Annotated in this window: 54 protein-coding genes and 1 tRNA gene (2 of these 55 running past the window's edge); 20 read left to right on the top strand and 35 right to left on the bottom strand. The window is 65.6% G+C overall.

The annotated features are described in order from the left end of the window. Positions 1-845 carry the 5' portion of an FAD-dependent oxidoreductase gene (locus E8M84_RS16050; protein ID WP_137112220.1) on the bottom strand. The gene continues 1582 nt to the left of window position 1, outside the view, so the window shows 845 of its 2427 coding nt (coding positions 1-845); its start codon is at positions 843-845; the stop codon falls past the left edge of the window. Between the two features lie 169 nt (positions 846-1014). Here E8M84_RS16050 and E8M84_RS16045 point away from each other — a divergent pair, with 169 nt between their 5' ends. After that, on the top strand, positions 1015-1869 hold the full coding sequence (locus tag E8M84_RS16045; protein ID WP_137112219.1) for a LysR family transcriptional regulator: 855 nt from the start codon (positions 1015-1017) through the stop codon (positions 1867-1869). 18 nt (positions 1870-1887) lie between these two features. Here E8M84_RS16045 and E8M84_RS16040 read toward each other — a convergent pair whose 3' ends face one another. Then, positions 1888-2310, bottom strand: coding sequence for a hypothetical protein (locus E8M84_RS16040; protein ID WP_137112218.1), 423 nt, complete (start codon positions 2308-2310; stop codon positions 1888-1890). Then, positions 2300-3958, bottom strand: a complete 1659-nt coding sequence (locus tag E8M84_RS16035; RefSeq protein WP_137112217.1) for an NAD+ synthase — start codon at positions 3956-3958, stop codon at positions 2300-2302. Before E8M84_RS16035 ends, E8M84_RS16040 begins: the two co-directional genes overlap by 11 nt. Before the next feature lie 182 nt (positions 3959-4140). Between E8M84_RS16035 and E8M84_RS16030 the strand changes: the two genes are divergently transcribed. After that, positions 4141-5616 (top strand): 2-isopropylmalate synthase, encoded by a 1476-nt coding sequence (locus E8M84_RS16030; RefSeq protein ID WP_137112216.1) that lies wholly within the window; start codon positions 4141-4143, stop codon positions 5614-5616. 290 nt (positions 5617-5906) lie between these two features. Here E8M84_RS16030 and E8M84_RS16025 read toward each other — a convergent pair whose 3' ends face one another. Continuing rightward, the gene (locus E8M84_RS16025) at positions 5907-6590 is read right to left on the bottom strand and encodes a GntR family transcriptional regulator (protein WP_240790422.1); all 684 of its coding nucleotides are present in this window, start codon (positions 6588-6590) and stop codon (positions 5907-5909) included. After that, positions 6590-7930 (bottom strand): formimidoylglutamate deiminase, encoded by a 1341-nt coding sequence (locus E8M84_RS16020; RefSeq protein WP_137112214.1) that lies wholly within the window; start codon positions 7928-7930, stop codon positions 6590-6592. Before E8M84_RS16020 ends, E8M84_RS16025 begins: the two co-directional genes overlap by 1 nt. Positions 7931-7996: 66 nt before the next feature. Between E8M84_RS16020 and hutI the strand changes: the two genes are divergently transcribed. From hutI to E8M84_RS16000, 4 genes are all read left to right on the top strand, one after another. Continuing rightward, on the top strand, positions 7997-9190 hold the full coding sequence (gene hutI, locus E8M84_RS16015) for an imidazolonepropionase (RefSeq protein ID WP_137112213.1): 1194 nt from the start codon (positions 7997-7999) through the stop codon (positions 9188-9190). Further along, positions 9180-10724 carry a histidine ammonia-lyase gene (gene hutH / locus E8M84_RS16010; RefSeq protein ID WP_137112212.1) on the top strand — a complete coding sequence of 515 codons (1545 nt, stop codon included), beginning with the start codon at positions 9180-9182 and terminating at the stop codon, positions 10722-10724. Before hutI ends, hutH begins: the two co-directional genes overlap by 11 nt. 66 nt (positions 10725-10790) lie before the next feature. After that, positions 10791-12476: a urocanate hydratase gene (gene hutU, locus E8M84_RS16005; protein ID WP_137112211.1), complete on the top strand. Its 1686-nt coding sequence runs from the start codon at positions 10791-10793 to the stop codon at positions 12474-12476. Between the two features lie 109 nt (positions 12477-12585). Continuing rightward, the gene (locus E8M84_RS16000; protein WP_137112210.1) at positions 12586-13047 is read left to right on the top strand and encodes a DUF4304 domain-containing protein; all 462 of its coding nucleotides are present in this window, start codon (positions 12586-12588) and stop codon (positions 13045-13047) included. Here the strand turns inward: E8M84_RS16000 and E8M84_RS15995 are convergent. Then, positions 13016-13651, bottom strand: a complete 636-nt coding sequence (locus E8M84_RS15995; RefSeq protein ID WP_240790421.1) for a YdeI family protein — start codon at positions 13649-13651, stop codon at positions 13016-13018. The genes E8M84_RS16000 and E8M84_RS15995 overlap by 32 nt on opposite strands. 249 nt (positions 13652-13900) lie before the next feature. Between E8M84_RS15995 and E8M84_RS21540 the strand changes: the two genes are divergently transcribed. Beyond that, positions 13901-14044, top strand: coding sequence for a hypothetical protein (locus E8M84_RS21540; protein ID WP_170971968.1), 144 nt, complete (start codon positions 13901-13903; stop codon positions 14042-14044). 67 nt (positions 14045-14111) lie between these two features. Here E8M84_RS21540 and E8M84_RS15990 read toward each other — a convergent pair whose 3' ends face one another. Further along, entirely contained in the window at positions 14112-15062 is a 951-nt protein-coding gene (locus tag E8M84_RS15990) for a PHP domain-containing protein (protein WP_137112209.1), read from the bottom strand. 163 nt (positions 15063-15225) lie between these two features. Between E8M84_RS15990 and E8M84_RS15985 the strand changes: the two genes are divergently transcribed. After that, entirely contained in the window at positions 15226-15603 is a 378-nt protein-coding gene (locus E8M84_RS15985; protein WP_137112208.1) for a helix-turn-helix transcriptional regulator, read from the top strand. Here E8M84_RS15985 and E8M84_RS15980 read toward each other — a convergent pair. The 19 genes from E8M84_RS15980 to E8M84_RS15890 form a co-directional block, all read right to left on the bottom strand. Next, complete coding sequence (locus E8M84_RS15980; RefSeq protein WP_137112207.1) at positions 15600-16325, bottom strand: SDR family oxidoreductase; 726 nt, start codon at positions 16323-16325, stop codon at positions 15600-15602. The two genes, E8M84_RS15985 and E8M84_RS15980, sit on opposite strands and share 4 nt — an antisense overlap. Further along, complete coding sequence (locus E8M84_RS15975) at positions 16322-18064, bottom strand: glycosyltransferase family 4 protein (protein WP_137112206.1); 1743 nt, start codon at positions 18062-18064, stop codon at positions 16322-16324. Before E8M84_RS15975 ends, E8M84_RS15980 begins: the two co-directional genes overlap by 4 nt. Further along, a complete protein-coding gene (locus E8M84_RS15970) occupies positions 18019-18822 on the bottom strand; it encodes a class I SAM-dependent methyltransferase (protein ID WP_137112205.1) in 804 nt (267 codons plus the stop codon). Before E8M84_RS15970 ends, E8M84_RS15975 begins: the two co-directional genes overlap by 46 nt. A 60-nt stretch (positions 18823-18882) precedes the next feature. Then, complete coding sequence (locus E8M84_RS15965; protein WP_137112204.1) at positions 18883-19704, bottom strand: metal ABC transporter permease; 822 nt, start codon at positions 19702-19704, stop codon at positions 18883-18885. Continuing rightward, positions 19701-20534, bottom strand: coding sequence for a metal ABC transporter permease (locus tag E8M84_RS15960; protein WP_137112203.1), 834 nt, complete (start codon positions 20532-20534; stop codon positions 19701-19703). Before E8M84_RS15960 ends, E8M84_RS15965 begins: the two co-directional genes overlap by 4 nt. A 135-nt stretch (positions 20535-20669) precedes the next feature. Beyond that, positions 20670-21530 (bottom strand): manganese/iron ABC transporter ATP-binding protein, encoded by an 861-nt coding sequence (locus E8M84_RS15955; RefSeq protein WP_170971967.1) that lies wholly within the window; start codon positions 21528-21530, stop codon positions 20670-20672. 7 nt (positions 21531-21537) lie between these two features. Further along, positions 21538-22428: a metal ABC transporter substrate-binding protein gene (locus E8M84_RS15950; protein WP_137112201.1), complete on the bottom strand. Its 891-nt coding sequence runs from the start codon at positions 22426-22428 to the stop codon at positions 21538-21540. A 93-nt stretch (positions 22429-22521) separates the two neighbouring features. Then, positions 22522-23742, bottom strand: coding sequence for an AbrB family transcriptional regulator (locus E8M84_RS15945; protein ID WP_137112200.1), 1221 nt, complete (start codon positions 23740-23742; stop codon positions 22522-22524). Continuing rightward, the gene (locus E8M84_RS15940) at positions 23690-24808 is read right to left on the bottom strand and encodes a tetratricopeptide repeat protein (RefSeq protein WP_137112199.1); all 1119 of its coding nucleotides are present in this window, start codon (positions 24806-24808) and stop codon (positions 23690-23692) included. The genes E8M84_RS15945 and E8M84_RS15940 overlap by 53 nt, the downstream gene beginning before the upstream one ends. 154 nt (positions 24809-24962) lie before the next feature. Beyond that, a tRNA-Arg gene (locus E8M84_RS15935) sits at positions 24963-25039 on the bottom strand. Between the two features lie 76 nt (positions 25040-25115). After that, positions 25116-26336, bottom strand: a complete 1221-nt coding sequence (locus tag E8M84_RS15930; protein WP_137112198.1) for a cysteine desulfurase — start codon at positions 26334-26336, stop codon at positions 25116-25118. Then, positions 26329-26925, bottom strand: a complete 597-nt coding sequence (locus E8M84_RS15925; RefSeq protein WP_137112197.1) for a YIP1 family protein — start codon at positions 26923-26925, stop codon at positions 26329-26331. The genes E8M84_RS15930 and E8M84_RS15925 overlap by 8 nt, the downstream gene beginning before the upstream one ends. Further along, positions 26922-27401, bottom strand: a complete 480-nt coding sequence (locus tag E8M84_RS15920; protein ID WP_137112196.1) for a YIP1 family protein — start codon at positions 27399-27401, stop codon at positions 26922-26924. Before E8M84_RS15920 ends, E8M84_RS15925 begins: the two co-directional genes overlap by 4 nt. 8 nt (positions 27402-27409) lie before the next feature. Continuing rightward, positions 27410-28705, bottom strand: a complete 1296-nt coding sequence (gene sufD / locus E8M84_RS15915) for a Fe-S cluster assembly protein SufD (RefSeq protein ID WP_137112195.1) — start codon at positions 28703-28705, stop codon at positions 27410-27412. Further along, positions 28705-29460, bottom strand: coding sequence for a Fe-S cluster assembly ATPase SufC (gene sufC / locus E8M84_RS15910; protein WP_137112194.1), 756 nt, complete (start codon positions 29458-29460; stop codon positions 28705-28707). Before sufC ends, sufD begins: the two co-directional genes overlap by 1 nt. Before the next feature lie 18 nt (positions 29461-29478). Further along, positions 29479-31158 carry a glycosyltransferase family 2 protein gene (locus E8M84_RS15905; protein WP_137112193.1) on the bottom strand — a complete coding sequence of 560 codons (1680 nt, stop codon included), beginning with the start codon at positions 31156-31158 and terminating at the stop codon, positions 29479-29481. Between the two features lie 7 nt (positions 31159-31165). Continuing rightward, positions 31166-32680, bottom strand: a complete 1515-nt coding sequence (gene sufB / locus E8M84_RS15900) for a Fe-S cluster assembly protein SufB (protein ID WP_394347439.1) — start codon at positions 32678-32680, stop codon at positions 31166-31168. Between the two features lie 18 nt (positions 32681-32698). Beyond that, positions 32699-33742: a cysteine desulfurase family protein gene (locus E8M84_RS15895; protein WP_137112192.1), complete on the bottom strand. Its 1044-nt coding sequence runs from the start codon at positions 33740-33742 to the stop codon at positions 32699-32701. Then, positions 33739-34200 carry an Rrf2 family transcriptional regulator gene (locus E8M84_RS15890; RefSeq protein ID WP_137112191.1) on the bottom strand — a complete coding sequence of 154 codons (462 nt, stop codon included), beginning with the start codon at positions 34198-34200 and terminating at the stop codon, positions 33739-33741. The genes E8M84_RS15895 and E8M84_RS15890 overlap by 4 nt, the downstream gene beginning before the upstream one ends. A gap of 179 nt (positions 34201-34379) precedes the next feature. Between E8M84_RS15890 and E8M84_RS15885 the strand changes: the two genes are divergently transcribed. The 5 genes from E8M84_RS15885 to E8M84_RS15865 all read left to right on the top strand — a co-directional run bounded on the left by E8M84_RS15885 (position 34380) and on the right by E8M84_RS15865 (position 37985). Continuing rightward, a complete protein-coding gene (locus tag E8M84_RS15885) occupies positions 34380-35039 on the top strand; it encodes an alpha/beta hydrolase (RefSeq protein WP_137112190.1) in 660 nt (219 codons plus the stop codon). After that, positions 35039-35320, top strand: coding sequence for a hypothetical protein (locus E8M84_RS15880; RefSeq protein ID WP_137112189.1), 282 nt, complete (start codon positions 35039-35041; stop codon positions 35318-35320). Before E8M84_RS15885 ends, E8M84_RS15880 begins: the two co-directional genes overlap by 1 nt. Positions 35321-35322: 2 nt before the next feature. After that, on the top strand, positions 35323-35907 hold the full coding sequence (locus tag E8M84_RS15875; protein WP_137112188.1) for an HD domain-containing protein: 585 nt from the start codon (positions 35323-35325) through the stop codon (positions 35905-35907). A gap of 33 nt (positions 35908-35940) precedes the next feature. After that, positions 35941-36672 (top strand): hypothetical protein, encoded by a 732-nt coding sequence (locus E8M84_RS15870; protein ID WP_137112187.1) that lies wholly within the window; start codon positions 35941-35943, stop codon positions 36670-36672. 98 nt (positions 36673-36770) lie between these two features. Beyond that, entirely contained in the window at positions 36771-37985 is a 1215-nt protein-coding gene (locus tag E8M84_RS15865) for an NADP-dependent isocitrate dehydrogenase (RefSeq protein WP_137112186.1), read from the top strand. Positions 37986-38040: 55 nt separating this feature from the next. Here E8M84_RS15865 and E8M84_RS15860 read toward each other — a convergent pair whose 3' ends face one another. Beyond that, positions 38041-38652, bottom strand: a complete 612-nt coding sequence (locus E8M84_RS15860) for a hypothetical protein (RefSeq protein WP_137112185.1) — start codon at positions 38650-38652, stop codon at positions 38041-38043. A 365-nt stretch (positions 38653-39017) separates the two neighbouring features. Here E8M84_RS15860 and E8M84_RS15855 point away from each other — a divergent pair, with 365 nt between their 5' ends. Together E8M84_RS15855 and typA are read left to right on the top strand one after the other, a co-directional pair. Next, positions 39018-39620 carry a YitT family protein gene (locus tag E8M84_RS15855; RefSeq protein ID WP_137112184.1) on the top strand — a complete coding sequence of 201 codons (603 nt, stop codon included), beginning with the start codon at positions 39018-39020 and terminating at the stop codon, positions 39618-39620. Positions 39621-39683: 63 nt separating this feature from the next. Next, entirely contained in the window at positions 39684-41501 is a 1818-nt protein-coding gene (typA, locus tag E8M84_RS15850; RefSeq protein WP_137112183.1) for a translational GTPase TypA, read from the top strand. A 36-nt stretch (positions 41502-41537) separates the two neighbouring features. On the opposite strand, the gene E8M84_RS15845 is transcribed toward typA, so the two are convergent. The 5 genes from E8M84_RS15845 to E8M84_RS15825 all read right to left on the bottom strand — a co-directional run bounded on the left by E8M84_RS15845 (position 41538) and on the right by E8M84_RS15825 (position 46583). Further along, entirely contained in the window at positions 41538-42971 is a 1434-nt protein-coding gene (locus E8M84_RS15845; RefSeq protein ID WP_137112182.1) for an NAD(P)(+) transhydrogenase (Re/Si-specific) subunit beta, read from the bottom strand. A 13-nt stretch (positions 42972-42984) separates the two neighbouring features. Next, on the bottom strand, positions 42985-44559 hold the full coding sequence (locus E8M84_RS15840) for a Re/Si-specific NAD(P)(+) transhydrogenase subunit alpha (protein ID WP_137112779.1): 1575 nt from the start codon (positions 44557-44559) through the stop codon (positions 42985-42987). Between the two features lie 98 nt (positions 44560-44657). Continuing rightward, positions 44658-45122: an isoprenylcysteine carboxylmethyltransferase family protein gene (locus tag E8M84_RS15835; RefSeq protein ID WP_240790419.1), complete on the bottom strand. Its 465-nt coding sequence runs from the start codon at positions 45120-45122 to the stop codon at positions 44658-44660. Positions 45123-45175: 53 nt separating this feature from the next. After that, positions 45176-45709 (bottom strand): YbhB/YbcL family Raf kinase inhibitor-like protein, encoded by a 534-nt coding sequence (locus E8M84_RS15830; protein WP_137112181.1) that lies wholly within the window; start codon positions 45707-45709, stop codon positions 45176-45178. A 91-nt stretch (positions 45710-45800) separates the two neighbouring features. Continuing rightward, entirely contained in the window at positions 45801-46583 is a 783-nt protein-coding gene (locus E8M84_RS15825) for a helix-turn-helix transcriptional regulator (RefSeq protein ID WP_170971965.1), read from the bottom strand. A gap of 109 nt (positions 46584-46692) precedes the next feature. On the opposite strand from E8M84_RS15825, the gene kynU reads away from it, so the two are divergent. The 4 genes from kynU to E8M84_RS15805 all read left to right on the top strand — a co-directional run bounded on the left by kynU (position 46693) and on the right by E8M84_RS15805 (position 51208). Then, positions 46693-47889, top strand: a complete 1197-nt coding sequence (kynU, locus tag E8M84_RS15820) for a kynureninase (protein WP_137112179.1) — start codon at positions 46693-46695, stop codon at positions 47887-47889. A gap of 15 nt (positions 47890-47904) precedes the next feature. Continuing rightward, complete coding sequence (locus tag E8M84_RS15815; protein WP_137112178.1) at positions 47905-49122, top strand: glycoside hydrolase family 5 protein; 1218 nt, start codon at positions 47905-47907, stop codon at positions 49120-49122. A 124-nt stretch (positions 49123-49246) separates the two neighbouring features. Beyond that, a complete protein-coding gene (gene kynA / locus E8M84_RS15810; protein WP_137112177.1) occupies positions 49247-50086 on the top strand; it encodes a tryptophan 2,3-dioxygenase in 840 nt (279 codons plus the stop codon). Between the two features lie 195 nt (positions 50087-50281). Then, positions 50282-51208 carry a L,D-transpeptidase gene (locus tag E8M84_RS15805; protein WP_205914631.1) on the top strand — a complete coding sequence of 309 codons (927 nt, stop codon included), beginning with the start codon at positions 50282-50284 and terminating at the stop codon, positions 51206-51208. Between the two features lie 62 nt (positions 51209-51270). Here E8M84_RS15805 and E8M84_RS15800 read toward each other — a convergent pair whose 3' ends face one another. Together E8M84_RS15800 and E8M84_RS15795 are read right to left on the bottom strand one after the other, a co-directional pair. Then, positions 51271-51954 carry a D-lyxose/D-mannose family sugar isomerase gene (locus tag E8M84_RS15800; RefSeq protein ID WP_137112176.1) on the bottom strand — a complete coding sequence of 228 codons (684 nt, stop codon included), beginning with the start codon at positions 51952-51954 and terminating at the stop codon, positions 51271-51273. A gap of 54 nt (positions 51955-52008) precedes the next feature. Continuing rightward, a complete protein-coding gene (locus E8M84_RS15795) occupies positions 52009-53565 on the bottom strand; it encodes a helicase HerA-like domain-containing protein (RefSeq protein WP_137112175.1) in 1557 nt (518 codons plus the stop codon). Between the two features lie 436 nt (positions 53566-54001). Between E8M84_RS15795 and E8M84_RS15790 the strand changes: the two genes are divergently transcribed. Continuing rightward, positions 54002-54682, top strand: a complete 681-nt coding sequence (locus tag E8M84_RS15790) for an invasion associated locus B family protein (protein ID WP_240790418.1) — start codon at positions 54002-54004, stop codon at positions 54680-54682. Between the two features lie 55 nt (positions 54683-54737). Here E8M84_RS15790 and E8M84_RS15785 read toward each other — a convergent pair whose 3' ends face one another. After that, on the bottom strand, positions 54738-55590 hold the 3' portion of the coding sequence (locus tag E8M84_RS15785) for a beta-ketoacyl synthase (protein WP_137112173.1). It continues 344 nt past the right edge of the window; the window shows 853 of its 1197 coding nt (coding positions 345-1197); its start codon lies off the right edge, out of view; it ends in the stop codon at positions 54738-54740.

Below are 55590 nucleotides of genomic sequence, written 5' to 3'. Positions count from 1 at the left end.
GTGGCCCAGTGCGCCCGGCATGGGTTTTCATAGGGGCCAAGGTTGAAGCCCATCTTCTCTTGCCGAAGGTAGTAGGAGCTGTCGACATCGCGCAGAAGCGGAAGCTTGTGGCCGACCTCTTTCGACCAGGCCTCCAGTTCGGGGATCGTGTCGAACAGCATGTACTGGTGGCTCATCACCATCATCGGCACGCGGCGGCCGAACATCGCGCCGACATGGGCCGCATAGTAACCGCCCGCATTGACCACATATTCGGCGCGGACTTCGCCCTTGGGTGTCGAAAGGATCCACTCACTGCCTGTCCAGCGTGCCGCCGTGACAGGACAGAACCGTTCGATCCGCGCACCCATCTGGCGGGCGCCCGCCGCAAGCGCCTGGGTCAACTGCGCCGGGTCGATGTCGCCGTCGTAGGGGTCATACAGCGCGCCGGTCAGGTCATGGGTTTCCAGGAAGGGATATTTCGTGCGGATCTCATCGGGCGACAGGATGGTCAGGTCCATTCCCTGATAGCGACCCATGCCGACGACGCGCTTGAACTCCTGCAGGCGCTCCTTGGAATGGCCCAGGCGGACGGACCCGGTGACATGGTAGTTCATCGGATAGTTCACCGCCTCGCCCAGGCCACGGTAGAGGCTGGCCGAATAGCGCTGCATGTTCATGATCGACCAGGAGGACGAGAACGTCGGCACGTTCCCCGCCGCATGCCAGGTGGACCCGGCCGTCAGCTCGTTCTTCTCCAGCAGGAGCGCGTCGGTCCAGCCCGCCTTGGCCAGATGATACAAGGCCGAGGCCCCGACCGCCCCGCCGCCGATGATGACCACCCGAGCCGATGCAAATTCCGCCATCGCCGCCTCCCCATTCCGCGCGCCACTATCCGCCGCATTGCACCCGCTTTCAATTCGGTCAGAACCAGGCTATTGATCGAAAGAACCGATCACCGGCATCTTCTGTCCCCAAGTATCCTCCGGGGGTCTGGGGGTGGAAAACCCCCGGGGCCGGCCAAAGGCGCGACACATGCAGATCGACCTTCTCGACACCTTCCTCGACCTTGCCGAGACGCGCAGCTTCCACCGCACGGCGGAACGGCTGCGGATCACGCAATCCACCGTCTCGGCCCGCGTCAGCGCGCTGGAACAGGCGGTCGGCCAACGGCTCTTCGACCGCTCACGCGCAGGCACCGACCTGACGCCAGAGGGCAAGCGCTTTGAACCCCATGCCCGCGCGCTGCGCCATGAATGGAACGAGGCCAAGCGGCGCATCCAGATCCCGCAGGGCGCGGCACAACTCCTCCGCCTCGGCATCCAGAATGACCTTGCCGCCGTCTATCTGGGCGACTGGGTGGCCGAGTTCAGGGCAGCACTGCCCGAGACCGCCTTCTATATCGAGCCGGATTATTCAAACCAGATGTGTGCCGACCTGCTGACCGGCATCCTCGACTTCGCGGTGATGTTCAGCCCGAAGCCGCACCCTGACCTGCATTTCGACTCTGTGGGCGAAGTGACCTACCGGATGATCTCCACCGACACGCCCCGCCTCTCCGACGTCACGCCCAGCCGCTTCATCTTTGCCCATTTCTCCCCCGCTTTCGAGGAGATGCACCGCCAGCTGACGCCCGAACTGGCCACCTCACCCGTGTCCGTCGGCCAGTCGGGGTCGGTCGTCTCGCTTCTGACCGCGATGGGAGGGTCGGGTTATGTGCTGGAAAAGACGGCAACCGAGCTGATCGCGGGCGGGCGATTCATGGCGGTCGGGGACGCGCCCGACCTGCGCCAGCCGGTCTTTGCCGCGATCCACATCCGCCACCGCACCCTGCCCCTGCACCGCAGGCTGACCCAGCTTGTCGCGCGGCATTTTCCCGCCGCCCGCTGAGCCTCGCAAACCCGACTTTCAGCCCCCGGCAAGCCGCCGGAAGATGCCACGACCCTCACCCGGTCGTCGGATTGGCTCTGGCGGCACCGTCGCGCGCCCATCCAGGATCCGCAGTCGCCGACCAAGGCCCAGGTCTTCGACCCAGTCACGCATCGAGGGCGAAAGCTGCCCGTAGACATCCACCCGCGCCAGTCGCGCGGCAGCGCGCAAGGCGGCGCTTTCCGCCCAGGGGGTGATCCGGTCATGCAGGTCGACCCAGGCCTGCGGACCCTCATAGACCGCGACCAGCCGCCGGTCGCGCGGGCCGCCAAGGAAGCGATAGCTTCGCACACCCTCCATCCCAGTCAGCCGCAACCGCGCGAGCAGAAGCCGCGCCGCCCGGTCGAAGGCTTCGGCGTCGCGGAGGTCGTAGAAGCTGGAGACGACCAGTTCAGACGTCATCGCGGAAGCGGTTGACGATCGGATAGCGGCGGTCGAGCCAGAAGGCCTTCTGTGTCAGCCGCACGCCCGGTGCGGACTGGAACCGTTTGTATTCCGCGAGATAGAGAAGGTGCTCGACCTTCTTCACCACCGCCCGGTCGAAGCCCATGGCGACGATATCGGCAACTGCCATCTCTTTTTCGACCAGGCATTCCAGGATCACGTCCAGCACCTCATAGGGCGGCAGGCTGTCGTCGTCGCGCTGGTTGGCGCGCAGTTCCGCCGACGGGGGCCGGGTGATGATCGCCTCGGGGATCACCTCGCCCGCCGGGCCCTTCATCCACGAACGATGGTTCTCGTTCCGCCAGCGCGCGGTCAGGAACATGCGGGTCTTGTACATGTCCTTGACCGGGTTGTAGCCGCCGTTCATGTCGCCATAGATCGTGCAGTAGCCCACCGCCATTTCCGACTTGTTGCCGGTGGTCAGCAGCATCTCGCCGAACTTGTTCGACAGCGCCATCAGCATCACGCCGCGCAATCGGCTTTGGATGTTTTCCTCGGTGATCCCCGGTTCCGTCCCCGCGAACAGGGGAGCCAGCGCCTCGCCCACCGCTGCCTGCGCCCCGGTGATCGGGACGCTGTCGTAACGGCACCCCAGCGCTTTCGCCGCCGCCGTCGCCAGGTCCAGCGACTGCTGGCTGGTGAATTCCGAAGGCAGCATCACGCAGCGCACGTTTTCCGGCCCCAAAGCATCGACCGCCATCGCCGCGACAATCGCCGAGTCGATCCCGCCCGAAAGGCCCAGCAACGCCTTCTTGAATCCCGTCTTCCGCATGTAGTCGCCCAAGGCCAGCACACAGGCGCGATAGTCCGCCTCGCCGATCGGTGGGATTTCCGCGATCTCGCCCGGATCGGCCTGCCACCCCTCCGCCCCCCGCCGGAATGTGACCATCACCTCACATTCGTCGAACTGCGGCAGCTGCGCCATCAGCCGCCCGCCGGGGTTCAAGACCATGCTTGAGCCATCAAACACCTGGTCATCCTGCCCGCCGACCATGTTGAGGTAGACCAGCGGCAGGCCAGTCTCCACGACGCGCGACACCATCAGGTTCAGTCGCAGGTTCGGCTTGCCCCGGTGATAGGGCGAGCCGTTGGGGATCAGCAGGATCTCCGCCCCCGTCTCGGCCAGCGTTTCTGCCACATCCGGATGCCAGGCATCCTCGCAGATCGGCGTGCCGATCCGCACTCCGCGCACCACATAGGGCCCATGCACATCAGCCGAGGCGAAGACCCGCTTTTCGTCAAACACCGCGTCATTCGGCAGGTGGTGCTTCAGGACGCGCGCATGGACCCGCCCGCCCTCCAGCACGTAATAGCCGTTGTAAAGCCTGCCCCCCTGCCGCACCGGCCCGCCGATCCCGATGGCCGGTCCATCGGCACAGTCCTCGGCCAGAGCGTCAACCGCCGCAATCGCCGCCGTGACGAAGGCGGGCTTCAGGATCAGGTCCTGGGTCTGGTAGCCGGTCACGAACATCTCGGTCAGCGCGACCATGTCGGCCCCCGCAGCCTTGGCATTGTCCCACGCCGCCTTGGCCCGCGCGATGTTCGCCGCAATCGCCCCCACGGTCGGGTTCAGCTGCGCCAGCATCAGTTTGAACGTGTCGCTCATCGAAGGCCCCCACAATATCCTCTCTTTCTACCAGACCAAGCCACAAGGGAAAGTGCCAAGGACGACACGCCGGTCGTTTCGCCGCCCCTGCCGCAGAAGATGCCAAAGAGATGATTTCCCGGAAGCTTGTCACACAGGATGCCCCCTCTTACCCTGCCCCGAGATGCCCCGGGGATTCGTCCATGCGATTGCTTGCCGTCACTCTGCTTGCCGCCCTCGCCCTGCCCGCGCAGGCGCAGGACGGCGAGGTCATCACCAAGCAGTATGATGACGGATCAGTCTACGAAGGCACCTTCAAGGACGGCCGCCAGCACGGCACCGGGACCTACCGGCTGCCCTCGGGCTTTGAATACACCGGCGACTGGGTGGATGGCGCGATCACCGGCCAGGGCACGGCGCGCTATCCCAACGGATCGGTCTACGAGGGCACGTTCGAAAACGGCCAGCCGGACGGCACTGGCAAGATCACCTCACCGGACGGACGCACCTATGAGGGCGACTGGTTCGAGGGCCAGATGACCGGCGAAGGCGTCGCGACCTATGCCAACGGGTCCGTCTACGAGGGCAGCTTCGTCAAGGGCACCCACAACGGCAAGGGCAAGCTCACCAACCCCTCGGGCTACACCTACGAGGGCGACTGGGTGATGGGGGTCAAGGAAGGCCGCGGCAAGATCACCTACCCCGACGGCACTGTCTATGAGGGCACGCTGGTCAAGGGCCAGCGGTCGGGCAATGGCCGCCTGACCATGCCCGACGGGCTGGTCTACCAGGGCAACTGGGCGGATGGCCAGATCAACGGCAAGGGCATCCTGACCCAGCCCAACGGCGACGTCTACGAAGGCGAGTTCAAGGATGGTTTGCGCGCAGGCCAGGGCAAGCTGACCCACAAGAACGGCGACATCTACTTTGGCGCCTGGGCCAAGGACCGCCGCCAGGGCCAGGGAAGTTTCACCACCACCGACGGCTTCAAGTATGAAGGCGCCTGGGTCGCAGGCAAGATGGAGGGGACAGGCTCGATCACCTATCCCGACGGCTCGGTCTACATCGGTGCGATGAAGGATGACCAGCCGAACGGCCAGGGCGCGATCACCTATCCCGACGGCTCCACCTACCAGGGCAACTGGGTGGCGGGCGTGATCGAGGGCCAGGGCCGCGCCACCTACAAGGATGGGCGTGTCTACGAAGGCGCCTTCAAGGCCGCGCGCCCGCAGGGGACCGGGGTCATGACCTATCCCGACGGCTATCGCTATGAGGGCGACTGGGTCGACGGCCAGCGCGAGGGCGTGGGGGCGGCGGTCTATCCCGACGGAAGCTTGTACAAGGGCACGTTCAAGGCGGGTCTGCGCAACGGCGAGGGCGAGTTTTCGACGACCGAGGGGTTCAAGTATGTGGGTCAGTGGGTCGCGGGCCAGATCGAGGGCCAGGGGGTGGCGACCTATTCCGGCGGGGATGTGTATCAGGGGATGTTCAAGGCGGGCAAACGCGAGGGCCAGGGCAAGCTCACCTACGCTAGCGGCGAGGTGGCCGAGGGGATCTGGCAGAACGGGGTGCTGACGGCGCCGCCGGAGGCTCCGGCAGAACCGGCTCCGGCGGAAGGCGAGGCCCCCGCCGCGCCGGTGGAGGGCGAAGTCCCGGCGGAGCCGGCGGCAAACCCGTAGGTCGGGGTTTACCCCGACTCTCCTCTCCGACGCATCTTAGGGTCCGGCTCAGAGCGCGCCGAAAAGGCGCACCAATCATCGAAAGCGGGTTCCAACCTGCCCCTCCTCCCGTGTCATCCCCGCGAAAGCGAGGACCCAGATACCACGCGAAAGCGGCAATATGGCTTCCCGCCTTCGCGGAAATGACAGTGCGGGCGAAGCTCAGCGGGTTAACACCACCCTAACGCCCACAGCCAACCCCTTGAAATCCCGTGCCCCAGCGCCCTGTCCTGCGTGGACACACCGGGGCCTCAGAACGTCATCGCCACCCGATGCCCCGGCGCATGGGCGAGCCTGACCCAGGTCACTGGCCCCCCCGTCCCCTGCGTGGTCCTCTCCGCCACCAGAAGCGGCGTCCCCGGGACAACCCCCATCACCTCCGCCTCGCGGGGACTGGCCGGTTCAGCGGTGAAGGCGATGTCGCCGGAGACGAGGCTCACATGGGTCACCAGCCACTCATTCACGCTGACCTGTGCGAAGTCCGGAAGCGGAACGGGTAGCACCGCAGGGTTCAGCCAGCGGGTCTCCAGCACGAAGGGCCGCCCCCCGGCCAGATGCAGGGTCTCCAGCTTTCGCATCGGCGTGCCTTCGGGCAGGCCCAGCCGGGCCGTCACCGGAACGGGAGCGGGGGCCAGGCGGTCGGCCAGCAGCTTGAAGTCGTAAGGCAGGCCCCGCCCCAGAACGTCCAGCCGGATCACCGGGATCTCCAGCCGTGCGCGGCGGACCGGCAGTTCGGCGACCCGCGTCCCGGCCCGCTTTTTCCGCTCGATCACCCCGGCCTCGGCCAGCGAGGTCAGGGCGCGGTTGACCGTGGCGCGGGCCACCCCGAATTCCTCGGCCAAGGCCTCCTCGCCCGGAATCAGCGCGCCCGGCGGCCAGTCCCGCGCCCGGATGCGGCGCAGGACCTCGGCGCGGATGTCTTCCCAGCCAAGCATCACAGCATGTCCCTGAGGCGACGCATGGTGGCGCGGAACCGGGTCTCCACCGCCTCACGCGCGATGTGGCGGCCACCCTGCACGATGTGGCGACCGGCAGACCAAAGGTCGGTGACAAGGCCGTCCCGACCCGCGAAGATCAGAGCGTCCAGCAGCTGGTCTCCCGCCAGCCCCTCCAGCCGCAGGTCGCCGGTATCCAACGCCAGAAGGTCGGCCCACTGGCCGACCTCGATCCGCCCCGTCCCGCGTCCTGCTGCCTGCGCCCCGCCCTTTGCGGCCTCCTCCCAGAGAAGACGCCCCGTCGAGCGCCCGTCGGCCATGACCGCCCGCGCCTTCAGGCCAAGCCGTTGGGAGTATTCCAGCAGCCGCAACTCCTCGACCAGCGAAATGCGGACGTTGGAATCCGTTCCCACCCCGAAGATCCCACCCGCAGCCAGCCAGCCCGGTCCGTCGAAGATGCCGTCACCGAGGTTCGCCTCGGTGATCGGGCAAAGACCTGCCACCGCTTTGGTCCGGGCCAGTGCCGCGGTCTCGGGCGGTGTCATCTGCGTCGCGTGGATCATGCACCAGCGGGCATCGAGGGGCAGGTTCGCGCAGGCCCAATCCACCGGCCGCGCGCCCCAGGCGGCCTGGACTTCGGTCACTTCGGCAACCTGCTCGGCGATGTGGATGTGGATCGGGCCGTGGGTCATTCCGGCCACGCGGTCCAGGGTCCCGCGGCTGACCGCCCGCAGACTGTGGGGAGCCACGCCCAGCACGGCATCCGGCAACCCGCCGAGGGCGCACCCTGCCCCGTCCAGCACCGCCGCATAGACGTTGGGCGTCGAACCGAACCGCAGCTGCCCCCCGGCGAGCGCGCGGCCATCCACCCCGCCCTGTTCGTAGATCACCGGCAAATGCGTCAGTCCCAGCCCCGTCTCTCGCGAGGCTTCGGCGATCCGCGCCGACATCTCGGCGGGATCGGCATAGGTGCCGCCGCCGACCGGATGGTGCAGGTAATGGAATTCGCAGACCGCCGAGAAACCGGCCTCGGCCATCTCGACCATCGCCTGCGCCGCGATGGCCTCCACATCCTCGGGCCTCAGGCGGTCCAGGAACCGGTACATCAGCGCGCGCCAGGTCCAAAAGCTGTCCTGCCCCGCCGTCCGCGCCTCGGTCAGGCCGGCCATCGCGCGCTGGAAGGTGTGGGAGTGCAGGTTCACTGGCGCGGGAAGGATCACGCTGTTGCCCTGCCCCGCCACGCCCGGTTCGACCACGGCGATCCGGCCCCCGTCGATGCGGATGCGGACGTCTTTGGCCCAGCCATCGGGAAGCAAGGCTGATGTGGCGTGAAGGATCATGGCGACTCACTTGACTTGCATTATGTCTAGACATATTAGCCAATACATCATGCATAAGGCAAGCCGATGCTCCTGACCCATGCCACCCTTGCGACGATGACCGACGGCTATGGTCTGATCCCCGACGCCGCCGTGGCGCTGGACGGCGACCGGATCGCCTGGGCCGGACCAATGGCGGACCTGCCTGCTGGCCATCGCAAGCTACCTGAACACGACTGCGCCGGACGCCTCGTCACGCCGGGCCTGATCGACTGCCACACCCATGCGGTCTTTGCCGGACATCGGGCGGTGGAGTTCGAACTGCGCCTCAATGGCGCAAGCTACGAAGAGGTCGCGCGCGCCGGGGGCGGCATCCTGTCGACCGTCACCGCCACCCGTGCGGCGTCTGAGGATGAGTTGCTGGCAAGGGCGCTGCCCCGCGTCGATCAGTTGATCGCCTCGGGCGCGACGACCATCGAGGTGAAATCCGGCTACGGGCTGACCGTCGCGGACGAGCTGAAAATGCTTCGCGCCGCCCGCCGGATCGGCCAGTCACGCCCGGCGACGGTCAGGACAACGCACCTTGCCGCCCATGCCATTCCGCCGGAATACAAAGGCCGTGCGACGGCTTACATTGCCGAGGTCGCCTTGCCTTCGCTGCATGCGGCCCATGCCGAGGGGTTGGTCGACGCGGTCGACGCCTTTTGCGAGGGGATCGCTTTTTCGGTCGAGGAGTTGCGCCCGCTTTTCGCGGAAGCCCGGTCGCTTGGCGTGCCGGTCAAGCTGCATGCGGAACAACTGTCGGACCTTGGTGGCGCAGCTTTCGCGGCAGGACACGGTGCGCTGTCGGCAGACCATCTGGAATACCTTTCGCCCGAGGGCATCGCCGCAATGGCGCGCGCGGGGACGGTTGCGGTGATCCTGCCAGGCGCTTTCTATACCTTGCGCGAAAGCCAGGTGCCGCCGATTGCGGCCATGCGCGCAGCAGGGGTGCCTATGGCGGTGGCGACCGATCTCAACCCCGGCTCCTCTCCGCTGGCCTCGCTGACGCTGGCGATGAACATGGCCTGCACCCTGTTCCGCCTGACGCCCGAGGAGGCGCTGCTTGGGACAACCGCCCATGCGGCCCGCGCCCTGAGAATGACCGACCGGGGCCGCATCGAGCCCGGCCTGCGGGCCGATCTGTGCATCTGGGACGCCGACCATCCTGCGGAACTGAGCTATCGCATCGGGGCCACCGCGCTGCATCAACGTATATACGGAGGCCGTCTTGTTGCCTGAAATCCTGATCCCCGGCCAAGTCGGCCTCGCGCAGCTAGAGCGTATATACAGGCACAGCCTGCCCGCCAAGCTGCACGACAGCGCCCGCCCCGGGATCGACCGTGCGGCCGGGCACATCGCCAAGGCGGCCAACGGCAGCGTGGCGGTCTACGGCGTCAACACTGGATTCGGCAAGCTGGCCAGCATCAAGATCGCGCCGGAAGATACTGCCACGCTTCAGAAAAACCTGATTCTATCTCATTGCTGCGGCGTAGGTCAGCCCATGCCCGACGACGTGGCACGGCTGATGATGGTGCTGAAGCTTCTCTCGCTTGGTCGGGGTGCGTCCGGCGTCCGGCCCGAGGTCGTGGCGCTGATCGAGGGGATGCTTGACCATGGTGTGACCCCGGTCATCCCCGACCAGGGCTCGGTCGGTGCCAGTGGGGACCTTGCACCCTTGGCCCATATGACCGCCGTGATGATCGGCCACGGCGAGGCCATGGTCGATGGTCAGGTAAGACCCGCTGCCGAAGCGCTTGCATTGAAAGGACTTTCCCCGATCACACTGGGTGCGAAGGAGGGGCTGGCGCTGATCAACGGCACGCAGTTTTCCACGGCTTATGCGCTCGCGGGCCTGTTCCAGGCCTGGCAGGCGGCGCGCGAAGCGCTGGTGATCTCGGCGCTTTCGACGGACGCGATCATGGGCTCGACCGCGCCCCTGGAGCCGGAAATCCATGCGCTGCGCGGCCAGCCCGGCCAGATTGCTGCGGCGGCGACGATGCGGGCACTTCTGGCAGGCAGCGAGATCCGCGACAGCCACCGGGACGGCGATACCCGGGTGCAGGACCCCTATTGCATCCGCTGCCAGCCGCAGGTGACGGGGGCGGCGATGGATGTCCTCCGCATGGCCGCGCGGACACTGGAGATCGAGGCGAACGCCGCGACCGACAATCCCCTCGTCCTGTCCGATGGCCAGATCGTCAGTGGTGGCAACTTCCACGCGGAACCCGTTGGTTTTGCAGCCGATATGATCGCGATGGCTTTGGCCGAGATCGGCGCGATTGCGCAGCGCCGGGTGGCGCTGATGGTCGATCCGACGTTGTCCTTCGACCTGCCCGCCTTCCTGACCCCGAAGCCCGGCCTCAACTCTGGCCTGATGATCGCCGAGGTGACGACGGCAGCGCTGATGAGCGAGAACAAGCACCTCGCGCATCCCACGGTGATCGACTCGACGCCGACCTCCGCAAACCAGGAGGACCATGTCAGCATGGCCGCCCACGGCGCACGGCGGCTGCGGCGGATGGTGAAGAACCTGAACGTGATCCTTGGCGTCGAGGCGCTTTGCGCCACCCAGGGCGTCGAGTTCCGCGCACCACTGAAGACCTCTGTCCCCTTGCAGGCCGCCGTCCGGGCGCTGCGGTCGCAGGTCCATGCGCTGGAGGAAGACCGCTACCTTGCGCCCGATCTCGCCCGCGCTGCCGCTCTGGTGGCTGAGGGTACGCTTTCGAAAGCAACGGGCGTCACCCTGCCCGACCTCACCCCATTTTCTGTCTGAAATATCCTCTGGGGGTCCGGGGGGCGACGCGCCCCCGGGGTCTCCCACCCCGCGATGGAGCCAAAGATGACGAACCCCCGCCACAACCTGCGCGACATTTACCCGCCGACCGGCCCGGAGAAGACCGCCAAGACCTGGGCCGGTGAGGCCGCGATGCGGATGCTGATGAACAACCTGCATCCCGACGTGGCGGAGAACCCGCATGAGCTGGTGGTCTACGGTGGCATCGGCCGTGCCGCGCGGACCTGGGAGGATTTCGACCGCATTGTCGCAGGGCTGAAGGACCTGGAGGCGGACGAGACGCTGGTCGTGCAGTCCGGCAAGCCCATTGCCATCGTGCGAACCCATGCGGACGCGCCGCGGGTTCTGATCGCCAATTCCAACCTCGTGCCGCACTGGGCGACCTGGGCGCATTTCAACGAGTTGGACAAGAAGGGCCTGATGATGTACGGCCAGATGACCGCCGGGTCCTGGATTTACATTGGAACTCAAGGCATTGTTCAGGGAACCTACGAGACCTTCGCCGAGGCCGGACGCCAGCACTATGGCGGCAACCTCAAGGGCAAGTGGATCCTGACCGGTGGCCTTGGCGGGATGGGCGGCGCGCAGCCTTTGGCCGCGGTCATGGCTGGGGCCTGTTGTCTGGCGGTCGAGGTCGACGAGACGCGGATCGATTTCCGCATCCGCACCCGCTACCTCGACGCCAAGGCGAAGACGCTGGACGAGGCGCTTGCGCTGATCGACCAGTGGACAAAGGCGGGCGAAGCAAAGTCGGTGGGCCTGCTGGGCAACGCGGCGGAGGTGTTCCCGGAGCTGCTGGCCCGGATGAAGGCGGGCGGAGTGCGGCCGGATATCGTGACCGACCAGACCTCGGCGCATGACCCGTTGCACGGGTATTGCCCTTCGGGCTGGGCGGTCGCGGAGTGGCGGGCGAAGCAGGAGACCGACCCGGCTTCAGTGGAGGCGGCTGCGCGCCACTCGATGCGGGCGCATGTCGAGGCGATGGTGGGGTTCTGGAACGCGGGCGTGCCGACGCTGGATTATGGCAACAACATCCGGCAGGTCGCGAAGGAGGAAGGGTTCGAGAACGCCTTCGCCTTCCCGGGCTTTGTCCCGGCCTATATCCGCCCGCTTTTCTGCAAGGGGATCGGGCCATTCCGCTGGGTGGCGCTGTCGGGCGATCCGGAGGATATCAGGAAGACCGACGCGGCGATGAAGCGGCTGTTTCCGGACAACGCTCACCTGCACCGCTGGCTGGACATGGCGGGGGAGCGGATCGCGTTCCAGGGACTTCCGGCCCGCATCTGCTGGATCGGTCTGGGGGACCGGCACCAAGCGGGGCTGATGTTCAACGAGATGGTCGCCTCGGGCGAATTGAAGGCGCCCATCGTGATCGGGCGGGATCATCTGGATTCGGGGTCGGTCGCCTCGCCGAACCGGGAGACCGAGGCGATGCGGGACGGGTCGGACGCGGTGTCTGATTGGCCGCTTCTGAATGCGCTGGTCAACACGGCCTCGGGGGCGACCTGGGTTTCCCTCCATCACGGCGGCGGGGTTGGCATGGGGTTCAGCCAGCACGCGGGCGTGGTGATCCTGGCGGACGGGACGCCGGAGGCGGCGAAACGGCTGGAAAGGGTGCTGTGGAACGACCCGGCCTCGGGCGTCTGGCGGCATGCCGATGCGGGGTACGAGACGGCCATCGCCTGCGCCAAGGAGCACGGGCTGCGTCTCCCGCGGATCCTGGGGAACTAGGACCTGTCCACGCGTGGTCAACTTGCCCTGACCAGCAATATCAATGACTTGCCCGCGGACCTTCAGGTGGTGTTAATTCTGCCGCAGGCAAGGCAGGGGCAGACATGCGATGACCGACCGGGCGGAAATGATTGCGGTCCTGAAGCGGTCCTGCGTGCCGGTCTTGCGGGACATGGGGTTTCAGGGAACCTTCCCGCATTTCTACCGTGAGGATGCGGGTTTCGTGGACCTCGTGACCTTTCAGTTCGGGCGCGAGGGGGGCTGCTTCTGCGTAAACCTGGGGCAGGCCGACCGCCGCTGGTGGACGTCGCTTCTTCTGCCGAAGGTCGCTCCTGACAAGCTGCGGTTCCATCAGACCAGGGGATGGGTCCGGCTTGGTGCCATCCAGGGCGACCGATGGTTTGTCTACGACCCCGAGATCGCCGTCCTGCGCCGTTCCGCGGCCCAGACACCCGATGAGATCGCTGCCCTCTGCGCCGAGCTGTTCCTGTCGCACGCCGAACCCTGGTGGGCACAGAGGCGCAGCGAGGCGCGGGTCTTCAGCGGTCGGTCGCGCCCTCCCCGGCCATGATCTTCGCGCGGCCCTTTTCGATGCGCGAAACGCGGGTCGCGGCGGTCTTCGCCGAGCCAATCTGGAAGGCCCAGCTTTTCTGTCGTCCGGGGGTAAGGGCGGCGAAGGCCTCGGCCAGGTCGGGGTCGCCGTCCAAGGCCTCGACAAGTTCATCGGGGAGCGGGACATCGTTCGGCTCTTTCGGCGGCAGAAGGCCTTGGTCGGCGTAAGCCATCGCCTCGGCCAGATAGGCCCGGATAGCGGGTTCAAGGCGCGTCGGGGCGTCGGTATCAGTAAAGCGGATGCAGTCGGGCTGCTTCGTGTTGGGGCCCTGCCTTTCCAACAGGCCTTCGGAGTCCTTCAAGAGCGCTGCATTCATGAAGGTCAGCCGGTAATCACCGCGGAAGGCGCCCATGATCGCGATGTTGCGGCCCGCGTGCATGTAGCAGGGATGGCCCCATTTCGCGACTTCGGTCAGACCGGCGTCGCGGCAGATGCGGCGAAGGGTGAGGAGACCCTTGAGCCAGGCCCGCGTCGAGCAGTCGGGCGTGGCAAAGCGGTCGCAGCGGCCGCAGCCCTGGTCGAAATATGCCTGCGGCTGAGTGATCATGGCGCGGTCGGGCATCGGATGATCCTTGGCTGGGGACCAGTCTGGGCCGCAGCGAAAGCGGGTGCAAGGACTGATCGGGGCGCGGGCCATTGGGTTTGACAACCAGAAGGCGACAACCGGATGGGATCTGGTTAACCGTCGCGGGGCCGGCCTCATTCCTCATTCTCGCCATCAGGTATCTTGGAAAGACCATGAAATGGTCCTTTGACGCACAACCTGTGGAGTATCAATACTCGCTACGGCAACACGGAAAGGGAGAGTCCGATGACCCGTTCAAGACTTTTGCTGGCCTGGTGCGTACGGGCGATGCAACGCACGGAAGACCCGACGCTGGAGCGGTTTGGCAACCTGCGGATCGACCAGTCGAAAAAGACCGTTCCGCTGTTCTACGCGCGCAAGGCCGCCTGAACCGGGCCTTGCGCCCTGCCCCGTCCGGGGCACATGAGGATGCCTTGGCGCCGGGATCGGTGCCGGGCTACAGGATGCGCGGGTTCTTCCCGGCCTCGCGCCAGATCGGGTTCGACCACGCCCGCTTTCCGGCGGCGTCGATCACGGAAATCCTGATCCAGGGACTGCCAAGCAGGCGGTCCAGCGGCACTTCGGCGCGGGTCATCGAATGGCCGTGCACCCCCTTGGCGCCGGTGCCCCAGCCCATCGCCACGACCGACGCCGCGGCGGAGCATTCGACGATGGCCGTTTCCCCCTCGATCCTGACATCGCGAATCTCTGGCCCCTGCGACGAATAGAAATCCCCCCGTTTCAGCGCGGCAAGCAGCGCCTCGGGCGTGTTCTCGGTGGCTTTCACCATGACCCAGCCGCCGAAATGGTCGGGCTCCGAGAAATGTGCGTCGTCGGTGGCGATCAGGCTTAGTTTGCGGCCTTCGGTCAGCAACAGGTCGGCAATACCCGCCCCGTCCGGCCGGTCACAGCCGGTGGCGCAGCCGTGATTGTAGATTTCCACGGCATGGGCCGCATCGATGGTCCGCGCGTCAGCCAGCGTCAGGCCGGACCATTGCGGATGGGCGATGGCGACGAAGGCCCCGGCGGCGACGGCGCGGGCGGCGATGTCCGGCCCGGTCTCCTGCCCCGGTTCGGCGATGAAGCTGGTGGTCGTGGGGGGGGCGAAGTCATGCGGCAGGCCGACGGCGAGGATGTGCCAAAGCTCGCCATTCGATTGCGCGCCCGAGTGCAGTTCGGCCCCGATGAGGGTGGTGAAGCCCGCGTCGCGGTAGGGGCGCGTGTCGGTCATCGGATAGCCGTAGATGCCGATGAAGTGGTCGGTCAGCGCCAGGAAATCATAACCCTCGGCCTTGTAGCGGCGGCAGACTTCTTCGGGCGGCAGGACCCCGTCGGAATTGGTGGAATGGGTGTGCAGGTTGCCGCGCCAGAAGCGGCCGGGGGCGGTGAAGGCAGACGGGCGGAGCATCCTTGGGTCCTTTGCGTGGGGCGGTGCGGGAACAGGCCGTCGGCGGACTTTCCCGGTCTTAGGCGGAACCTTGCCCGGAGCAAAAATCATCGGCAAGGGGCAGTCGTGACTACGCGATAATCATGCTATCGTTTTGCAATGTTTGGTTGTGTGAGGATGCGCGATGTCCCTGGATCGGAGTGACTCTGCTGCTTTGGATGGGGGGCGTGACTTCGCAACCGGGCTGCACGACGGCGGACGGTCGCTGGCGACGGCGCTGGCGGATCATGCCGAGCCGGCGGCGGCGCTGATGAAGGCACTGAGCCACGAAGGCCGGCTGCTGATTCTGTGCCATCTGGCCGAGGGCGAGAAGTCGGTGAGCGAGCTGGAAGCGCTGATCGGGCAGCGCCAGGCGGCGGTCAGCCAGCAACTGGCGCGGCTGCGGCTGGAAGGTCTGGTCACGACCCGCCGCGCAGGCAAGGCGATCTATTACGCGATCCGCGACCAGCGCACGGTAGGGCTGTTGTCCTGCCTGCCCAAGCTGTTTTCCGAAGCCGCTTAGCCGCGCCCGATATAGGGCATGTCCCGCGCCATGATCGTCACGAAGGGGGTGTTCACCTCCAACGGCAGGCTGGCCATGTGCAGGACCATCGCTGCCACATGATCCACATCCATCACCGGTTCCACCCGGATGCTGCCGTCGGCCTGGGGCACGCCGGTCTGGAATTTCGCTGCCATGTCGGTCAGCGCATTGCCGATGTCGATCTGCGCGCAGGCGATGTCGTAGGCGCGACCGTCAAGGCCGAGGGTGCGGGTCAGGCCGGTGACTGCGTGTTTCGACATCGTGTAGGGCACCGATCCAGGGCGCGGGACATGGGCCGAGATCGAGCCGTTGTTGATGATCCGCCCGCCTCGCGGGGCCTGCCGGCGCATCAGGCCGAAGGCGGCGCGAGCGCAAAGGAACATGCCGGTGATGTTGGTGCGGCTGACCTCCAGCCAGGTCTCGACCGGGATTTCGTCGATGGGGGCACCGGGGGCCGAGATGCCCGCGTTGTTGAACAGGACATCCAGCCGCGGCAGTTCGGCAAAGGCGGCCTCGACCTCGGCCGGGTCGCCGACATCGGCGGTGAGGATGCGGACCGGGGCGCCTGCGGCGGTCTCCTCCAGCGCCGCGCGGCGGCGGCCCAGAAGGCTGACCTCCCAGCCGGCCTCGATGAAGGCGCGCGCGGTGGCGCGGCCGATGCCAGCGCCTGCGCCGGTGATCAGGATCGAACGGGGGGTCATGGGATCTCCACCAGGAAGTTGTATTTCAGCAGCCAAAGCACAGCGCGGGCGACGGAGGCGACAGGATAGCGCAGGGTTGCGGCAATCTCGGCCTCGGTCGCGCCGTTCGGTCCGGCGGCAGCGATGGCCTTGAGGACCGCCTCGATCCGGGCCGGGTCGTCCAGCAGGCGGCGACGCGAGGCGTAGTTGCGCAAATCGAAGGTTTCGCGCGGGCCGGGGCGGCTGCCGGTGGCCACCGCACGCAGGCGACGGGTCGCAGGGGCGCGGGTGGTGGGATAGGCCGCGAACATCTCTTCCACCGCCGGGCCGACCGGGACCAGCGCGGGATCGCGCGGCGCGACCGCGGGACCGCCGGTTCTGCGCGCATGGCCAAGCATCGCGACCTGTTCGGCCCAGAGCGCCTGGAACTGCGGGATCACCTGTTTCCAGTCATAAAGCGCCCGCGCCCGTGCCTGCCCCATCGCGCCCATCTGCGCCCGCAGATCGGCATCGGTGGCCAGCGTCACCAGTGCCCGGGCAAAGGCGCCCACGTCAAAGCTGGTCATTGCCGACATCTGGCTGACGTATTGCACATAGGAATCGGTGCCGCCCATGTAGCGCTGGGTGACATAGGTCGAGAGCCCCGCGCGCGGCAGTTCGGTCGGAATGCGGAAGCCCACGTCGGGTGTGACCGTGTCCTTCATTCCGTCCCAGTCGGTGACGATCACCGGCAGGCCGGCCGCCATCGCCTCGATGGGGGCCAGGCCGAAGGTTTCCTGCAGGTTGTCGATCGGGAAGACGAAGATGTCGCCGCCCGACAGGGTGGCCTTGCGGTCCTCGGGGCTGGCCCCATCGAGGAGGTGATAGCCGCAGGACGGCATCAGGCGGGCGGCGGCCTTGGCATAGATCTCGACCCAGCCGGTCTCGCGGAACTGGCCGCAGAAGACGAGATGCAGCTTCCCGCCGCCAAAGGCGCGAACCTCGGCTGCGGCCTGTTCCATGGCCAGGAACAAGGGCATCGGGTCGAACTTTTCATCCGGGGTCATGCGGGCAATGGTGACGGCGACCACATCCCCGGCTGCGGCACCGATCCGGTCGCGCATCGCCTGACCCAAGGCGGCATCGGGCAGGAAGGCGTCGCAGGTGATGCCAAGGGGGATCACCGGCAACAGCGGACGGGCGGGCAGCGTCGCGCCGGGATAGCGTTCGGCAAGATGGCTTTCGGCCAGTTCCATCAGACGCCGCATCGAGGCCTGCACGGCGTTCGAGGTGCAGATCAGCGCATCCCACGGCATCTGCGGGGCCGAGCGCAGATCGAAGACCGCCTGCATCACGTTGCGGGTGGCCGTCGTATGGGTGATCCCGCTGATCGCCCAGGCTGCCGCGCCATGGACCGAGCGCCGCCAGCATTCCATCGGCGGGATCGGGGCGGGATAGTGCAGGACCTCGACCGGGGCCATGGCGGCGGCCGCGTCCAGCCGGACTGGCCGCAGGGGTTTGGTGACCCCGGCCGACCGCGCGAATTCGGCAAAGGCCGCGTGATCGGCCTGGGAATGGGCAAGCGAGACGAATTCCGTCACCTCGGCATGGGCGAAGAAGCCGCGCAGGAAGCTTTCGCCAGCAACGCGGCGCCCGTTGATCCCCTTCTTCACCGGGTCGTAGCCGTCGGTGGAAAACCAGATCGCGGCGTTCGCGGCAGGCGATTTCGCAGTCATCAGCGGCGTTCCATCCAGAGCCAGGGCGTGGGCGTGGCCCGCCATTCCCAGAGAAGGAGCAGGCGGTCAAGGTCGGACAAGGTTTCGGTCCAGTCCGGCAGCAGGTCGGGCCGCAGCGCCCGGTCGATCCGCGTCACGCGGTGGCTGGGGGCAAACCGCGCGGTCAGGGTGGCCAGCAGGCCCGGGCGCATGCCTTCGTGAACCTCGACAAGGAGGTCGGCCTCGACCAGCGCGGGCGCGCGCGCGGGGTCAAGCAGCGCGCCTTCCGCCCCTTCAATGTCGCAGAAGACGAAGGTCGGGGCATCCGCGCAAAGTGCCAGATCGGCATGGGAGACCTCGGGCCCAATGCGCACCCGGTCCGCCACGCCATTCGCCTTGGCGAGGTCGGCACAAAGCGTGCGGGCGCGCGGGTCGCTGTCGCGGGCGTGGACCGTGGTGCCCGGCATCCGTCGCGCAAGGCCCACGGCGTAATAGCCTTCGGCGCAGCCGATATCGACGACCTGGGGGTAAGCCCGCGCGATGACGGTTTCGATGACCTGATGCAGGCTCGCCTCGTAGGCGCCCAGAAGCCGGGGCGCACGGCCGCCCTCCGAGGCTTCGGTGGCGTAGCGCAGACCCTGGAACGGGCCTGCCGGGATGGTGCCGCCGCTTTGCGCCAGAAGCGTGTTGGCCAGCACGATCGACCGCCATTTCGCCAGCTGCCGCAACTGCGCCTCCAGCCGCTGCGGGGTCGGTGGCTGGGCCTGGAGCCGGGCAAGCGCCTGGTCGATGGCACGGGTCATGTTGGTGGGCTGTTGGGTCATGGCTCGCCGATCCTGCGCCCGGACATGGGTAAGGGGAGGAAGCGGCTTCGTAAAGCCGGATCAGGCCCGGCGGGCCAGAAGGCTGCGGCGCAGGAAGGCGATGAGGAACAGCGTGGTCAGGATCAGGATCACGGTCGGGGCCGGGGCGCTGTCGAGATGGAACGACAGGTAGACGCCGGCAACCATGGCGAAGAGGCAGACGAGGATGGCCACGACCAGCATCGCGCCAAAGCTGCGCACCAGAAGGAAGGCGATCGCCCCCGGGGCGATCAGCAGGCCGATGGCGAGGATCAGCCCGACCGAGGTGAGCGTGGCAACGATGGTCAGGGCAAGGATCGCCAAGAGCCCGTAGTGCAGAAGCCCGGTCCTGAGGCCCGAGACCTGCGCCTGCGCGGGGTCGAAGGCGTGCAGCATCAGGTCGCGCCACTTCAGGCCGAGGATCAGCGTGACCGGCCCGGCAATCAGTGCCGAGGTGAGCAGGTCCTGCCCCCCTACCCCCAGCATGTTGCCGAAGAGGATGTGGTCGAGGTGCCATTCAGTCGGGAAGGCGGTGTAGAGGACGACGCCCAGAGCGAACATGCCAGAGAAGACCACCCCCATCGCAGTGTCGCGCTTGATGCGGCTGTTGTCGGCCAGATAGCCGGTCAGAAGTGCCGAGCCGAGGCCGGCGGCGAAAGCTCCGAAAAGGAGCGGCAGGCCGGTCATGTAGGCCAGCACGATCCCGGGCAGGACGGCATGGCTGACGGCGTCACCCATCAGCGCCCAGCCCTTCAGCACCAGAAAGCAGGACAAAAGTGCGCAGGGTGGCGCGATAATCAGCGCGATCCAGAACGCGTTCTGCATGAAGGGGAACTGGAAGGGCTGGAGAAGCGCCTCGGTCATGCGGCCCTCGCCCGGCGCTTGGCGGCCAGAAGCCCGTGTTTCGGGGCAAAAAGGAAGGCCAGCGCGAAGAGGCTGGTCTGGAGAAGGACGATGACGCCCCCCGTCGCGCCGTCGAGGAAGTAGGAGAGATAGGCCCCGACAAACCCCGTCGCGGCCCCGATCGTGGCGGCAAGGGTCAAGAGGCGGGGAAAGCGGTCGGTCAGCAGGTAGGCCGTGGCGCCGGGGGTCACGACCATGGCGACGACGAGGAAGGCCCCGACCGTCTGCATGGCCGCGACCGTGCTGGCCGACAGGAGGGTGAAGAAGATCACCTTCAAGAGGTCAGGGCGCAGGCCGATGGTGCGGGCGTGGGCCTCGTCGAAGAAGGTGACCATCAGGTCTTTCCACAGGACCAGAAGGACGGCGGCCGAGATGGCTCCGATCAGGACCAGCTGCAGCGTGTCGCCGGGCGAGATCGCCAGCACGTTGCCCATGATGATGGTCTGGATCGAAACGCTGGTCGGGTAGACCGAGATGAGGAACAGGCCAAGCCCGAAGAACGAGGTGAAGATGAGGCCGATCACCGTGTCGGTCTTGAGCCCGGTGCGGCTGGAAAGAAACAGCATGGCCGCGGCGGCGAGGCCACCCGAGAGGAAGGCGCCCAAGGCAAAGGGGAGGCCGAAGATATAGGCCCCGGCCACGCCGGGAACGACGGAATGGGACAGCGCGTCGCCGATCAGCGACCAGCCTTTCAGCATGAGATAGGCCGAGAGAAACCCGCAGACGCCGCCGACGAGGGCCGAGACCCACATCGCGTTGGTCATGTAGCTGTAGGCGAAGGGCTCAAGCATCGCGCGCCGCCCGTGGGTGGGGACGGTTTTCGAAAGGAGCGCTGGCGCGCAGGCCTTTTGTCTCGCTGTTTTGCGGGAGGGACGCAAACCAGCTCGGGGCGCCTCTGGTGGGAGTATTTGGGACATGGGCAAGCATCAGTCGCCCTTCCGGCCATACTGGACGAAGGGGCGTTCGTCGTCGGTCAGGATGCTGATCTCGCGGGTATCGTCATCGTCGTGCAGATCGCTGCCGCCCAAGGTGAAGTGACGAAGGACCCCGCCGAAGGCGCGTTCCAGGTTCTCGCGGGTGAAAGTGGTCTCGGTCGGGCCGTAAGCCAGGACCGTCCCTTTGACCAGCACGGTCCGGTCGCAGAAATCGGGGACCGAGCCGAGGTTGTGGGTCGAGACGAGCATAACATGCCCCTCGTCGCGCAAGGCGCGCAAGAGGTCGATGATCTGGTCCTCGGTCTTCACGTCGACGCCGGTGAAGGGTTCATCGAGAAGGATGATCCGCCCTTCCTGCGCCAGGGCGCGGGCGAGGAAGACGCGCTTCTTCTGGCCGCCCGACAACTCGCCGATCTGGCGGTGGCGAAGGTCGGTCAGCCCGACCCGCGCCAGAGCCTCATCGACCTTGGCGCGATCCTGCGCGGAGGGGCGGCGGAGGAGGCCCATATGGCCGTAGCGACCCATCATCACCACGTCCTCGACGAGGACGGGGAAGGACCAGTCCACCTCTTCGGCCTGCGGAACGTAAGCCACGAGGTTCCGCCGCAGCGCGTCGCGGACCGGCAGGCCCAGAAGCCGGATCGTGCCGCGCGCGACGGGGACAAAGCCCATGATCGCCTTGAACAGCGTGGACTTGCCCGCGCCGTTCACACCCACCAATGCGGTGATCGTGCCCTGCGGGATGGCAAAGCTGGCATCGGTAAGCGCGGTCAGCCCGTTGCGGTAGGTGACGGTGACGCCTTCGGCGAAGATGCCTTCGCTGGCCAAAGTGTCCCGCGTATCGTCGCGCATCATGCCCTCAGTTCGCCGGGGTCAGGCCCTTGGCGATGGTTTCGGTGGTGACTTTCAGAAGGTCGAGATAGGTCGGCACCGGCCCGTCGCCAGCGGAAAGACTGTCGACATAAAGGACCCCGCCGAAGGCCGCGCCGGTTTCGCGGGCGACCTGTTCGGCCGGCGCGGAGGACACGGTGCTTTCGCAGAAGACTGCCGGGATTTGGTGTTCGCGGACCCCGTCGATCACCGCCTGGACCTGACGCGGCGTACCTTGCTGATCGGCGTTGATCGGCCACAGGTATAGTTCCTGCAGTCCAAGGTCGCGGGCGAGATAGCTGAACGCACCCTCGCAGGTCGTGAGCCAACGGCTCTGTTCGGGCAGTGCCGCGATCTGCGCCTTCAGGGGGTCAAGCGCGGCCGAGAGCTTGGCCTTGTAGGCCGCGGCATTGGCTGCATAGGTCGCGGCATTGGCGGGATCGACCTGCGCCAGCGCCTTCTGGATGTTGTCGACATAGATCAGGGCGTTGTCGACGCTCATCCAGGCATGCGGGTTCGGGCGGCCGTCATAATCGCCCCCGGTGATCGAGATCGGCTCGATCCCGTCGGACAGGGTGGCAGAAGGAACCTCGCCGAGATTGGTCAGGAACTGTTCGAACCAGCGCTCCAGACCCAGCCCGTTCCACAGCACAAGGTCGGCATCCGCCGCCCCGACGATGTCCTGTGGGGTCGGTTCATAGCCGTGGATTTCCGCCCCGGGCTTGGTGACCGAAACGATCTCGACCCCTTCGCCCGCGACGTTGCGAGCCATGTCGGCGATCACGGTGAAAGTGGTGACGACCTTCAGCGGCTCCTGCGCGAAGGCGGGCAACGGAACAAGAAGGGTGGCAAGCACAAGCAGTCGACGGGTCAGCAGCATTTGGCCTCCGGAAGCTTCTGAAACAGTAGAATGTAAATGAGAAGCATTTGCAAGTAGACAAGAGCCAAGGGCACAGAAACCTGTCTGCGGGGGCTAGGTCCTGCCGGGAAGCAGGCGTGAAAACACTGGCGCGAGAACGATGACGATCAATATGCGGACGACATGGTGCAGCGCCACAAAGGCCACATCCGCCTGGATGGCAAGCGCCATCAGTCCCATCTCGGTCAGCCCGCCTGGTGCCAGAGCAAGAAGCGCCTGCTCCAGATCGACCCCTGCCCCGGCCCGCATCGCAAGGCCCGCCACCACGGCAAGCGCAAGGGTCAGCACGGTCGAGCCCAGGCTGAGCAGACCCGCCTTCCACAGCATCACCGGCGCAATGCCAAGAAAGCGGCACCCAAGGATGGTGCCCAGCACCACCTGCGCGGCGATGACCAGCAGGGAAGGCGGGGCGCTTTCGGTAAGACCGGACAGATGCGCGGCGGCGGACAGGATCAATGGCCCAAGGAATGTCGGCGCGGGCAGGCGCAACTTGATGCCGAGGATCGCACCCAGAAGGGCGGAGGCGGCAAGCAGGATGGCGTCAAGCACTCCGATAGGCGGACCGGCCGCAGCGACCGAACCGCCGACGTCGTGGTCCAGAACCACCCGGAACAGGAAGGCCATCAGCGCGATGGTGACGACGATGCGCAGGGAATGCGCCAGCACGATTGCGGGCACATTGGCACCCCGCGCCTCGCCCATCTCGATCATCTCGGACAGACCACCGGGCATGCCCGCGAAATAGGCTGTCGTCCAGTCCTGTCGGCCCACGAAGCGGTAGAAGGGGACCACGACCAGCGTGACGGCCCCGAGATAGACGACAAGGATCGCCAGCGTGACCAGCGCCTCTCCGGCCTGTTCCACAACGCCGGGCGTGAAGCGCGAGCCGAGCAGGACACCAATGATCGCGACGATGGCGGGGCGCAGACGCGTCGGACCCAGCACCGGAGCCCCCGCGACCGAAGCGACCATGGTGGCAAAGAGCGCGCCCAGCATCCAGGGGAGCGGCAGGTTCAGGAGGTAGAACACAAGGCCGCCCAGTGTTCCAAGGGCAAGTCCGGCGGCTATTCGGGCCAATGGCGGCAAGAGTCGGGTCCGGGCTAGGGTTCGGGTCTGAGGTATCGCTTGTGCCGCAAAGGAATGTCCAGACCCGAAGCAAACCTCCGACACGCGATGACCGGGATGGCAGTCGCGTCCACCCTGCCCCTTCGCGACCCCGGCCTCAGTTTCCTCCCATCCAATCGTCCGGATAGGACATGCAGAAACCTCCCGCATTGAACTCGCCATAGCCGCAGATCGGCGGCGCGCAGTAGCCGCCCATGTCGATCTCGCCGTAATTGCAGTAGAGTTCTTCCTCGTATGAGGACGCATCCGACGCGGATTGATCACCGCCATTCAGGGCCGAAAGGACGACCGCCGAAACCCCGGCCACGAAGAGAAACGCGATCAGTTCGTCCGCATCCTGCGCTTCGGGCACGGCCGTCGAGGGTACGGTCGAATTGATTGGCATGTTGCCATTCACGTCTGGCAGGCCAAGCTTGAACAGGGCCTGATTGCCCATTTGGTTGCCGTTCAACGCAGCAAGCCTGAACCACTTCACCGCTTCGTTCTGATCAGCGGGGGGCGTGGTCCGGTTCAGGAAATGCTGTCCGACATCATACTGCGCATGGCGCTGTCCACCGTGAGCGGCAAGGAAGGTCAGCCGAAGCCGTTCCACTGGGTCGGACACGTAGTCACGGCCATAGACATACTGGCCGTTCGGAAAGCCAAGGTTGGCCGAAATCTGGAACCACTTTTTCGCCTCGGACTTGTCGATCGTGCCGGCAGAGCCGAACAGGTGGATCTTGGCAAGCTCATAAGCTGCCGCGCCGTTTCCCTTTTCGGATGCCTTTGCCAGCATCTGCATGCCAAGCTGCGGGTCCGCAGGAACACCATGTCCATGGACATGCGCCAGACCGAGCCTAGCGATTGCAAGCGGTTCGCCCATTTCCATCGCGCGTGTCAGGAGATCGACGCCGGGTCCGTAGTCCTGCGCCGTGCCCTTGCCGTCCATGAATAAGACGCCAAGCCGCGCCTGCGCGCCGGGATGGCCTGACATCGCTGCCTCGGAATACCAGCGAAAGGCCTCGTCCAGGTTCTGTTCGGTGCCAATCCCCTTTTCAAACAGTTCGCCCAGCACAACCTGGAAGTCGGTCGAGCCCGCCTGCGCACGGGACAGCGCGTCCTGGAACAGGCTTGCTGGGTCCGAGGCCAGCACGACAGACTGTTCCGCACTGGCAGGGGGCGACAGCATGGCAAGAGACAGGGCCAGGCCCGTCGTGCGAATGAGGCTGCCGATCATCCCAAGCCCTCCGCTACGTTTGATCTGGCGGGACCAGGGCCGCTTGACGCACCCGCAGCCGCCCGAAAGCTATCAGGGGACGGATGCCGCGTGCACCGACGAGCCCTGCATCGACGCAAGGGTAACATTCATATCTTTTCGCATTCAAGGAGATTGGCGCACCCGACAGGATTCGAACCTGTGACCTCTGCCTTCGGAGGGCAGCACTCTATCCAGCTGAGCTACGGGTGCCTGAGGCGGTCTATACAGGCGTGATGCGGGGGATTCAACGGGGCCTGCCAGATATTTCCGTCAGGCTGCGCCCGGTTCAGGCAAACAGTTCGTGCGCGAGTTCCAGTGCGCTGATCAGGGCATCGACCTCCTCGGTCGTGTTGTACAGCCCGAACGAGGCGCGGCACGAGGCGCTGATCCCGAAATGCTCCATCAGCGGCATGGCGCAATGGGTGCCTGCGCGGACGGCGATGCCGCGCTTGTCGAGGATGGTGGAGATGTCATGCGCATGGGCTGCGCCCTCCATGGTGAAGGAGAAGATCGCCCCCTTCGTCTCGGAATTCCCCTGCACGTTCACCCAGTTGAGACCGGCCAGCCGGGCGCGGGCATAGTCGCGCAAGCTGCGTTCATGTGTGGCCACGTTCTGCATCCCAAGGTCCATCAGGTATTGCAGCGCGACGCCCAAGCCGGTCTGCTGGACGATGCCGGGGGTTCCGGCCTCGAACTTCATCGGCGGGTCGTTCCAGGTGACGGTGTCGCGCGTGACCTCGCGGATCATGTCGCCGCCACCGAGGAAGGGGCGCATCTCGGCCTGCCGCTCGCGGCGGATGTAAACCCCACCCGAGCCTGACGGGCCATAGAGCTTGTGGCCGGTGATGGCGTAGAAGTCGCAGCCAAGCGCCTGGACATCGACGGGCATGTGGACCGCGGCCTGTGAGCCATCGACCAGCACCGGCACGCCCTTTTCCCGCGCGGCCCGGCAGATCGCGGCAACATCGACCACGGTGCCCAGCACGTTCGACATGTGGGTCACCGCCACCAGCCGCGTCTTCGGCCCGATCGCGTCGATCACTGCCTGCGGGTCCAGATCGCCGTTCGCGTCCACCTCGACCCATTTCAGCACCACCCCCTGCCGTTCGCGCAGGAAATGCCAGGGGACGATGTTGGCGTGATGCTCCATCACCGAGAGGACGATCTCATCCCCCGGCTGGAACCGGGGCGCGGCCCAGGCGTAGGAGACGAGGTTGATCGCCTCGGTCGTGCCGGTGGTGAAGACGATCTCGTCCTCGGACCCGGCATTCAGGAACTTGGCGATCACCCCACGGGTGGATTCGTATTTCTCGGTCGCAAGGTTCGACAGATAGTGCAGCCCGCGGTGAACATTCGCGTATTCGTGCGAATAGGCCCGGGTGACCGCGTCGATGACCACCTGCGGCTTCTGCGCACTGGCGCCATTGTCCAGATAGACCAAGGGCTTGCCGTTCACCTGCCGTGACAGGATCGGGAAGTCGGCGCGGATTTTCCGGACGTCATACATTGGGCATCAGGGCCTCCGGCCCGATCAGGACGATCACCACCACACCGATGAGCAAGCCCGCCGCGAAGGCCGTCACGACCATTCCGGCGAACACCAGTCCGCGCGAGCGGAAGCCGTGCAATTCGGCGATGAAACTGGCCATCAGCCAGAGAAACAGGACAAAGCCACCCAGGCCGATGATCCCGGCCAGGGCGGGCGAGATCATGTTGACGACCAGTTGCAAGAGTTGCAGGACCAGTGTCAGGCATTGCAGCCAGACCACGATCAGCAGCGCATCAGGAAAGCTGCCGCTGCCGCCGAAGGCGCGGCCGACGCGGTGGATCAGGACGACCGACAGAGCCAGGAAGGCCCATTGCACAACCGCCGCGCGTAAGGGGCTGCCCAGCATCAACGCGCTCATCGGGTCCAGTTCCTGCGGGCTGAGCCGAAGCTGAAGGCTGGCCAGCAACGCGGACAGGACCGCGACCAGCAGAAGCCCCGCCGTCCGCGCGGGCAGCGGGATGCCTTCGGAAAGCAGCGCCCGGGTGGCGGCCCTCGGGTCCTGCAGCGTCAGCTGCGCCAAGGAAATCATGCGGTCGGTCAGCGTCATCCGCGTTCGGCCTCGTGCAGAAGCGTGGCCCAGAGCCACAGGAAAGCGGCACCCGTCAGGACACTGACCAGCGTCAGCGCGGGCCCGGGGCCGATCATCCCGGCCACCAGCCCCTGCAACAGCATCAAGGGCCCGATCACCGCCAGCGCCCAGAAAAGGGCAATCCGCGCGCTGTACCAGGTCCCCTGCCCGCCCATGGCCTTGCCCACCAGCCGCCCAAGCGCCGCGAGGCCATACCACAGCGGGATCGTCGCCAGAACCGCAAGCGCCCGGGCCAGGATGCGCGGCGCGGCCGAGGGTTCATTGGCGATGAAGGCATCTCGCGCCGCCGCAGGCCACTGGCCGACAAAGGCCAGCACGAGGAAGACGAGGAGGAGCGAGAAGGCAAACGGCTCGGACCGCCCGCGCGCCAGATGCTGGCGCAGGATTTCCCGGGGACGCCGCCAGGTGGCGACCAGATCGGTCGAAACGCTCATCCCGCGCCCTACCCCTTGCTGCCGTGCCGGGCGAGCCAGCGTTCAAGACGGGCGCGGATATCCTCGGCGATGTCCTCGTCGGCAATCTCCTGGATCGCTTCGGCCAGGAAGGCGAGCACCAGAAGCGCCTGCGCCGTGCGACGTGGCACGCCCCGAGATTGCAGGTAGAAGAGCGCGGTCTCGTCGATGGCACCCGAGGTGGAGCCGTGGCTGCACTTCACGTCGTCGGCGTAGATTTCCAGTTCCGGCTTCGCAAGAAACTGGCTGTCGTCGTCCAGAAGCAGCGACTGGCTGATCTGGTAGCCGTCGGTCTTCTGCGCGCCGGGTTTGACCAGGATCTTGCCCTGGAACACCCCCGTCGCGCCGTTCATCAACACCTTCTTGAAGACCTGGCGACTTTCGCAGGCCACGGCGTCATGGGTGATGAAGACGGTGTCGTCGTGGTGGAACTCACCATCCCCGACGGTGGCCCCGGCCAGATGCGCCCGGCCTTCGTCGCCGGTCAATTCGACCACCGCCTCGTTCCGGGTCAACCGCCCGTTGGCCGTCAGCGTGAAGGACCGAAGCTCGGACTTCGCACCCAGCCGGGCGAAGATATGGGTCACCGCGCGCCGTTCGTGGTCGCGGCCCTGCAGACGGATGTGGTGGAAGCTGGCACCGTCGGCGATGTCGACCTCCATCACCTTGGACAGCCGCGCGGCAGCCGGGCCGTTTTCCAGCAGCGTCAGCTCTGCGCCGGGGTCGAGCTTGACGACATGGTGGAGGATCGCGTCGGAAGTCTCTGATTCATGGATGTAAACCAGAGAAACCGGCTTGGCAGCCTTGCCGGTGACATGAATCAGGACGCCATCCGTTGCAAAGGCCGTGTTCAGCGCCGCAAGCGGGCGGGCGACGGGCGACTGCCCCCGGGCCTCAAGCACGCCATAGGTCCCTTGCGCCCAGTGGATATCCTTGCCGGCGGCCGCTGCCAGACGCTCGATCCTCACCCCCGCAAGGGTCAGGTCGTCCGAGGCGGCAGCATCGAAGCCGCCATCCACGAAGACGATCTTGACCCGGTCCATCCCGTCGAAGGGCGCGGCCTCGTCGCTGGCGTCGAAGCGGTGGGCCAGCGGCGCCCGCGGCGCGTTCAGGCTGGTGGGGTCGGTGTAGCGCCAGTATTCGTCACGCCGGGCGGGCAGGCCCATTGCGGTAACGCGCGACAAGGCCTCGGCCCTTGCCGCCGCCAGCCAGCCCTTGCCCACCACAGCCGGAAGAGCCGCCAGCCGCGCCTGCAGCGCGTCTTCCTTCGCCTTCGGCAGTGCCATCAGCCCACCTCGCTCAGGATGTCGGCATAGCCGTTGTTCTCGACCTCCAGCGCCAGTTCCGGCCCGCCGGTCTTGATGATCCGCCCCGCCGCCATGATGTGGACGACGTCCGGCTTGATGTGGTCCAGAAGCCGCTGGTAGTGGGTGATGACCAGGAAGGACCGCCCCTCGCTGCGGAGCGCGTTGACCCCGTCGGCCACCAGCTTCATCGCGTCAACATCGAGGCCAGAGTCGGTCTCGTCCAGGATGCACATGCGCGGCTCCAGCATGGCCATCTGCAGGATTTCGTTGCGCTTTTTCTCACCGCCCGAAAAGCCCACATTCACGGGACGCTTCAGCATCTCGGCGTCGATCTTCAGGGTCTTGGCCTTTTCGCGCACGATCTTCAGGAAGTCGCCGGCGGACAGTTCCTCCTCGCCGCGCGCCTTCCGTTGGGCGTTCACCGCCGTCCGCAGGAAGGTCATGTTGCCGACGCCGGGGATTTCGACCGGGTACTGGAAGGCCAGGAACAGGCCTGCCGCGGCACGTTCCTCGGGTTCCATCTCAAGCAGTTCCTGGCCGTCCAAGGTGGCCGAGCCTTCCGTCACTTCATAGCCGTCGCGACCCGAGAGGACATAGGACAGCGTCGACTTGCCAGAACCGTTCGGTCCCATGATCGCATGGACCTCGCCCGCGCCGATCTTGAGGTCGACCCCGCGGAGGATCACCTTGTCCTCTTCTTCAAGTTTGACGTGCAGGTTCTTGATTTCCAGCATTTTTCCTGTCCTTTGACTTCAGCGCGGATCGGTGAACCAGCCGATGGCCTGCGTGGCCATCTCGGGCGGGATCGCGCCGGGCGTGACGGTAAAGCGGGCCATGCGGCCCACGGTTTCTTCCTTGCGGGCCAGGCGTTCGACGCCGTGGTAATAGCCCCGCTTCAGGTAATCATCGAACAGCACCGTAACGGGCTTTGTCGCGCGCAGCAGAACCGCCACCAGGCAGGACGCGCGGAACCGGCCGTCGATCAGCACCAGATCCGGCTGTTCGAAATCCGGGCGGTCCCAGACCGACAGCGCATAACCGCTGAACTTGCGGAACTCGCGGGGCTTCATCGGCACGCCCCAGGGTCCGGTCGGGCCGACATCGGCCCAGTGGACATGCGCCTTGTCCGAGATGCTGGCCACATGATGGGCCATGCGTTCGGCCCAATCCTGGTCGCTTTCCACGGTGAACACCGTCTTGCCCAGCTTGGCGGCAAGCACAGTCGACCCGCCGCTGCCATATTCAAGGATCGTCGTTGCCGCCTCGTAGTAGCGCACCAGAAAGCGGCGCTCTTTCGGGGCGAAGGTCAGCTCGAAGCTTGGGGCCTCGGCTTCCTGTTCCATCTCTGCATCCATGCCGCGCATGACCCTTGTTGCGGGTTCCAGCAACCCTTCGTCCAGTGGTTCCGCCGTCTGGGTCGCGATCTCGGCCAAAGCTGCCGCGACCAGCGCATCGACCGTGGCCTTCGCCTCGGCCACGCCGGGCAGTGCCATCAGCCGGGCGATTTCACGCGTCACCGCTGCCTCCCAGTGCAGGATCGAGCGGTCCTCGGCCTCGTTGCGGTCGAAGCGGTCGAAATAGGCGGCCGTGTGGCGGACATTCGGGCGGCGCGGGCCGGTCGAGACCATGCCCCGCCCCCGGGCCGCCTTCAGCCGGAAATGGTCGGGCGTGCGAACCGAATAGTGGTTGATCTGCGCAAGGTCCCAGCCGAATTCGCGCCGCGAGGCAAGGTTGGTGCGGCCCGTGTAGGTCTGACGGTCCAGCCAGGGCGCCGTGCGGGGGTTGTTCGGGTCCAGGGGTCGGCCGTTGCCGCCCAGGCAATCCTCGGACTTGACCGCAGCCCCGTCGACAAGGCGCGGCAGTCCGGCGGAATTGGCGGAAAAGCCCGCGAATTTCTCCCCCGCGCGGAACATCGGCTTTGTTTCCAGATTGGCAACGAAGCCCAGTTTCGACGCGCCAATGAAGTCTTCCGAGACGTACCGCCCTGGAAAGCTGTCATTGCCATTCGATCCGAACAAACGCCAGTTCAGCATCAGGCCATCCGCCAGGCCCACACGGTCCACCAACGCGTGGACGGTGCGATCCCCGACATGGACATTCAGGAATTCGTCAGCATCGAGCCACAGATACCATGCGCCGGGCGTATAGCCGACCTCGGCCTCGAAGGCCTGGACAGCGGCATCCTGCGGGGCCACCCCATAGCCGGGCGTCGTGCGCAGAAAGGTGATCTCGCCCGCCGCCGCCAGCGCGGCCAGCAGGTCATCCGATCCATCCGTTGACCCGTTAGAGACAATGACCACCCGGTCCACCCCGATCACCCGGTGATAGGCCAGCCATTCCAGCACGAACGGCCCTTCGTTGCGCATGGCAGATACCAGCACGACTTCGGGCCGTTCCGTCTCCGGTTCTGCTTGTGCGCGCGCCTGGGCCATGGACAGGTCAGCCGACCGAGCCTTCCAGACTGATCGCGACCAGGCTTTGCGCCTCCATTGCGAATTCCATCGGCAGGGCCTGCAGGACCTCCTTGCAGAAGCCGTTCACCACCAGGGCGACGGCTTCCTCTTCGTCCATCCCGCGCGAGCGGCAGTAGAACAGCTGGTCGTCGTCCACCTTGGAGGTGGTCGCTTCATGCTCCACGCGCGAGGAATTGTTGCGCACTTCGATGTAAGGCACCGTGTGCGCCCCGCATTTGTCGCCGATCAGAAGACTATCACACTGGGTGTAGTTCCGGCTGTCCTTGGCCTTGGGGTGCATCGAGACGAGCCCCCGATAGGTGTTCTGCGCCCGGCCCGCCGAAATCCCCTTCGACACGATCCGCGACTTGGTGCGCTTGCCCAGGTGGATCATCTTGGTCCCGGTATCGGCCTGCTGGGCGTTGTTGGCGATGGCGATGGAGTAGAACTCGCCCTGGCTGTCATCCCCCCGCAGGATGCAGGACGGGTATTTCCAGGTGATCGCCGACCCGGTTTCCACTTGGGTCCACATCACCTTGGCCCGGTCGCCCCGGCAATCGGCGCGCTTGGTGACGAAGTTGTAGATCCCGCCGACCCCGTTTTCATCGCCCGGATACCAGTTCTGCACCGTGGAATACTTCACCTCGGCGTCCTTCAGGATCACGATTTCCACCACGGCAGCGTGCAACTGATTGGTGTCACGCTTTGGCGCGGTGCAGCCTTCCAGGTAGCTGACATAGGCGCCCTCGTCGCAGACGATCAGGGTGCGTTCGAACTGGCCGGTGTTTTCGGCGTTGATGCGGAAATAGGTCGACAGCTCCATTGGGCATTTCACGCCCTTCGGGATGTAGACGAAGGAGCCGTCGGAGAAGACGGCGGAGTTCAGGGTCGCGAAGAAGTTGTCGGTCGGCGGCACGACAGAGCCGAGATACTGCTTCACAAGCTCCGGATGCTCGCGCACGGCCTCGGAAATCGAACAGAAGATCACCCCCGCCTTGGCAAGCTCTGCCTTGAAGGTTGTCCCCACCGAAACCGAGTCAAAGACCGCATCCACCGCCACCTTGCGCGGTTCGGCTTCACCTTCAACTCCGGCCAGAAGCATCTGTTCCTTCAAGGGAATCCCTAGCTTGGCATAGGTCGCGAGCAGCTTCGGATCGACCTCGTCCAGCGACTTCGGCTTTTTCGCCATGCTTTTCGGCGTCGCGTAGTAGAACTGGTCCTGGTAGTCGATCTCGGGATAGTTCAGCATCGCCCAACGCGGCTCTTCCATCTTGACCCAGCGCCGGTAAGCGTCCAGACGCCAGTCCAGCAGCCACTCCGGCTCGCCGTTCTTCTGGGAGATAAGTCGGACAATATCCTCGTTCAGCCCCTTCGGGGCATAGTCCATCTCGATATCGGTTTCCCAGCCGTACTTGTACTTGCCGGCCATCGCCTGGACGGTCTCGATCGTCTCGCGGTCCACGCCTTCGCGCACCTCGGTTCCGTCGACAGTTTCCAGCATGGTCATCGGCGTTTCCTTTCAGGCAGCCCGCGCGCGGGCCTTGGCATAGGCGGCGGTCCACATCTGGGCGAACCGCAGCACGTCGTCTTGTCTTACCCCGGGGCCGATCGACACCCGGATAGCCTGCCCCGCCAGCCCGGGATTGAACCCCATCGCCGTCAGGACGCGGCTCGCCCGCACCTTGCCGCTGGAACAGGCCGAACCCGCGGAAACCGCGAACCCTGCAAGGTCCATCGCCATGACCTGAGTCTCGCCCTTCCAGCCCGGAGCGATCAGGCACAGCGTGTTCGGCAGCCGAGGCGAACCATTCCCGACGGAAATAGTTTCTTTTGATCCGGCGGACAACTCCGATTCTAGAATATTTCTAAGTTCGGCAACCTCGTCCCAGACGCCATTGGCCAGATCCCGCGCCGCAGCTTCGGCCGCAGCCGCAAACCCTGCGATGCCGATCAGGTTCTCGGTCCCCGCGCGGCGCCCCATTTCCTGCCCACCGCCCTTCAGCTGCGCGGGCACGTCGATCCCCTGCCGGACCACCAGCGCGCCAATGCCCTTCGGCCCACCCAGCTTGTGCGCGCTGACAAGGCCCATGTCGCAGCCAAGCCAGTTGAAGGCAAAGGGCACCTTGCCGAAGGCCTGGGTCAGGTCGCTGACGGCAAGGCCTTGGGGAAGGTCCTGCAGGACCCCGGTTTCGGAGTTCGCCAGTTGCAGCGCAGTCCGTCCCGGATCGCTGACCGTCACCCTGCCCTGCGCATCCACCGGCAGCGAAGCCTCACACCACGCGGCGACCGCATCGTGTTCGACCGGCGCACAGGCCAGCCCCCGGCCCGCGCAGGCCAAGGATGCCGCCTCGGTCGCGCCGGAGGTGAAGACGATGTCCGCCCCGTCCGCCCCCAAGGCCGCCGCAATCTTCGCCCGCGACTTTTCCAGCAGCGACTTCGCCGCCCGCCCCTCGGCATGGACCGAGGACGGGTTCCCCACCACCTCCATCGCCGCGATCATCGCCGCCTTCGCCTCGGGGCGCAGCGGCGCAGTCGCGTTCCAGTCAAGGTAGGTGCGCGTCATTCCTCATCCACCACGCGGAACAGGGACGGGACGGCGGGGCACGGCGTCAGGTCATTCTTCACTACATCCGACAGGCGCACCTGATGCAGGAAGACATAGACGTTGGCGGACAGGCTTTCCCACAGCCGGTTGGTCAGCGACTGCGCGCGGGTCCCGGACAGCCCTCCGCTTGCCCCGGCCCCGGTGTGCATGGCATCGACGGTTTCCTCGACCGCCTCCATCACTTCGGAGATCCGGATCTCGTTCGGGCTGCGCGCCAGCTTGTAGCCGCCGCCCGGCCCCCGCACCGCCTCGACCAGACCGGCGCGGCGGAGCTTGACGAACAGCTGCTCCAGATAGGGCAGGCTGATGTCCTGCCGCTTGGAGATCGCGGCGAGAGAGACCAGATCGTCGCCCTTGGCCAGCGCCAGATCCGCCAGCGCGACCATCGCATACCGCCCCTTGGTCGATAGTTTCATCGCCGCCCCCTTCCCCATCGGGGAATCGCAATCACATTGACGCCGCGCGCGGCGCACATTACCTCAGTCAAGCCCCGAAAAGTCGGGTCCGGCCTTTTGCGGCCCGATCCCGCTTTAGAACGGTTCTAGTTTAGCCGAGCGAAAGCGTCAAGAAATCGCTCCTGCATGAGAAGAGTCCAATGCCCGAGGTTATCTTTGCCGGCCCCGACGGACGCCTGGAAGGCCGCTACCATCCCCAGAAGGACCGCGATGCGCCGATCGCCATCGTGCTGCACCCGCACCCTGCCTATGGCGGGACGATGAACAACAAGGTTGTCTACAACCTGCACTACGCCTTCTACAACCTGGGCTTCACGGTCCTGCGGTTCAACTTCCGCGGTGTCGGGCGCAGCCAGGGCGAATACGACCAGGGGATTGGCGAACTGTCGGATGCGGCCAGCGCGCTGGATTACCTGCAGGCGATGAACCAGAACTCCAAGCAATGCTGGGTCGCGGGGTTCAGCTTCGGCGCCTGGATCGGCATGCAGCTGCTGATGCGGCGGCCGGAAATCACCGGCTTCGTCTCGGTCGCGCCGCCCGCGAACCTCTACGACTTCTCCTTCCTCGCCCCCTGCCCGTCTTCGGGACTGATCATCAACGGCACCGCCGACAAGGTCGCGCCGCCCAAGGACACCAAGTCGCTGGTGAACAAGCTGCATGAGCAGAAGGGGATCACCATCACCCATACCGAGATCGAGGGCGCAGACCACTTCTTCAAGGACGAAGAGGCGCATATGCAACCGATGATCCAGACGGTCTCCGACTATGTCCGTCGGAGGATGACGGAGGCCACTCGCTAATGTCCGCGCTGCAGATGATGGCCGACAAGCTGGCCGACGACGTGCTGGCCGCCGAGGCCGAACTGGGCGACGACCGGTTCTACGAAAAGGTCAGCGAGATCCTGATGGCGGCCTCGCCGACCTTTCAGGAGGCCTACATGACCTCGATCCGCGTCCGCCTGGCCGAACGCCGGGGCCGCGAGTTCCTGGAACGCGCGCTCGCCGCCAAGCGGGGCGGCGGTGTCGCGCCCGAAGCTCCGGAAGCCCCGCCCGAGATCGAACCGATCGGCTCTGGTCATTGACCGTGACCGACCGGCTTGAGGCCCAGTTCGCCTTCCTGAACGAGGCCGACCGGCTGAAACATGTCATGCGCGCCACGACCACGGTCGATGGGTCGCGGCTGGAGAACTCGGGCGAACATTCCTGGCACCTCGCGCTATATGCACTGGTCTTGGCCGATCAGGCCGGGCCGGGCGTGGACATCAACCGGGTGATCCGGATGCTGTTGATCCACGACCTGGTGGAGATCGACGTGGGCGACGTCCCGATCCATTCGCAGAACGGCCAGGCGCATGCGAGCGTCGAGACGCAAGCCGCCGAGGCAAAAGCCGCCGACCGCATCTTCGGTCTGTTGCCCCCCGACCTTGCCACCAGCCTGCGCACGCTTTGGGAGGAGTTCGAGGCCGCCGAGACCGCCGACGCACGTTTCGCCAAGTCGCTCGACCGCATCCAGCCGGTGATGGCGAACCTCATGTCGGGCGGTGGGACCTGGGCGACCTACAACGTGACCTACGACCAGCTGGAATCCCGCGTAGGCTCCAAGATCGCCAAGGGCGCGCCTGCGTTGTGGGAGTGGGTCAGAGCGAAAGCCCGGCCCTGGTTTGCGTAATGCAGCCATTTTTGCCTATATCTCGGAGGATCAATGACCTCAAGATACGTTGCGTCAAAAGTAAGTGACTCTGTTCTTGGGCGCGTCGGCATCACAATCGACTGGGAAAAGAGTCTTCTGGGTGGTATCCCGGACAACTGGGGTATCGACCCGCATCCGCCCATGGGTAGCGACTGGCGGCAATTTCTTGCGCCAGCGAAGGAACTCGTTGCCCGAAACGCTGTTCGACCCTTCCACTTCTACTTCGACTGCCAGTGCAATCTCTGCTTGTTGTCCTCAGAGGCCTTCGAACTCCTCGGCGAATCTGCGATTGGGGCGATCTCCGACGTGCAGTTGATTTCGGCAGCATTTGGCAAAAGGTCTAGGGACTTTCGGATTGGCCGTCTGCGTCAGCATTTACAGTGGCATAACACCGACAACTCCGCCCTCATCTACGCGAAGTCATCCTTCATGCGCGTGCCAAAACCCGAATACCACATTCATGGAACGATGGTAGAACGGGGTGAAGAAACCCAAAAGGACTGCCCTGAACCCCTTGAAACTGGATTGGTCTACGGCTCGGATCGCGAACTCCGTGCGGTGGGATTCGACGTGCGATCGGAAATCGAACCAACCCGGCTTTGCTTCGCTTTGCCAGAACCCCCGGTGGTGTTCGCCTTTAGACAAACGGCCTACTTTCGCCTCGACGTCGCGACGCATCTTGCATCTCTCAAGGAGGCAGGCGTGAACTTCCCCTACGCACCTATTGAGGTGATCACGGCCTAGCCCCCCTACCGATCCCTTGGTATACCATCGCATACCGCACTTCCCAAGCCGTGGCTTTTCGGCTATGCAGCCTCCAACCGAATCCACAGGAGGCGCGTATGTCGAAGATCAAGGTAGCCAACCCCGTCGTCGAGCTCGACGGCGACGAGATGACCCGGATCATCTGGGACTTCATCAAGCAAAAGCTGATCCTGCCCTACCTCGACATCGACCTGAAATACTACGACCTCGGGATCGAAGAGCGGGACCGCACCGACGACCAGATCACCATCGACGCGGCGAACGCGATCAAAGAGTACGGCGTCGGCGTCAAATGCGCGACGATCACCCCGGACGAGCAGCGGGTCGAGGAATTCGGCCTGAAGCAGATGTGGAAATCGCCCAACGGCACGATCCGCAACATCCTGGGCGGCGTGATCTTCCGCGAGCCGATCATCTGCAAGAATGTGCCGCGCCTGGTGCCGCACTGGACCCAGCCCATCGTCGTCGGCCGCCACGCCTTTGGCGACCAGTACCGCGCGACCGACTTCAAGTTCCCCGGCAAAGGGAAGCTCACGATGAAATTCGTCGGCGACGACGGCACGGTGATCGAGAAGGACGTCTACTCGGCCCCCTCCGCCGGCGTTTACATGGGCATGTACAACCTTGACGACAGCATCACCGACTTCGCCCGCGCCTCGCTGAACTACGGCCTCCAGCGCGGGGTGCCGGTGTATCTGTCGACCAAGAACACCATCCTCAAGGCCTATGACGGGCGCTTCAAGGACATCTTCCAGCAGATCTTCGACGCGGAATTCGCCGACAAGTTCAAGGCCAAGGGCATTACCTACGAACACCGCCTGATCGACGACATGGTCGCCTCGGCGCTGAAATGGTCGGGCGGCTATGTCTGGGCCTGCAAGAACTATGACGGCGACGTGCAGTCCGACATCGTGGCGCAGGGCTTCGGTTCGCTGGGTCTGATGACCTCGGTCCTGATGACCCCCGATGGCAAGATCGTCGAAGCCGAGGCCGCCCACGGCACCGTCACCCGCCACTACCGTGAGCATCAGAAGGGCAAGGCGACCTCGACCAACTCCATCGCGTCGATCTACGCCTGGACCGGGGGCCTCAAGCACCGCGCGACGCTGGACAACAACGAGGCGCTGATGCGTTTCGCCACCACGCTGGAGAAGGTCACCGTGGACGCCGTGGAAGATGGCTGGATGACCAAGGACCTCGCCCTCCTTGTAGGGCCGGACCAGAAGTGGCTGACCACGATGGGCTACCTGGAAAAGGTGGACGAATACCTGAACAAGGCGCTGAAGGGCTAAGACCCCGCGGCCTTCAGTTTCAGGGCCCGGCGCTGCTGCGCCGGGCCCTTTCATTTCACCGGAATTTCATCGCGTCGGCGTTCGTCCAGACTTCGTCACCCTTGATGCGGAAGCTGGCGTTCGACAGCTTGTAGCAGGAGTTTCCGGAGGTCTGCAGACGGACCGAAACCAGCTTTCCGTTGGGCGAAACCGTTGCCTCATGGATCCAGCCGAAAGCCGCGCCGTTGCGGTCGCGCACCAGAAAGCCGTTGTAGGCGGTCTCATTTCCGTCCTTTGCACAGGCCATGGCGCCCGTCGCGACGGCATTGCGCGCGGCCCGACGCAGACCGTCGTCATCGACGATGACACCGCCAGGACCCGTCGGGTCGCCAGGATTGACTCCAGGTCCTCCGGGGCCGTCGCCGCCAAGGCCCACGTCCACGCCGACGTCAAGGCCACCCCGGTCCAGCCCGACATCGACATCAACATCGGCCGGACCGAGGTCAACGTCCACGTCGACGCCGCCCTTGCCAACATCGACATCGACACCAAGCCCGTCCAGCAGACCAGCCTGAACCGGAACGGCCGTCAACCCGACGGCAAGGATGATGGCAGAGGCGCCGGTGCAGCCCAGGATGAACTTTCCAGGCTGCGACTGCTTTACCTTTCCAATTGCTTCAAACCACATGGCAACACCTTTCTGCGCAAACGTCGTGGTGACCGGCGGGCCCCGTTCGCCTTGGCTTTCCGTGGACCGGTGTGACGCCCCAGACCCACCTTGCCAGACCCGCGATCCCGGACCGTTCATTCGATCCGTGCTCAGAGATACGAGCGGTCCACCGGGAAAGTTTCACAGGTCTGGAATTTTATTTCTTTCGACTGCATTAAACTTTACTAAAATTTCGTTAATGCATTCTTTGGTTGTGTTTCAACAATCTTGGATAGCAAGGTCGCTCGTCGCCAACTGATCGACAATTCGGGCCTGGGAATGGTGTTGCATGCCATTAGGTCATATATATTGACCTAATGGCGGGTCGATGCTAGAGTGCACCCATGAAACCCGCCACGCACCACAGCAGTCTTGATGATGCCCAGGGCATCGCCTTCGGCGTCACCATGGCCGCGCTTGGCATGCATATCCTGACCCATATGGGTTTTGTCACCGGCCAGACCACCGGCCTTGCGGTGCTGATCGCCCATATGACCGGCCTGCCCTTCCCCGCCGTCTACTTCGCAGTCACCCTGCCCTTCCTCGGCCTCGCCTGGCGCAGGATGGGGGCGAAGTTTGCCCTGAAGACGCTGGTCACCACTGCCGCACTTTCCGCGCTCGTCGCCGTCCTGCCGAACTGGATCGAACTTGGCCGGATCGAGCCCACCGTGGCCGCCATCCTCTTCGGCCTGCTCTTCGGCATCGCGGCCCTTGCCGCCATCCGCCACGGCGGCAGTTTCGGCGGGCTGTCGGTCCTGTGGATCGAACTCCAGGACCGCACCGGCTTTCCGGCAGGTCATGCGCAGCTTTTGTCCGACGTGGTGATCTTCGGCGCCGCCGCGCTGATCCTGCCCTTCGACACCCTGGCCTACAGCTTTCTCGGCGCTGCCGTCTTTTCGCTGTTCCTGGCCGTCAACCACCGCCGCGACCGCTATATCGCCGCCTGACAGCCTCTGGCCAGCCGCGCGAAACTCCTGTAAGGGCGCGCCAACCCTACAGGAACGGACCCCATGGAACTGCGCAACATCGCGATCATCGCCCACGTCGACCACGGCAAGACCACGCTGGTGGACGAGCTTCTCAAGCAGTCGGGGGCCTTCCGCGACAACCAGGCGATTTCCGAACGCGCCATGGATTCCAACGACATCGAGCGCGAACGCGGGATCACGATCCTGGCCAAGTGCACCTCGGTCGAATGGAACGGGACGCGGATCAACATCGTCGACACCCCCGGCCACGCCGATTTCGGCGGCGAGGTGGAACGGATCCTGAGCATGGTGGACGGGGTCTGCCTCTTGGTCGATGCCGCCGAAGGCCCGATGCCGCAAACCAAGTTCGTGCTGACCAAGGCGCTGGCTCTGGGCCTCCGCCCCATCGTCGTGCTGAACAAGGTCGACAAGCCCGACGCCGAACCGGACCGCGCGCTGAACGAGGTGTTCGACCTTTTCGCCAACCTCGGCGCGACGGATGAGCAGCTGGACTTCCCCCATGTCTACGCCTCGGGCCGCGCCGGTTGGGCCGACAATGAGCTGGACGGGCCGCGCAAGGACCTGTCGGCGCTCTTCGACCTGATCGTCCGCCATGTGCCTGCGCCGAAGGTCCTCGCCCGCGTCGACGAGCCCTTCTCGATGCTGGCCACGACCCTCTCCGCCGACCCCTACCTCGGCCGCATCCTGACGGGCCGCGTCGAATCCGGTCGCATCGGCACCGGCACCTCGCTGAAGGCCCTGTCGCGCGATGGCGAGCGGCTGGAACAATTCCGCGTCACGAAGATCCTCGCCTTCCGCGGCCTGACCCAGACCGCGATTGATGAGGCTGTTGCCGGCGACATCGTCACCCTGGCCGGCATGACCAAGGCCACCGTTGCCGACACGCTGTGCGCGCTGGAGGTTGATACCGCGCTGCCCTCGCAGCCCATCGACCCGCCGACCATCACTGTGACCTTCGGGATCAACGACTCGCCCCTGGCAGGACGCGACGGGAACAAGGTTCAATCCCGCGTCATCCGCGACCGGCTGATGAAAGAGGCCGAGGTCAACGTCGCGATCAAGGTCGCCGACACCCCCGGCGGCGAGGCTTTCGAGGTCTCCGGTCGCGGCGAACTGCAGATGGGCGTTCTGATCGAGAACATGCGCCGCGAAGGGTTCGAGCTGTCGATCTCGCGTCCGCGCGTCATCATGAAGGATATGGACGGCGTCCGGCATGAGCCGATCGAGGAAGTCATCGTCGACGTCGACGACGAATACTCGGGTGCCGTCATCGACAAGCTGACGGGCGAACGCAAGGGCGACCTTGTGGAGATGAAGCCTGCGGGCGTCGGCAAGACACGGATCATCGCGCATGTGCCCAGCCGTGGGCTGATCGGCTACCAGGGCCAGTTCCTGACCGACACGCGCGGCACAGGGGTCCTGAACCGCATCTTCCACGGTCACGCGCCGCACAAGGGCCCGATCCAGGGTCGCCGCCAGGGCGTGCTGATCTCGACCGAGGCCGGGGTGTCCGTGGCCTATGCCCTATGGAACCTGGAAGAGCGTGGCCGCATGTTCATCGGCCCGCAGGAACAGGTCTATGTCGGCATGATCATCGGTGAACACAGCCGGGACAACGACCTGGAAGTGAACCCGCTGAAAGGCAAGAAGCTGACCAACGTCCGCGCGAGCGGAACGGATGAAGCCGTCCGCCTGACCCCGCATATCAAGATGAGCCTGGAAGAGGCGATTGCCTATATCGACGACGACGAGCTGGTCGAGGTGACGCCGAAGATCATCCGCCTGCGGAAGCGCGAGCTTGACCCGAACGAGCGGAAGCGCGCCTCGCGGAAGGAATAAGACGGAAGGGCGGGCAATTTGCCCGCCCTACTTATTTCACTCGATCATCGGCAAGAGGGCATCCAGCGACTTCTTCGCATCGCCATAGAACATCCGCGTGTTCTCCTTGTAGAACAGCGGGTTCTCGATCCCCGAATAGCCCGTCCCCTGCCCGCGCTTGGAAACGAAGACCTGCTTCGCCTTCCAGCACTCCAGCACCGGCATCCCGGCGATGGGGCTGTTCGGGTCTTCCTGCGCGGCGGGGTTCACGATGTCGTTCGAGCCGATGACGATGGCCACGTCGGTCTCTGGGAAGTCCTCGTTGATCTCGTCCATCTCCAGCACGATGTCGTAGGGGACCTTCGCTTCGGCCAGAAGCACGTTCATGTGGCCGGGCAGACGCCCCGCGACCGGGTGGATCGCGAAGCGGACGTTCTTGCCCTTTGCGCGCAGTTTGCGGGTCAGTTCGCTGACCGACTGCTGCGCCTGCGCCACCGCCATGCCGTAACCCGGGATGATGATGATGCTGTCGGCATCGTTCAGCGCCGCCGCGACACCTTCGGCGTCGATGGCGATCTGCTCGCCCGTGACTTCCATCGCCGGGCCGGTGGTGCCGCCAAAGCCGCCCAGAATCACGCTGATGAACGACCGGTTCATCGCCTTGCACATGATGTAGGACAGGATCGCACCCGAGGAACCCACCAGCGCGCCGACGACGATCAGAAGGTCGTTCGACAGCGAAAAGCCGATCGCCGCCGCCGCCCAGCCCGAGTAGCTGTTCAGCATCGAAACGACGACCGGCATGTCCGCGCCGCCGATCCCCATGATCAGGTGATAGCCGATGAAGAGCGCGGCCAAGGTCATCACGATCAGCGCCAGCGATGAGCCCGACTGCAGGTAGACCACCAGAAGGATGATCGAAATCGCCGCCGCCGCCGCGTTCAGAAGATGCCCGCCCGGCAGCTTGGTCGCCTTGCCGTCAACCTTGCCTGCCAGTTTCCCGAAGGCGATGACCGAGCCGGTGAAGGTCACCGCGCCGATGAAGACGCCCAGGAAGGTCTCGATCCGCAGGATGGCGATCTCGACCCCGGTCTTGTGCGCCACGGTCGCGGCAAAGCCGGTCAAGGCAGAGCGCGCGGCCTCGTCCATCCCGGCGATGCGGATCATCTCGATATGGGTGTTGAAGCCGATGAACACCGCCGCAAGGCCGACGAGGCTGTGCATCGCGGCCACCAGTTGCGGCATCTCGGTCATCTGGACGCGCTTGGCGACGATCCAGCCGATGGCCCCGCCGCCCGCGATCAGGGCGACCGACAGCCACCAGAGGCCGAAGCCCGGCCCGTAAAGCGTGGCCGCCACCGCCAGCGCCATGCCGACGATCCCGTACCAGACCGCGCGCTTGGCGCTTTCCTGGCCGGACAGCCCGCCCAGCGAGAGGATGAAGAGAACAGCCGCAACGACATAGGCAGCCGTGGTAAATCCGTAAGCCATGACGCGCGCTCCCTTACGACTTCTGGAACATGGCGAGCATGCGCCGGGTGACCATGAAGCCACCGAAAATGTTGATCCCGGCCATGAAGACCGAAAGGGCGGCCAGCAGGATCACGAGGAAGGACCCCGAGCCGATCTGCATCAGGGCACCCAGGATGATGATCGACGAGATCGCGTTCGTCACCGCCATCAGCGGCGTGTGCAGCGAATGCGAGACGTTCCAGATCACCTGGAAGCCCACGAAGACCGCCAGCACGAAGACGATGAAGTGGCTCATGAAGCTGGCCGGGGCGTAAAGGCCCGCGAGCAGCATCAGGCCGCCGCCGATGGCGAGCAGGCCCACTTGGGACCGGGTCTGCGCCTTGAAGGCAGCCACTTCCTGGGCGCGGCGTTCCTCGGGCGTCAGCTCCTTGGCTTTCTCCTTCGGTTTCGCGGCCGCGATGGCCTGCACCTTCGGCGGTGGCGGCGGATAGGTGACCGCCCCCATATGCGCCGCGGTCGCGCCCCGGATCACGTCATCCTCCATGTTGTGCAGGATGATGCCGTCCTTCTTGGGCGTCAGGTCCGTCAGCATGTGACGGATGTTGGTGGAGTAGAGCGTCGAGGCCTGTGCCGCCATCCGGCTGGGGAAGTCGGTGTAGCCGACGATGGTCACGCCATTGTCGGTGACGATCTTCTGGTCCGGAACCGTCAGGTCGCAGTTGCCGCCACGTTCGGCCGCCAGATCGACGATGACCGAGCCCGGCTTCATCATCTTGACCATGTCCTCGGTCCAGAGCTTCGGCGCAGGCCGGCCCGGGATCAGCGCGGTGGTGATGACGATGTCCATGTCCGGCGCCAGTTCCCGGAACTTCTTCAGCTGCGCCTCGCGGAACTCGGGGGACGAGGGCGCCGCATAGCCCCCCGTCGCCGCGCCGTCCTGCGCCTGTTCGGCAAAGTCCAGATAGACGAACTCCGCCCCCATCGATTCAATCTGCTCGGCCACTTCGGGCCGCACGTCGAAGGCAAGCGTGATTGCACCAAGGCTGGTCGAGGTCCCGATGGCCGCAAGGCCCGCGACGCCAGCGCCAACGATCAGCACCTTGGCGGGTGGCACCTTGCCTGCCGCGGTCACCTGTCCGGTGAAGAAGCGGCCAAAGTTGTTCCCGGCCTCGATCACTGCGCGGTAGCCCGCGATGTTGGCCATCGACGACAGCGCGTCCATCTTCTGCGCGCGGCTGATCCGCGGCACCATGTCCATCGCGACGATGGTGAGGTTCTTCTTCGCCGCCGCTTCCAGAAGTTCCGCATTCTGCGCGGGCCAGAAGAACGAGATCAGCGTCTGCCCGTCCGACAGGGTGGCAAGCTCGGTCGCATCCGGCCCCCGCACCTTGACGATCACATCCGCCGCCGCGATCACCGAGGCCGCATCCGGCAGCACCTCGACCCCCGCAGCCGCATAGGCCGCGTCCGAGAACCCGGCTTTCGCGCCCGCCCCGGACTGGATGCAGGACGCATGCCCCAGCTTCGCCAGTTGCACCGCCGAATCCGGCGTCATCGCAACCCGGTTCTCGCCCGGGAAAACCTCAGTCAAAGCGCCTATCTTCACCCGCATCCCCCGCTTGTCGTTTTGCAGTCATAAACTGACCCAGTGGACTTATCACCGCGCAACAATATTTCAAACCCCGTTTGCGCCCGCAGCACAATTTACCCCCGTCGCCCGAACCAGCGACGGGTCCGCGCCGCCCAAAGGTCGAACTCTGGCCCGAAGGCCATGGTCAGGCGCGCTTCCTCGTCGCGAATGAAGCGGGACTGGATCAGCCAGACGAAACTGAAGATCAGGGGAAGGGCCAGCACCGCGTCCAGCCAGAGGACAGCGCCCAGCAGGATCAGCGCATCGGCCAGATAGATCGGGTTGCGCGACCAGGCGAAGACCCCGCCGGTCACCAGAGACGACGGATTGCGGCGCGGGATCACCGTCGTCCGCGCCAGCGCCATCTGCGCCACGGCGGCGGCCATCAGCCCAACGCCGATCAGGACCAAAAGCTTTCCAAGGCCCGCGCCCCAGCCGCCGAAGACGGCCGGCGAGACCAACGACAAGATCCAGGCCGCGCCGATGTGCAGCGCCAGCCAGCTGGGCGGGATGTCGATCTCGCGAGCCAAGGAACGCAACGGAGGGGCCTCCTTTCCGGCCCCTCTAGACGCTACGTCAACCGGCTGCAAGCCTAGCGGCCATAGGTCGCCGTCAGCACCGCCCGATCCAACGCCATCGCGTTGGCATAGAAGCCGAACATCGCGCCCGAGGCGTTTCCGTCCAGCGGCAGTGCCGCCTCGGGCATGGCGTAGACCGTGAAGACATAGCGGTGCGGCGGCGTGCCTTCCGGCGGGCAGGCCCCGCCAAAACCGGGGCTCCCGAAATCCGTCCGCCCTTCGACCGCGCCATCTGGCAGCGCCGCGCCGCTGGCCCCGGCGGCGAGGCTCGTCACACCGGCAGGGATGTTCGCCACCGTCCAGTGCCACCAGCCCGACCCCGTCGGCGCATCCGGGTCATAGGCGGTCAGGAGGTAGCTTTTCGTCCCCTCGGGCGCGCCCGACCACTCCAGTGCGGGCGACAGATTGCCGCCCGTGCAGCCCATGGCATTGAAGACCTGCGCCGCAGGCAGCGTCGCGCCATCGGCGAAATCGGGCGAGGTCAGGGTCATCTCGGCCAGGGCAGGACCGGCGGCCAGGCAAAGGGCAAAGGCAAGACGCAGGGACATGGGGTTACTCCTTGGATTGTGGTGCGCCCAGGATAGCGGCAAGTGCCCCGCCCCCGCCGTGCCGCGCCGATCAATCGCGGTGCCGGACCGATCAGCCCTGCCGGATCTTCGCCGGTGCCAGCCCGAACCGCGCGCGGAACCGCAGGGCGAAGCGCGAGGGCGAGGCATAGCCGACCTCGGCCGCCACCACCGCCACCGGCAGGTCGGAGCCCTGCAACAGCCCCAGGGCCCGATTCATCCGCAGATCGGTCAGCAGGGCAGCAAACCCGCCCTCCCCCGACAGGCGGCGGCGCAGGGTCGCCTCGCTGACCGCCAGCGCGCCTGCCACCGCTTCGGCCGTCCAATCCCTGGCAAGGTCAGCCGACACCAGCGCCCGGACCCGGTCGGCAAAGCGCGGCGGCGCGGGTGGCGGCAGTCGAAGACCCACCGCATCCAGCCACAACAACACCTCCAGCACAGCATGATCGCGGATCGCCTGCGGCACTGCCGGTCGGCGCAGCAGATCCAGCGCCCGGTCGAAGGCGTCACTTGCCCGCGCATCCTGGGTGTGCAGGCCCCGCGACATCCCTCTTGGCGTCGTGATCTGCGCACCGATCAGGATCGCCGTGGCGCGGTATGGGCCATCCGCGGTCGGATGGTTTTCAACGTCTAGCGGCAGGCCCGCGGGCAAAAGCGCAAGACCACCCGCCGCCACCTCGCCCGCGACCGCGCCCCGCACGACCTTGCGGCCCTGTTCGACCCGCAGGATGACCGGAGCCTCGCCCACGACAGCGCGGAACTGGGCCCGGACCGCCTGTCGCAACCGCACCACGCCCGGGGCGAACGGGTCCGCCCGGCTGCCAGTCCCGGTCTCGACAAGGCGGTCATGCTTCATGCCCGGCAGTCTTGCGCAGGCGACAACCATCGGCAAGCCGAAGAAATTTCAAGCTTGAAATTGTTTTGCCGCCACGGCAATAGTCACTGAACCCCGAAGGACCAGATCCATGCCCATCGACTTCGCCGCGACCAAGGCCCGCTTTCACCTGCCCGAGGGGGTCGTCTACCTGGACGGCAACTCGCTGGGGCCGATGGTCAAGACCGCGCCCGAGCGCATGGCGCGCGTGATGACCGAAGAATGGGCCGAGATGCTGATCCGCGGCTGGAACAAGGCCGGATGGATGGCCCAACCCGCGGCCATCGGTGACCGGATCGCCCGGCTGATCGGGGCAGGCCCGGGAACCGTGGTCATGGGCGACACCCTGTCGATCAAGGTCTATCAAGCGCTCGCCTCGGCGCTGGAGCTCAACCCCAAGCGCCGGGTGATCCTGTCCGACACCGGCAACTTCCCGTCGGACCTTTATATGGCCGAGGGTCTGTGTCGCACGCTGGGTGGTCAGTACCGGCTGAAGACCGTGGCCCCGGAAGAGGTGATGGCCGCAATCGACGACACCGTCGCCGTGACCATGATTACCGAGGTCGACTACCGCACCGGTCGCCGCCACGACATGGCCGACATCACCCGCCGCGCGCATGAGATGGGGGCGCTGACCGTCTGGGATCTTGCCCACAGCGCGGGGGCGATCCCGGTCGACCTGACTGCTGCAAAAGCCGATTTCGCGGTGGGCTGCACCTACAAGTACCTGAACTCCGGCCCCGGCGGCCCGGCCTTCATCTATGTCGCGCCGAAACACGCCGACACCGCCCGCCCTGCCCTGTCAGGCTGGCTGGGGCACGAGGCACCTTTCGCGTTCGACCTGTCCTACCGCCCCGGTGCCGGGATAGAGCGGATGCGCGTCGGCACCCCGCCCGTCCTGCAGCTGGCGGCACTTGAGGCGGCACTGGATGTCTGGGATGGCGTCGACCTGGCCGCGGTGCACGCCCAGTCGCTACGGCTGCAGGACCAGTTCATCAAGGGGATCGAAACCCGCGCCCCGATGCTGCAACTGGCCACCCCCCGGTCGCATCTGATGCGAGGGTCTCAGGTCAGCTTCCGCCATCCCGAAGGCTATGCCATCATGCAGGCGCTGATCGCCGAAGGGGTGATCGGCGACTTCCGCGCCCCGGACATCCTGCGCTTTGGCTTCACGCCGTTGTATATCGACGAGGACGACGTCGCCCGGGCAGTATCCATCCTGGCGAAGATCATGGACTACGGCACCTGGGACAAGCCGGAATTCAAGCAACGCGCCCGCGTCACCTGACCGAAGGACCGCCCCATGCTGCGCCGCTCTGCCCTGACGACGATCTTTGCCCTGTCTGCAGGCATTGCGGGGGCCGAGCCGATCACGCTCAAGCGCGGACTGAACGGCGAACTTTGGTACAACTGGGGCTCGATCGCCGAGCTTCAGGCCGACCCCGAGGCGCTGGCGGTCTTCCCCGACTGGCGCCGCCACTTGACGCCCTCGATGTTCGCGGCGCTTTCCGAACAGGGGTTCGACTTCATCCGCATGCCGACCGACCCCGGTCCCGCCCTGGCCGCCGGTCCGGGGGCGGAACAGGACCGTCTGATCGACGGCATGATAGAGGCAGTGCGGATAGGGCTTGATGCGGACCTCAAAGTCATCCTCGACCTGCATCCCCTGCCGCGCGGCGACGAGGTCGGCGGGATCGAAAGCCTGCTTGGCAACCATTTCCCGGACTATGTGGCGCTGGTCGGACGCATCGCTGCGCGCCTGGCAGAGTTGCCGCAGGACCGCGTGGCGCTGGAGTTGCTGAACGAGCCCAGTTTCGACTGCGAGGGCGTCTATGCCGGCGCTCCGCCGAAATGGCCGGCGATGCAGGCCGAACTCCACGCCGCTGCCCGCGCCGCCGCGTCCGACCTTACCATCATCCTGACCGGCGCCTGCTGGGGCCAGGCCAAGGCGCTGGCATCGCTCGACCCTGGACTGATCGCTGATGACAACGTGATCTGGACCTTCCACAGCTATGCCCCCTTCGCCTTCAGTCATCAGGGTGCGGGCTGGACTGGTGCACCGGAGCGCTATCTTTCCGACCTGGCCTATCCACCGTCCCGGATGACGCCGGAAACGGTAGCGCAGGTTATCGAATCCTCTGCCGCGCGCATGGCCGAAGCCGAGGGCACCGCGGATATCGAGGCCATCATGCGCGAAGTGCAGGACTATGCCGCCATGTCCGACAGCTACGCGACCGACGACATCGACGTCGCCGTCGCCTGGGCTGACGCACATGGCGTCCCGCGTGACCGGATCCTGCTCGGAGAGTTCGGCGCGATGAATACCGTCTTCGGCAAGGTGCAGCCGCCGGAGTGGTACCATGACTTTCTCGCCGACAAGCGCCGCGCTGCCGAAGCCGCGGGCATGGGCTGGGCAATACTTAGCTGGACCGGTGAGATGGGGGTCGCCGACCCAGCCAGTCCCGACCGCCGACTGTCCCCTGGCACCTGCCGCGCTCTTGGCCTGCCATGCGGGAACTGACGCTTCCCCCGCTCTGCCGACCGTCCGGCTGGGTCGCCGAATGGCGCCGGATGGGCAACCTGTCGATCCTTGACCAAAGGGTTCATCCTCCCCGCTGAAAACCCTTTTCACGATGGAGATCCCGATGACCACCTGCCCCTTCAATCCCGCCGAGGACGGCGCCCAGATGGCCTTTGACGGCCGCATGTCCTATGGCGACTATCTGCAGATCGACCGCATCCTCGGCGCGCAGACGCCGTTGTCGGATGCCCATGACGAGATGCTGTTCATCATCCAGCACCAGACCTCCGAGTTGTGGATGCGCCTCGCGCTGCACGAACTGGACGCCGCGCGGCGCATGATCGCCGCCGACCGCGTGCAGGAGGCGTTCAAGATGCTGGCCCGCGTGGCGCGCATCTTCGAACAGCTGAACTCGGCCTGGGACGTCCTGCGCACCATGACGCCCTCGGACTACACGACCTTCCGCGAAAGCCTGGGCCAGTCCTCGGGCTTCCAGTCCTGGCAATACCGGCTGATCGAATACGCGGTCGGCAACCGCAACCTGGCGATGCTGAAACCCCACGCCCACCGCCCCGACCTGACCGCACGACTGGAGGGCGAACTTGCGCGCCCGCCGCTGTATGACGAAGCCCTCCGCTTCCTCGCCCGCCAGGGCCACCCGGTCCCGGACGATGTGCTGACGCGTGACCTGCGCCAGCCCTGGACCGCCCAGCCGGGGGTCGAGGCGGTCTGGGCCGCCGTCTACCGCGACCCCACGACCCATTGGCAGGCCTATGAGCTGGCCGAAAAGCTGGTGGACTTCGAGGACTACTTCCGCCGCTGGCGCTTCAATCACCTGACAACCGTGGCGCGTGTGATCGGAATCAAGCGCGGCACCGGCGGGACATCGGGGGTGGCCTACCTGCGGCGGATGCTGGATGTGGAGCTTTTCCCAGAGCTTTGGTCGCTGCGCACGACGCTTTGATCCGGAACTTTGCCTCAGCCAGGGCGCAAACCTGCGGCGAGTCGGCAACTATCCGGGGAAAATCAGCAATATTCACAGTGGCGTGATCGCATTCGAAAGCGGCCACGGTTTGACCTGTGGACAGTGCTCGTCTAGCGTGCACTGAAAGGCGCCTGCGGCGTGCTGTCGGCAGGTACATTTGGATATGGATCGGTTATGCTCAAGACTTCGCGTCGCTTTCTTCGTCACGCCGCCCTGACCCCTGCTCTCCTTGCACTTGCCTTCGTGGCCGCCTGCGTCGATCCGGCGGCTGGCCCCACGGCCAGCACGCAGCCCCTGCCGAAGGCAGACGAGAACGTCTATGTCGCGACCATGGACTCCGGGATTTCCATCCCGGCACTTCCGGTCGAGCAGATTCCGGAAACCCATCGCCGCCAGGTCGTCGCGTATGAGACGGACCAGCCTGTCGGCACCATCATCATCAACCCGAAATCGCGGCTGCTGTACTACGTCGTCGGCAAGAACAAGGCGATCCGCTATGGGATCTCCGTGGGTCGCGCTGGCTTCGAATGGTCGGGCGAGGCCATCGTGGCGGAAAAGAAGCCCTGGCCGACTTGGACCCCGCCCAAGGAAATGATCGCCCGCGATCCGAAGCTTGCCAAATGGGAAAACGGCCAGCCCGGCGGTCCGACAAATCCGCTTGGCGCGCGTGCGATCTACCTGACCTCGGGCGGCAAGGATTACGGCTACCGCATCCATGGCACGCCTGACTGGAAGTCGATCGGTCGCAACGCCTCATCCGGCTGCATCCGGATGATCAACCAGGACGTCATCGACCTCTACGGCCGCATCCAGGGCGGCGAGAAGGTGATCGTGCTGACCGCCTCGGGCGAAATGCCGAAGGGCCTCTACATTCCCAAGCCGCCCGCTCCGAAGGTTGCTGCCAAGCCGAAGGCCGCCGAAACGGTGATCCCGGCCGGCGCCGTGCCCGCGCTGACCGTGCTTCCGCCCCCGTCCATCGCCGTGGGCACCCCGGCAACCCCCACTCCGGCCGCGGCTCCGACGACGACCACCGCGACCGACCCGGCCGCACCGGCCTGCAAGGTTCCGCTGGTGAACGGCACCTGCCCACCCGGCAACTGAACCGGGTCCGGAATGACAAAGGGGGCGCCAGCAGGCGCCCCCTTTTGCATTTCAGTCCCTGATCACTTCAGCCAGCGGTCGTAATCGCTGACCAGAAGGTGCCAGGGCGCCTCGTCCTCCTCGATCTCAGCAAAGCGGCCGATCGGCTCGCGGAAGATGTTGTCGGTCAGGTCGTCATTCACGGTCGAGACCTCACCGATCAGGACATCGCCGCCCTCGCCCCAGAAGGCATGCCAGTCGCCCGGCATCAGCGTAACGCTCTCGCCCGGAGCGAAGGTCAGCTTCTCTCCGGGTTTGTAAGCCCGCTCGATCCCGTCGCAGCGCACGACGCCACCCTTGTCCCAGGCGAAGTTGCCCTTGTCGTCGGACCCGTAAAGCTCCACCACCAGCGTGGCCCCGCCCCGGTTGATGATGTCCTCGGCCTTGATGACATGGGTGTGCATCGGGCTCAGCTGATCCTGCCGGGAAATCAGGAGCTTTTCGGCATAGCACATGCCGCCACCCCGCTGCAGGTCGGCCAGCCGCCCATTGCGCAAAGTGAACAGGAACAGGCCCATCTCGTCGAACCGGCCCTGTCCGTAATCGGTGATGTCCCAGCCGCAGCGCGCCTCGACAATTGCACCGGCATCGGTGCGCGCCTTGAACTGGTCGGGCGACCAGTTGGCGAAGGGCGGCAGCACAAAGCCGTAATGCCGGATCATGTGATCCGCCGCGCGCATGATGTCGTTGATGCGTGACCGTTTCATGTTTTCCTCCCGATACCGGGCCACTATAACGATTACGGACGCCGCCTCAACGCCCTACCGCTTGCCGAAGATCGAGCCGAGGATGCCCCGCACCAGCGCCTGCCCCGACTTGGTGCCAAGCTGCCGGGCAAAGCTTTTCGCAAAGGCCGTGCCAATCGAATCCGACCGGCTGGAGGTGCTGGTCTTCTTTGGCTTGTCGGCAGCATAGCCGTCCGCATCATAGCGCCGCGCGCGTTCGAACTCGCGCTTCTCCTCCGCCTGGCGGCTTTCCGCCTCTGCCGCATCCCGCGCCGCCGCCTCGGACCGCGCCCTCAGCTTTTCATAGGCGCTTTCACGATCCAGGACCTTTTCATACTTCCCCGCCACCGGCGAGCCCGCCATCACCGCCGCCCGCGCCGCAGCGTCCAGCGGCCCCAGCTGGCTGGAGGGCGGCCGGACCAACGTCCGCTCGGCAATCCCCGGGATACCCTTGGCCTCCAACAGCGAGGTCACGGCTTCCCCCGTGCCCACGTCGCGGATCGCCTCGTCGATCTTGAAGCGCGGGTTCGGCCGGTAGGTCTCGGCCGCTTTGGCCAGGTCCTTCTGGTCCTTCGCCGTGAAGGAGCGCAGCGCGTGCTGCACCCGGTTGCCAAGCTGGCCCAGGATCGTATCCGGCACATCCGCCGGGTTCTGGGTGATGAAATAGACTCCCACCCCCTTCGACCGGATCAGTCGCGCCACCTGTTCCACCTTGGAAATCAGCGCCTTCGGGGCGTCGGTGAACAGAAGATGCGCCTCGTCGAAGAAGAACACCAGCTTCGGCTTGTCCGGATCGCCCACCTCGGGCAGCGCCTCGAAGAGTTCGGACAGAAGCCACAACAGGAAGGTCGCATAGAGCCGGGGCGAATTCATCAGCCGGTCCGCCGCAAGGATGCTGATCCGCCCCGCTCCGCTGGAATCGACCGTCATCAGATCCGCCAGATCCAGCGCCGGTTCGCCGAACAGCGCCGCCCCGCCCTCGTTCTCCAGCACCAGAAGCCGCCGCTGGATCGCGCCCACGGATTCCTTCGACACCAGCCCGTAGCGGCCCGAGATCGCCTCGGCATTCTCGGCCACGAAGGTCAGCAGCGCCTGCAGGTCCTTCAGGTCCAGCAGCGGCAGTTCTTCCTCGTCCGACAGCCGGAAGGCCACGTTCAGCACGCCTTCCTGCGGTTCGGACAGTTCCAGCAACCGCGACAGCAAAAGCGGCCCCATCTCGTCCACCGTCGCCCGGACCGGATGGCCCTTCTCGCCGAACAGGTCCCAGAAGATCACCGGAAAGCCGCGATACTGCAGGTCCAGTCCAATCTGCGCCGAGCGTTTGGTGAAAGCCTCGTGCAGTTTCGCCTCCGCCGACCCCGAAGCCGCCAGCCCCGCCAGATCGCCCTTCACATCGGCCATGAACACTGGGACGCCCGCCGCCGAAAAACCCTCGGCCAGGATCTGCAGCGTCACCGTCTTGCCGGTCCCTGTCGCCCCGGCAATCAGCCCGTGCCGGTTGCCGTATTTCAGCAAGAGCCGCTGCGGAACCGCATAGCCCTCACCACCGCCGCCCACGAAAATGCTGTCCGCCTGTGCCGCCTGATCTGTCACGTTCGCCTCTTGCAACTCACGGTTGAAAGGCCCCTGAGGTCGGGACCCTGACACTCACCGGGCCAAACATACATTGTTAACTTCAATCTGCCAGACTCAACTGGTCAGACCCAGGTGCTGCCTGCGGACTGACGGTGACTTCCTCCCTGTTGACTGGCCGCGCCCTTGAAAAGGCGCGGTTTTTTTCTGCCGCGTTCCGCAAAAGAACCCGTTGACGGCCAGACCTTTCCGCCGTAGCGTCCCTTCCCATGAAGTCGGCCAGTCCGACAGGGAGCAAAAAACAAGATACAAAAAGGGCCGGCCTTCCCGGCCCTTTTTCATTTGTTCCGGACCCTCGGGCAGAACCACGCCGGGCCACGTTTTTCGCACCTGACTCGGGTCCGTCGCCATGCTAGAGACCCCGCAGACAATCGACCGACCAAAGGAAATGTCGAAGATGGCAAAGACCACGAGCACGACACTCGCCCTCCTGCTTGCCCTGGCCGCGGCCCCGCTGGCGGCGCAGACGACCGAAGCCCCCGCTGAAGGCGAGGCCCCCGTCGCCGCCGACGCGGCCACCGCCGACAACCTGGCGCTTGGGCAAGAGGTCGGCACTGCAGACGGCCCGGGCAGCAACTACACCGCCGCCAACTTCGAAGCCTGGGAACAGCGCTGCGTCCGCACCGAATCCGGCGTCGACCCCTGTCAGCTTTACGTGCTTCTGAAGGACCAGGAAGGCAACTCGGTCGCCGAGTTCACCATGTTCAACCTGCCCAAGGGCTCCGAGGGCCCGGCCGTTGCCGGGGCGACTTTCATCGCTCCGCTGGAAACCCTGCTGACCGCCGGGATGATGATGCAGATCGACGCGGGCAAGCCCAAGGCCTATCCCTTCACCTTCTGCACCCAGATCGGCTGCGTCGCCCGCATCGGCTTTACCGCCGAAGAGATCGCGCAGATGAAACAGGGCGCGAATGCCCTGATCTCCATCGTGCCCTTCGTCTCGCCCGACAAGAAGGTCGAGTTGACCGTCTCGCTGAAGGGTTTCACCGCAGGCTACGATGCCGTGACTGCGGCGAACGACGCGGCAGACGCGGCTGCAGCCGCAGCTGCCCCGGCCGAGGGCGAAGCGCAGGAATAAGCCGGATCTCCATTCAGGAATTGCAGGGGCCGGCCTTCGGGTCGGCCCTTTTGCGTCAGGCGCGGCGGAAGGCCAGGACGGCGTTCAGGCCGCCAAAGGCAAAGGCATTCGACAGCACTGCCTCTACCCGCGCCACCCGTGCGCCGTCCGGGATGACGTCCAGCGGGCAGTCCGGGTCTGACGCCTGAAACCCCAGCGTCGGCGGCAGCACGCCCTCGGTCAACGCCAGGATGCAAGCCATCGCCTCCAGCGCACCCGTCGCACCGATTGCATGGCCGTGCATCGCCTTGGTCGAGGACACGGGCGGCGGGTTCGCCCCGAACACCTGCAAGATCGCCGCACTTTCGGCCCGGTCATTGGCCAGCGTGCCCGTGCCATGTGCGTTGATATAGCCAATGTCGGTCTGTGAAAGCCCCGCATCGGCCAGCGCCGCCCGCATCGCTCGCGCCGCCCCGTCACCACCCGGGGCCACGATGTCAGCGGCATCCGCCGACATCCCGAAGCCCGCCACCTCGGCCAGCACGAAAGCGCCCCGCGCCCGGGCGTGGTCCTCTGCCTCGAACACCAGGACCCCGGCCCCGTCGCCGATGACCATGCCCTTGCGGCCCAGACTGAACGGCCGACAAGCATCCGGGGCCAGCACCCGCAGCCCCTCCCAGGCCTTCACGCCGCCAAAGCACAGCATCGCCTCAGCACCCCCGGTCAGCATCACATCGGCCGACCCCATGCGGATCTGCTGAACGGCCAGCCCCATCGCATGGTTCGCACTTGCGCAGGCCGAGGACACCGCCAGCACCGGCCCTGACAGCCCGTGCCGGATCGACAGATGCGAGGCCGGGGCATTGTGCATCAGCCGGGGCACGACCAGCGGGGAAACCCGGTTCCGCCCCTCGGCAAAGACCGCGCGA

The sequence above is a fragment of the Rhodobacter sp. SY28-1 genome, assembly GCF_005222785.1.
Classification (GTDB): domain Bacteria; phylum Pseudomonadota; class Alphaproteobacteria; order Rhodobacterales; family Rhodobacteraceae; genus Tabrizicola.
Note: the sequence above shows the minus strand (reverse complement) of the source record. Positions and strands in the feature narration are given on the sequence as shown.

What these genes read in the sequence shown, in the direction of transcription:
- E8M84_RS16045 (WP_137112219.1), top strand. Translation starts at nt 1,015, where the DNA reads ATGCAGATCGACCTTCTCGACACCTTCCTCGACCTTGCCGAGACGCGC.
- E8M84_RS16040 (WP_137112218.1), bottom strand. Translation starts at nt 2,310, where the DNA reads ATGACGTCTGAACTGGTCGTCTCCAGCTTCTACGACCTCCGCGACGCC.
- E8M84_RS16035 (WP_137112217.1), bottom strand. Translation starts at nt 3,958, where the DNA reads ATGAGCGACACGTTCAAACTGATGCTGGCGCAGCTGAACCCGACCGTG.
- E8M84_RS16030 (WP_137112216.1), top strand. Translation starts at nt 4,141, where the DNA reads ATGCGATTGCTTGCCGTCACTCTGCTTGCCGCCCTCGCCCTGCCCGCG.
- E8M84_RS16025 (WP_240790422.1), bottom strand. Translation starts at nt 6,590, where the DNA reads ATGCTTGGCTGGGAAGACATCCGCGCCGAGGTCCTGCGCCGCATCCGG.
- E8M84_RS16020 (WP_137112214.1), bottom strand. Translation starts at nt 7,930, where the DNA reads ATGATCCTTCACGCCACATCAGCCTTGCTTCCCGATGGCTGGGCCAAA.
- hutI (WP_137112213.1), top strand. Translation starts at nt 7,997, where the DNA reads ATGCTCCTGACCCATGCCACCCTTGCGACGATGACCGACGGCTATGGT.
- hutU (WP_137112211.1), top strand. Translation starts at nt 10,791, where the DNA reads ATGACGAACCCCCGCCACAACCTGCGCGACATTTACCCGCCGACCGGC.
- E8M84_RS16000 (WP_137112210.1), top strand. Translation starts at nt 12,586, where the DNA reads ATGACCGACCGGGCGGAAATGATTGCGGTCCTGAAGCGGTCCTGCGTG.
- E8M84_RS15995 (WP_240790421.1), bottom strand. Translation starts at nt 13,651, where the DNA reads ATGCCCGACCGCGCCATGATCACTCAGCCGCAGGCATATTTCGACCAG.
- E8M84_RS21540 (WP_170971968.1), top strand. Translation starts at nt 13,901, where the DNA reads ATGACCCGTTCAAGACTTTTGCTGGCCTGGTGCGTACGGGCGATGCAA.
- E8M84_RS15990 (WP_137112209.1), bottom strand. Translation starts at nt 15,062, where the DNA reads ATGCTCCGCCCGTCTGCCTTCACCGCCCCCGGCCGCTTCTGGCGCGGC.
- E8M84_RS15985 (WP_137112208.1), top strand. Translation starts at nt 15,226, where the DNA reads ATGTCCCTGGATCGGAGTGACTCTGCTGCTTTGGATGGGGGGCGTGAC.
- E8M84_RS15980 (WP_137112207.1), bottom strand. Translation starts at nt 16,325, where the DNA reads ATGACCCCCCGTTCGATCCTGATCACCGGCGCAGGCGCTGGCATCGGC.
- E8M84_RS15975 (WP_137112206.1), bottom strand. Translation starts at nt 18,064, where the DNA reads ATGGCGGGCCACGCCCACGCCCTGGCTCTGGATGGAACGCCGCTGATG.
- E8M84_RS15970 (WP_137112205.1), bottom strand. Translation starts at nt 18,822, where the DNA reads ATGACCCAACAGCCCACCAACATGACCCGTGCCATCGACCAGGCGCTT.
- E8M84_RS15965 (WP_137112204.1), bottom strand. Translation starts at nt 19,704, where the DNA reads ATGACCGAGGCGCTTCTCCAGCCCTTCCAGTTCCCCTTCATGCAGAAC.
- E8M84_RS15960 (WP_137112203.1), bottom strand. Translation starts at nt 20,534, where the DNA reads ATGCTTGAGCCCTTCGCCTACAGCTACATGACCAACGCGATGTGGGTC.
- E8M84_RS15955 (WP_170971967.1), bottom strand. Translation starts at nt 21,530, where the DNA reads ATGCGCGACGATACGCGGGACACTTTGGCCAGCGAAGGCATCTTCGCC.
- E8M84_RS15950 (WP_137112201.1), bottom strand. Translation starts at nt 22,428, where the DNA reads ATGCTGCTGACCCGTCGACTGCTTGTGCTTGCCACCCTTCTTGTTCCG.
- E8M84_RS15945 (WP_137112200.1), bottom strand. Translation starts at nt 23,742, where the DNA reads ATGCGGGAGGTTTCTGCATGTCCTATCCGGACGATTGGATGGGAGGAA.
- E8M84_RS15940 (WP_137112199.1), bottom strand. Translation starts at nt 24,808, where the DNA reads ATGATCGGCAGCCTCATTCGCACGACGGGCCTGGCCCTGTCTCTTGCC.
- E8M84_RS15930 (WP_137112198.1), bottom strand. Translation starts at nt 26,336, where the DNA reads ATGTATGACGTCCGGAAAATCCGCGCCGACTTCCCGATCCTGTCACGG.
- E8M84_RS15925 (WP_137112197.1), bottom strand. Translation starts at nt 26,925, where the DNA reads ATGACGCTGACCGACCGCATGATTTCCTTGGCGCAGCTGACGCTGCAG.
- E8M84_RS15920 (WP_137112196.1), bottom strand. Translation starts at nt 27,401, where the DNA reads ATGAGCGTTTCGACCGATCTGGTCGCCACCTGGCGGCGTCCCCGGGAA.
- sufD (WP_137112195.1), bottom strand. Translation starts at nt 28,705, where the DNA reads ATGGCACTGCCGAAGGCGAAGGAAGACGCGCTGCAGGCGCGGCTGGCG.
- sufC (WP_137112194.1), bottom strand. Translation starts at nt 29,460, where the DNA reads ATGCTGGAAATCAAGAACCTGCACGTCAAACTTGAAGAAGAGGACAAG.
- E8M84_RS15905 (WP_137112193.1), bottom strand. Translation starts at nt 31,158, where the DNA reads ATGGCCCAGGCGCGCGCACAAGCAGAACCGGAGACGGAACGGCCCGAA.
- sufB (WP_394347439.1), bottom strand. Translation starts at nt 32,680, where the DNA reads ATGCTGGAAACTGTCGACGGAACCGAGGTGCGCGAAGGCGTGGACCGC.
- E8M84_RS15895 (WP_137112192.1), bottom strand. Translation starts at nt 33,742, where the DNA reads ATGACGCGCACCTACCTTGACTGGAACGCGACTGCGCCGCTGCGCCCC.
- E8M84_RS15890 (WP_137112191.1), bottom strand. Translation starts at nt 34,200, where the DNA reads ATGAAACTATCGACCAAGGGGCGGTATGCGATGGTCGCGCTGGCGGAT.
- E8M84_RS15885 (WP_137112190.1), top strand. Translation starts at nt 34,380, where the DNA reads ATGCCCGAGGTTATCTTTGCCGGCCCCGACGGACGCCTGGAAGGCCGC.
- E8M84_RS15880 (WP_137112189.1), top strand. Translation starts at nt 35,039, where the DNA reads ATGTCCGCGCTGCAGATGATGGCCGACAAGCTGGCCGACGACGTGCTG.
- E8M84_RS15870 (WP_137112187.1), top strand. Translation starts at nt 35,941, where the DNA reads ATGACCTCAAGATACGTTGCGTCAAAAGTAAGTGACTCTGTTCTTGGG.
- E8M84_RS15865 (WP_137112186.1), top strand. Translation starts at nt 36,771, where the DNA reads ATGTCGAAGATCAAGGTAGCCAACCCCGTCGTCGAGCTCGACGGCGAC.
- E8M84_RS15860 (WP_137112185.1), bottom strand. Translation starts at nt 38,652, where the DNA reads ATGTGGTTTGAAGCAATTGGAAAGGTAAAGCAGTCGCAGCCTGGAAAG.
- E8M84_RS15855 (WP_137112184.1), top strand. Translation starts at nt 39,018, where the DNA reads ATGAAACCCGCCACGCACCACAGCAGTCTTGATGATGCCCAGGGCATC.
- typA (WP_137112183.1), top strand. Translation starts at nt 39,684, where the DNA reads ATGGAACTGCGCAACATCGCGATCATCGCCCACGTCGACCACGGCAAG.
- E8M84_RS15845 (WP_137112182.1), bottom strand. Translation starts at nt 42,971, where the DNA reads ATGGCTTACGGATTTACCACGGCTGCCTATGTCGTTGCGGCTGTTCTC.
- E8M84_RS15830 (WP_137112181.1), bottom strand. Translation starts at nt 45,709, where the DNA reads ATGTCCCTGCGTCTTGCCTTTGCCCTTTGCCTGGCCGCCGGTCCTGCC.
- E8M84_RS15825 (WP_170971965.1), bottom strand. Translation starts at nt 46,583, where the DNA reads ATGAAGCATGACCGCCTTGTCGAGACCGGGACTGGCAGCCGGGCGGAC.
- kynU (WP_137112179.1), top strand. Translation starts at nt 46,693, where the DNA reads ATGCCCATCGACTTCGCCGCGACCAAGGCCCGCTTTCACCTGCCCGAG.
- E8M84_RS15815 (WP_137112178.1), top strand. Translation starts at nt 47,905, where the DNA reads ATGCTGCGCCGCTCTGCCCTGACGACGATCTTTGCCCTGTCTGCAGGC.
- kynA (WP_137112177.1), top strand. Translation starts at nt 49,247, where the DNA reads ATGACCACCTGCCCCTTCAATCCCGCCGAGGACGGCGCCCAGATGGCC.
- E8M84_RS15805 (WP_205914631.1), top strand. Translation starts at nt 50,282, where the DNA reads ATGCTCAAGACTTCGCGTCGCTTTCTTCGTCACGCCGCCCTGACCCCT.
- E8M84_RS15800 (WP_137112176.1), bottom strand. Translation starts at nt 51,954, where the DNA reads ATGAAACGGTCACGCATCAACGACATCATGCGCGCGGCGGATCACATG.
- E8M84_RS15790 (WP_240790418.1), top strand. Translation starts at nt 54,002, where the DNA reads ATGGCAAAGACCACGAGCACGACACTCGCCCTCCTGCTTGCCCTGGCC.